Source organism: Kitasatospora sp. NPDC043949, assembly GCF_056435365.1.
The window spans coordinates 37,904-92,962 of record NZ_JBWKEQ010000007.1 but is presented as its reverse complement, the minus strand read 5'-3'; the positions used below and the strand labels follow the sequence as shown (position 1 = coordinate 92,962).

Below are 55,059 nucleotides of genomic sequence, written 5' to 3'. Positions count from 1 at the left end.
ACGCGAACAACCCCCCCCCCCCCCCCCCCCCCCCCCCCCCCCCCCCGACCGCCCCCCCCCCCCCCCCCCCCCCCCCCCCCCCCCCCCCCCCCCCCCCCCCCGCTGCGCATCGACGTCAGGGCGGCCGGCTCGTCCGGGTGCAGGTGTCAGAGGGTGCAGGTGTCAGGGGGTGCAGGTGTCAGGGGGTGCCGGACCGGGTGGGCGTCAGGTCCGCGACCAGGAGCGCCAGCAGGTCCGTCGGCGCCTCGATGAAGCGGTAGTGGCCTCCCTCCAGGAGTTCGAAGGTCGCTTCGCCGCACGCTGACCAGCCGGTCATCAGCGACGGCTCGATGCCCGTGTCCTCCGTCCAGCCGATGGCGGTGATCGGGCACGGCAGCCGGACCGGCTCGGCCACGTGGTACCGCTTGTTCATGTCGACGTCGTTCCGCAGGACGCCGAGGTAGAGCGCGAGCAGGCTCGGTTCCAGGGTGCCGCCCAGTTCCGCGACGAGCTGGCGCAGTTCGCCGGCCAGCTCGTCGTCGTCCATGCCGAGGAAGCGGCCGTAGGGGCCGTCCTGCGGCGCGACCTCGGCGGAGACGAACACCCGGGTCGGGGCGGGGCAGCCCCTTTCGACCAGCCGTACGGCGGTCTCGTACGCCGCCAGCGCGGAGCCGCAGTGCCCGAACAGCGCGTAGGGACGGTCCAGGTAGGGGCGCAGCGCCTCGCAGAGGTCGTCGGCCAGCGCCTCGTAGGTGGTGTGGGCGGGCTCGCGCATCCGGTTCTCCCGGCCGGGCAGCTGCACGGGGCAGACCTCGACGCCGTTGACCGAGGACGGCCACTGGCGGTACATGCTCGCTCCGCAGCCGGAGTAGGGCAGGCAGAACAGCCGTGCCGGTGCCACCGGCGACGGCTCGCGCAGGAACCACTTGTTGCGGGTACGGGCCGTCGGAGCGTTCACTGATGACCTTCCGGGTGGGGTTTCTTCTCGGGTGCGGCTGCGGTGGTGCACGCCCTAGCGGGTCCGCGCGGTGATCGGCAGGTGGGTGAAGCCCGCGATGATGTTCGAGCGCATGCGCCGCGGCGTCCCGGCGAGTTCGAAGCCGGTGAACCGGCCGAGCAGTTCGGCGAACAGGATCCGCAGGGCCACCCGTGCGACGGTGTGTCCGATGCAGTAGTGCGCGCCGACGCCGAACGCGATGTGCTTGTTGGGCCGCCGTCGGATGTCGAAGGTGTCCGGGTCGGCGAACACGGTCTCGTCGCGGTTGGCCGACCCCAGCCACACGACGACCGCGTCCCCCGCGGGGATCGGCACGCCCCGGACCTCGACGTCGCGGGTGGCGTGGCGCATGAAGTGCTGGGTGGGCGAGGCCCATCGCAGGGCTTCCTCCACGCCGCTGCCGAGCAGCTCCGGGTGTGCCGCCCAGTCGTCCAGGACCGCCGTCCCGGCCAGTTCGACCATCGCCGCGATCGGCGGCTGGGCGGTGGTGACGGTCGCACCGAGCAGCAGGCTGTAGCAGTTGGACACGATCTCGCCCGGCGACAGCCGGCGTCCGTCCAGTTCCATCGTGAGCAGCACGCTGATCAGGTCGTCACCCGGTGCGCGCCGACGCACGGTGACGATGTCCTGGAAGTAGGCGAACAGTTCGCGGTGGGCGGTCACGAGGGTGGCCTGCGGTCCGGCGGCGAGCTGGAACTCGGGGTCGTCCGCGGCGATGCAGGCGTGGGCGAGCCGGACCAGCCGCGGCCAGTCCTGTTCCGGCAGCGCCATCATGGTGCCGATCACCGCCATCGGCAGGGTGGCCATGGCGGCGGCGAAGTCGAACGGGCCGCCGTCGGCCAACGGCCGGATCAGTTCGACGATGACCCGGCGGATGGCCTCCCGGTCGTTCTCCACCGTCTTGATCGACAGCGCCTGTTGCAGCGGGCCGCGCAGGTGCGCGTGCCGGGGCGGGTCGGTCACGGCCATCTGCCGGCCGCCGGCGGGGTCGCCCTGGCCGAGGAGGTTGAGCAGGGTGCCCTGTTCGGAGGTGAACGTGTCGTGGTCGCGGAGCACCCGGTTGGCCTCGGCGTAGCCGACGACCGACCAGTAGCCGATGTCGCCGACCGGCTGCCAGCTCACCGGGGCGTGGCGGCGCAGCCGTCGCCACACCTCGTGCGCCCCGCCCGAGTGGTACAGGTCGGGGTCGATCAGGTCGACCAGTTGCGGGGCGAGGACCGGGCATCGCGGGGTGGGGGGAACCGCCGTCATCGGGGCTGCTCCTGCCGTGCTCCGTCGGCCTGGCCCGCCGTCGGACTGTCCGGGCGCGCCGCCGGGCCGTCCTGGCCCGCCGTCCGCATCCGGGCGGTGAGGGCCGTCGCCAGCTCGGCGACGGTCGGCGACAGGTACAGGATCTGCGCGGGGAGGTCCACGTCGAACTCGCGCTGGGTGGCGACCAGGAGGTCGGTGGCCAGCAGGGAGTGCCCGCCGAGGTCGAAGAAGTCGTCGTCGACGCCGACCGGTTCGATGCCGAGGATGTCGCCCCACAACTCGGTCAGCCGCGTCTGCACCTCGGTGACGGGCGGGACGTACTCGTTGGCCACGTTGCGCGGTACCCGGGTGGCGGTGGGCAGGGCCCGGCGGTCGATCTTGCCGTTGCGGTTCACCGGCAGCTCGGGACGGACGAGGATCGCCCAGGGGATCAGGTAGCCCGGCAGCCTGTCCCGCAGCTCGTGGCGCAGCCGCCGACCGAGGTCGGCGTTACCCGCCGGGTCGGACTGCGCGGGCACGACGTAGGCCAGGAGCCGGGTGCCGCCCGCCGGATCGGCCTGCGGCAGCACGACCGCGTGCCGCACCTCGGCGAGCCGTTCCAGCTCGACCTCGACGGCGCGCGGTTCGGCGCGGTAGCCCTGGACCTTGACCTGGTCGTCCGCGCGTCCGACGAACTCCAGCGTGCCGTCGGGCAGCCATCGCACGAGGTCGCCGGTCCGGTACATCCGGGCCCCGGGCTCGGTCCCGAACGGGTCGGGCAGGAACCGTTCGGCCGTTGCGGCCGGGCGCCCCAGGTAGCCGCGGGCCAGGCCCGCCCCGGCCACGTACAGTTCGCCGCACTCGCCGACGGGCACCGGCCTGAGGTCGCCGTCGAGCACGGCGACCCTGGTGCCGCTGATCGGGCGGCCGATCGGCACGCTGCGCAGCTCCGGGAGGGTGCTGCTGGTCCAGCAGGTCGTGTACGTGGTGTTCTCGGTCGGCCCGTAGCCGTTGGTGAAGAGCAGCTCCGGGTAGCGGGCCAGCAGGTGCTGGACGTGGCCCGGCGAGGCCACGTCACCCCCGGTGAGGACGTGCCGCACGTCGGCGAACGCCTCCAGGTGGGAGCTCACCATCTGGTGGAAGAGCCCGGTGGTCAGCAGCAGGACCGTCACGCGCTCGGCGCGGACGACGCGCGCCACGTGCTCCAGCGTGATGGCGACCGGGGGGAAGAGGACCAGTCGGCAGCCGTTGACGAGGGGGGCCCAGATCTCGAACGTGGACGCGTCGAACGCGACCGGCGCGAGGTGGAAGAAGACGTCCTCGGCGCGGACGTCCACCCAGTCCGCACCCCGGACGAGCCGGTCGATCGCCCGGTGGGGCACGCCGACGCCCTTGGGCTCGCCGGTGGAGCCCGAGGTGTAGCTGACGTAGGCGAGCCGGTCCGGGTCGCCGGGGCGGGCCGCAGCCGCCGGCCCGGCGGCCGGCTCCTGCGCCGGTCCGCCTTCCGTCACCGTGACGACGGTGCCGGGCAGCTGCTCCCCCAGGGCCTCTCCGACGATCACCATGCCCGCGCCGGCGTCCTCGAGCAGCATCGCGTGGCGGCCGGCCGGGTCGTCCGGTTCGAGTCCGAGGTACGCCCCGCCCGCGATGAGGACGGCGAGCAGGGCCACGATCAGCTCCGGCGACCGCGGCACCAGCACGCCCACGACGTCCTCCTGCGCCAGTCCGGCCGCTCGCAGCCGCCCGGCGAGCCGGTTGGCGCGGTCGTTGAGCTGCCGGTAGGTCAGGGTCCGTCCGTCGCAGGTGACGGCGGGCGCGTGCGGGGCCCGCTCCGCCTGTTCGGCGACCAGCTCGTGGATGGCCCGCGCGTCGAACGGTGGCCGTCCGCTGCCGACGAACGCCGGGATGTCGGAGGTGAGGACCGTCTTGGTCAACTGCTTCCCGCTTTCCTGTGCTGAAGTGTCCCCGTCGGGGTTGAACGCGCGACCGCGTGGGCCGTCGCCGTGGCCGTCGCCGTCGCGGTGGCCGTCGCGGTGGCCGCTGCGCAGCACGTGGTGCGCGGTGTCACCGGGTGCGTCCACCGCCTCAGACCGCCGGCACGTGGAAGAAGGTGTCCCGCGCGGCGATGCGGCCCTGCGGCGTCATCCGGAAGAAGTCCGCGAACCGCAGCTCGACCTCACCGCCGTCGTGCAGCACGCCACGGAACAGGCCGTGCACCGCCACCTCGTCGTCGGTCGTGACCACGGTGGCCAGGGTGTGCACACCGGTGCGGATCACCCGCTGGTCGCGGTAGAAGCGTTCCAGTTCGGCGTGCCCGACCATGGGTCGGTAGCCGGGGCGGTGGTAGCGGGCGTCCGGGGTGAACAGGGCGACCAGCGCGGGCACGTCCCCGGCGTCGACGAGCTGGTAGTACCGGCGGACCTGGGACACCCCCAGCGCCGGGGCCGTCAGGGTTTCCGGGGCCATCGGGGTCTCCGGTGTTGCGGGTGTTGCCGGTGGTGCCGGCGTTTCGTCGGGATGGGAGAGGGTGTGGACCATGCCGAGGTGCTTCCTGTGATCGCTTGATCTGTCAGAGTCGTGTACGTGGTGAGAGAGCCGGTACGGCCGCGGCGTCCGGGGCGTCCTCGAGCGCTTCGACCAGGCGCGCCGGCGTGGGTGCCTGGAACAGGGCGCCGAGGGTGAGTTCACGGCCGAACCTCACCCGCACCCGGTTGACCAGCCGGGTCGCGAGCAGGGAGTTGCCGCCCAGCGCGAAGAAACCGTCGTCGACGCCCACCGCGGGCCGGCCGAGCACCTCGGCGAACAGCGCGCACATCGTCTGCTCCGCCGGGGTTCGCGGTCCGGGCCCGGACGGTGCCGGCGCGAGGTCCGGGACGGGCAGCGCGGCCCGGTCGATCTTGCCCCTGGGGGTCAGGGGGAAGGCGTCGAGCGTGACGATCGCCGAGGGCACCATGTAGTCCGGCAGCACCGCGCAGGCGTGCTCCCGCACCGCCGCCGGGTCGAGCCCCGAGTCCCCGGCCGGGACGACGTAGCCGATCAGACGCCTGCCGGGCGAGGCGCCCGGGCCGGCGACCACGGTCGCCTGGGCGACGGCCGGGTGCCCGGCCAGCACCGCCTCGATCTCGCCCAGCTCGATGCGGAAGCCGTGGAGCTTGACCTGCTCGTCCGCGCGGCCGAGGAACTCGAGTTCCCCCTCGGCGTTCCAGCGGACGACGTCGCCCGTGCGGTACATCCGCTCGCCCGGGTCGCCGAAGGGGCACGGCAGGAACTGGCCGGCCGTGCGGCGGGGGTCGTTCAGGTACCCGCGCGCCACGCCCGCACCGGCGACGTACAGCACGCCGGCCACCCCCGGCGGCACCGGCGACAGCGCCTCGTCCAGGACGTACACCCGCCTGTTGTCCACCGGTCGGCCGAGGGGGACGACGTCGGGCACGGGCCGGCCGGGGCGCAGCACCCTGCGCGTGGTGAACGTGGTGGCCTCGGTCGGGCCGTACCCGGCGACCACCACGGAGTCCGGACACCGTGCCAGGACGCGCCGGACGGCATCGGCCGGCACGATGTCACCGCCGGTCCACACCTGGCCGACCCCGGCCAGCGTGCCGGGTGACTCCTCGGCGAACACCCGGAACAGCCCGGCCGTCAGCCACAGCGCCCCGACCCGGTGGTCGACGATGAGCCGGTGGAGGTCCGCGAGCGCCAGCTCGCCGGGCGGGGCCACGACGACCCGGCCCCCGTTGAGCAGCGGCACCCACCACTCGTAGGTCGAGGCGTCGAAGGCGTGCGGGGAGTGTGCGAGGACCCGCGGGCCGTCCTCTTCGCGCCAACAGCGTTGCGCGGTCAGGCTGATGACGTTGCGGTGGGTCAGGGCCACCCCCTTCGGCGTGCCCGTGGACCCGGAGGTGTACAGGACGCACGCCAGGTGGTCCGGGCGCAGCGGCACGACGGGGTCGGTGGCCGGCTCGTCGGCGAGTCCGGGGTCGGTGTCGACGACGACGACCGGGGTGCCGTGGGACAGTGCGTCGTCCAGGGTGGCCCGGTGGGTGAGCAGCACCGCCGCCCCGGTGTCGTCCAGGACGCGGCGCAGGCGGGCCGTCGGGGCCCGGGTGTCCAGCGGTACGTAGGCGCCGCCGGCCTTGCTGATCGCCAGGACCGACACCACCACGTCGGCGGAGCGTTCCATGAGCACGGCCACCGTGCTGTCGCAGCGGACGCCCAGGGCGATGAGCCGGTGGGCCAGCCGGTTGGCCCGGTCGTTCAACTCCGCGTAGGACAGGGTGGTTTCGCCGCACACGACGGCGGGCGCATCGGGCGTGCGCGCGGCCTCGGCCGCGAAGGCCAGCGGCACCGTCGGGTGCGGCAGCGGCTGCGTGGTGCGGTTGACGGCCACGACGGTCCGCTGCCGTTCCTCGGGGGTGAGGAGGTCGGGCCGGCCGATCGGCCGGTCCGGGTCGGCGGCCACCGCGTCCAGGAACCGGAGGAACCGCTGCTGGTGGGCGGTGAGTTCGGCCTCGGAGTAGAGCGCGGGGTTCGCGTCGACGTCGAGCCGGGGCGCGGTGCCGTCGGAGCGGTCGTAGACGGAGAACGAGAGGTCCTCGACCGGCCCGTTGGACAGGTTGTGCACGGTGGCCCGGACGCCCGCGAAGTCCAGGTGGTAGTAGAAGGACATGATGTTGACGAGGGGTCCGAACAGGACCCGCTCCGACCGGGCCGGATCCAGTTCCCTGCGCAGGTCCTCGCTGCGGTGGCGCTGGTGCCCGCGCAGGGCGGCGACCTCCTCGGCCGCCTGTCGCGCGAGTGCGGACAGACCCTGTTCCGGGTGCACGCGCAGCCGCAGCGGCACCACGTTCGCCACCATGCCGGGGACGGCCTGCACGGAGGAGCCGGTGCGCCCGGTCACCGGCATGCTGAGCACGATGTCCCGTTCGCCGCTGAGGCGGTGGAGGTACGCGGCGACCGTTGCGGTGAAGGCGGTGGGCCAGCTCGCCCCGGCGGGCCGCGCGGCCCGCCGCAGCGCCGCGACGGTGGGCGCGTCGAGGGTGCTGGTACGGCGCAGGAAGCCGTCCGAGGCGGCCGCCGAGCGGCTGGCGAGGCTGACGGGATCCGGCCGGCCGGCCAGCCGGGCCGCCCAGAACGCCCGGTCCTGTCCGGGCTGTTCCGACGCGTGGTAGGCGGCGTCGTGCGCCAGCAGGAGGCTCAGCGGCCCGAAGGCCGGTCCTGCCCCTCCCCTGCCCTCGACCAGTCCGGTGTAGGTCTTGGCGACGCGGCGCGCGATGAGCGACATGCTGAAGCCGTCGACCACGATGTGGTGGACGCGCTGGTACCAGAGGAAGCGGTCCGGCGCGACGGCGAACAGGGCCTGGCGGAACAGCGGGTCCCGGGTGAGCCCGACCGGTGTGGACAGGTCGGCGCGCATCCAGCGCTCGGCCGCCCGCAGCGGATCCGGTGTCGAGGTGAGGTCGACGTGGTCCATCGACCAGTCGGGCGACGGGGTGACGACCTGCCGGGGGCCCTCGGCACCGTCGGTGAGGCGAACGCGCAGGGACTCGGTCTCGTCCACCACGCGCCGCACGGCCGTCTCGAACAGCTCCGGGTCGATCGGCCCGGGGATGTCCACGTACTCACCGGTGTTGTAGACGGGGCTGCCGGGGCGCAGGTGGTGGGCGAACCAGATGCCGGACTGCGCCGACGACAACGGCAGCTCGTGTCCGTCGCTCATCCGAGCTCCTCCAGGACGGCCGACAGGGCGTCGGCGAAGGGTGCGGCGTGGGGCGGCGACAGCATGTCGTGGTGGTTGCCGGGCACCTCGACCACGCTCAACGCCCCCTGCGTGCGGTCGCGCCACCGGGCGGGGACCACGACCGGGGCGGCGAGCACGGGGTGCGCCTCGGCGCTCGTGAACAGGTGGATCGGTGTCCGCAGCCGCGCGGTCGACCGGTAGCGTCGGGCGGCGTCGCCGTTGGTGGTGAAGACCCTTACCATGCGCCGCAGTTGTTCGGTGCGCACCCGCAGGGGAAGGCGCTCGCCGGCGTGCGCGTCGTGGAGCAGCAGGGAGAGGGCGTCCTGCTCGTCGAGCTCGTGGAGCTCTCCGACGGCTCCGGTGGGCAGCCCGGAGGCGAGCGCGAACCGGGCCGTCCCGTGCGCGTCGTGGCCGCCGGGCCCGTCGGTGGGCCCGTGGTCGGACTCGGTGGATCCGCCGGTGGAGCCGTCGGTGGATCCGTCGGTGGATCCGTCGGTGGACGCGGGCGCTCCGACGTCGATGATCCCGAGGAATCCCGGGGGGTTCCCCTCCTCCTCCAGCAGGCGGGCCATCTCGAAGGCGACCAGCCCGCCGAAGGACCAGCCGGCCAGCAGGTACGGGCCGTCGGGCAGGACGGACCGCAGCTCCCGCAGGTAGCGCTGCGCCTGCTCCTCGACGGTGGCCAGTGGCGGCTCCTCGGTGTTGTAGCCGACGGCCTCCAGGCCGTAGACGGGCCGGCCGCCGGCGAGCGGTTCGACGGGGTGCTCGGCGGGGTGCTCGGCCAGGTGTTCGGTGAGGTGCTCGGCCAGGTGGAGGAAGGAGCACACGTCGCCGCTCTGCGGGTGCACCAGGATCAGCGGCGCCCTGCGGTGATCTCCTTCGGCCAGCGGAACCACGAGCCGGCGCAGGGCCTGCGAGGCGTTGGGCAGTTCCGCGCACAGACCCTCGACGGTGGGATGGCGGAACACCGTGTTCAGCGGCACGGTGACCCCCCACTCCCGCCGGATCGCCTCCACGAGTTCGACCGCCCTGAGCGAATGCCCGCCCAGCGCGAAGAAGTCGTCCCGGACGCCGACCCGCGGGGTGCCCAGCACACGCTCCCAGATCCTGGTCATCAGGAGTTCCAGCAGGTCCCGCGGCGGTAGCGCACCCGCCTCGTGGCCGTGGCGGGCGGGCTCGGGCAGGGCCCCGCGGTCCACCTTGCCGTTCGTGGTCAACGGGATCCGGTCGAGTGCGGTCAGCGTCGTGGGCACCATGAACTCGGGCAGGGTCTCGCGCAGGGAGCGCCGCAGGACCGCCAGGTCACCGGGCCGGTCCTGCCACACCAGGTAGCCGGCCAGTTCGGCGTCCGTCCCGGTGCCCCGCACCGTCACCGTGGCCCTGGCGACACCGGGCTGCGCGCACAGCGCGGCCTCGATCTCGCCCAGCTCGATGCGGTAGCCCCGGATCTTCACCTGCTCGTCGGTGCGGCCCAGGAAGACCAGGCTGCCGTCCGGCAGGTACCGCGCCAGGTCGCCGGTCCGGTACAGCCGGCCGCCGTCGACACCGAACGGATCGGGCACGAAGCGCTCGGCGGTCAGCCCCGGCCGGTTGGCGTACCCGCGGGTGACGCCGACCCCGCCGATGTGGATCTCGCCCGGTACGCCGACGGGCACCGGGGCGCCGGCCGGGTCCAGCAGGTAGATCCGGAGGTTGCCGAGCGGCCGGCCGATCGGCACGGACCCTCCCGGCCGGGCCAGGTCCCGGTCGGCGTCCACGCGCCGGGTGACGCAGCCGACGGACGCCTCGGTGGGACCGTAGCCGTTCCACAGCGTGGAGACCCGGTCGAGGAGCCGCCGGGCCAGGGCGGGCTGGAGCGGTTCGCCCACGCAGATCGCCTGGAACCGGCCGCCCTGCCATCCGCCGTCCAGCAGCAGGAGCCAGGTGGCCGGTGTGGCCATGAGCGTGGTGACGCCGAACTCGCGCATCATCTCCGTCAGGCGCGGGCCGTCGACCGCGACCTCCGACGGGGCGATCACCACGCTCGCGCCCCAGGCCAGGGGCATGAGCACCTGGGGGACGATGACGTCGAAGGAGATCGAGGCCACCGAGGCGACGACATCGTCCCCGCCGAGGTCCAGCTGTCGGCCGCGGACCACCAGGTAGTTGACCACGCCCTCGTGCGGGACCAGCACGGCCTTGGGGCGGCCGGTCGAACCGGAGGTGTAGATCGAGTACGCCAGGTTGGCGGGCGTCGCGAGCGGCGGCAGCCGGTCCCCGGGCAGGGCCGCGATGAGCCCGGCCTCGTCGTCCGTCCACACCGTCGCGGCGCCGTGCCGCGGCAGCCGGTCGGCCAGGGAGCGCTGGGTGAGCAGCAGCGGCACTTCGGCGTCGGCGAGCATGAACGACATGCGCTGCGCCGGGAGGTCCGGGTCCAGCGGCAGGTAGGCGGCGCCCGACTTGAGGACGGCCAGCAGGGCCACGACCAGGTCCGCCGAGCGCGGCAGGCACACGCCGACCAGGTGTTCCGGCCGCGCTCCCCGGGCTCGCAGGTGCCGGGCCAACTGGTTGGCCCGGTGGTCGAGTTCCCGGTAGGTCAGCCGCTGGGCGCCGCAGCGGACCGCCACCGCGTCGGGGGTCAGCCGGGCCTGCTCCTCGACCAGCTCGTGGACGCAGAGGTCCGCGGGGAAGGGTTGGTCGGTGGCGTTGGCGGCCACCAGCAGCGCTTCGCGCTCGGCCTCGGTGAGCAGGTCCAGGCGCGAGACGGGACGGTCGGGATCGCCGGCCGCGGCGTCCAGCAGCCGCAGGTAGTGGCCGACCAGCCGTTCCACGCTCGCGCGGTCGAACAGATCGGTGTCGAAGGCCACGGTCCCGGTGGTGCCGGCTGCCCCGGTCGCGCCCGTCGGCCGGTCGGCTATCACCAGGCTGAGGTCGACCTTGGCCGTGCCGTTGTCGACCTCGATCTGTTCGACCTCCGTCCCCACCAGCCGGAGGGCGGCGGCCGGGTCGGACAGGCCGGCGAACATCACCTGGAACAGCGGGTTGCGGTCGAGACCGCGGGCCGGCCGCAATTCCTGCACCAGCCGTTCGAACGGCAGGTCCTGGTGCGCGTAGGCGTCCACGGCGGTGCTGCGGACCCGGTCGAGCAGTTCGGCGAAGCTCGGGTCGTCCGCGAGGTCGGTGCGGATGACCACGGTGTTGATGAACGAGCCCACCAGCGGATCGAGTTCCGGACGGGTCCGGCCCGCGACCGGTGTGCCGACCGCCACGTCGGACTGCCCGCTGTAGCGGGCGAGCAGGGCCTGGAACGCGGCGAGCAGCGTCATGAACATCGTCGCGCCGTGCCGCCGACCCAGCAGCCGCAACCGGTCGGCCAGTTCCTCGGGCACCGTGAAGGTGATCCGCTCGCCCCGGCCCGCGCGGACCGGTCCGCGCGGGCGGTCGGTGGGCAGGTCCAGCGGCGACAGCCCGGACAGCTGTGCGCTCCAGTAGTCCAGTTGGCGCCGCAGGCGGTCGCCGGACAGCCGGGCCCGCTGCCAGTGGGCGAAGTCCGCGTACTGGATCCGCAAGGGGGGCAGCTCGTGCTCGCGGCCTTCCAGCCGGCTCCGGTACATCGCCGACAGGTCGTCCCACAGCAGCGGCATCGACCAGCCGTCGACGGCGATGTGGTGGACGACCACCACCAGGACGTGTTCGTCCTCGCCGACCCGCAGCAGTGATGCGCGCAGCAGCGGGGCGGCGGCCAGGTCGAACGGGCGCAGGATCTCGGACTGAACGAGATCGAGGGCCAGCCGCGTCCGGCGTTCCGCGGGCTCGGTCCGGAGGTCCGTGACGGGCAGGTCGAGCGGCCGGGCCGGCTCGACCGAGGGGCTGGGGAGCCCGTCCCGCTCGGGGAAGGCGGTGCGCAGGACTTCGTGGCGCCGCACCAGCTCGGTGAGGCTGTGGCCGAGGGCGGCCACGTCCAGCGGGCCGTGCAGCCGGAAGACCTCGTGGACGTTGTACATCGCGGGGCCGTCGGACAGCCGCTCGACCAGCCACATGCGTTCCTGGGTGAACGACGTCACCTGCGCACCCGCCGGACGGGGCGGGATCGCGGCCTCCGGCTCGCCCTCGGCGGCCCTGCTCCGGGCCGCGCGGACGCGTTGGTCGAGCAGGGCCCGGGTGGCGGCCGGCGTGGAACCGGCCGACGGGGCGGCTCCGGGCGCGGAACCGGTCGGCCGGCCGGGCTCGGGGCGACTGTGCTGTGCCTTCACGGGTGACGGGCCTTTCCGGCGGGAAGCGGTTCCGCTTCGGCGGCGGCACCGAGGTCCGCCAGCAACGCCGCGTCGATGCCGTCGGCGAGTTCGGCGACGGTCGGGTGGTAGAAGAGCAGGGCGACGGGCAGTTCGAGGTCGAGTGCCCGGCCCAGTCGGGACATGACCTTCGACGCGAGGAGCGAATGGCCGCCCAGCTCGAAGAAGTCGCTGTCCACGCCGTCCGGGGTGACACCGAGCACCTCGGCCCAGGTCTCCAGCACGAGGAGCTCGGTCTCGGTGGCGGGCCCGGTCTCGGTGGCGGACTCGGGTTCGGTCTCGGTGGCGGGCTCGGGTTCGGTCTCGGTGGCGGGCTCGGGTTCGGTCTCGGTGGCGGGCTCGCTGGCCGTCTCGCTCCTGGTGGCGGGAGCGGGGCGGCTCACGCGGAAGCCGGGAGGGGTCTCCCACGCCGAGATCGGCCGTTCGGGGCTGTCGACGAGCTGGTCGAGCAACACCCGGAAACCCTCGGAGAGTTGCCGCACCGTGTCGCGGTCGAAGAGGTCGGCGGCGTAGCGGATGACGCCGGTGAAGCGATCGCCGCCGTCCGTCATGGAGACCTCGATGTCGAACTTCGCCACGTCGTTCGGCATCTGGTGGTCACTCACCTCGACCCCCGGAAGGCCGGACGGGAGCGCGGGCGGCTCCTCCAGCTGGAACATGACCGTGAACAGCGGGTGTTGGCCGAGGTCGCGTTCGGGCCGCAGCTCCTGCACCAGCCGCTCGAAGGGGACGTCCTGGTGGGCGTAGGCCTCCACCGCGCACCGCCGCACCCGGGCGAGCACGTCGGTGAAGCCGGGGTCGCCCGACAGGTCGGTGCGCAGGACGAGCGTGTTGACGAAGAAGCCGACCAGCGGCTCCACCTCGATCCGGGTCCGCCCGGAGATCGGCGTCCCCACCGTCACGTCGGCCTGTCCCGTGCAACGCGCGAGCAGGACCTGGAAGGCGGCCAGCAGCGTCATGAACGGCGTCACCTCGTGGGCGCGCCCCAGTGTGCGTATTCGCTCGGCGAGTTCCGCCGGGATCTCGATCTCGACCTGGTCGCCCCGGCCTGACCACACCGCGGGGCGGGTTCGGTCCGTCGGGATCACCGACGGGCTCAGGTCGGCCAAGTGCTCGCGCCAGTAGGCGAGTTGGTCCAGCATCGCCGTTCCGGCCTGATGGCTCCGTTGCCAGTCGGCGAAGTCGGCGTACTGGACGGGCAGGTCCGCCAGGGCGATCGGCCGGCCGTCGACGGCGGCGGCGTATCCGGCGGAGAACTCCTGCCACAGCACCGACAGCGACCAGCCGTCGCAGGCGATGTGGTGGATCACCAGGAGCAGCAGATGGTCGTCGGGGGCGATGCGGATCAGTCGGGCCCGCAGCATCGGAGCGGTCCCGAGGTCGAACGGGGTCGCCAGATCGGCGGCCACCAGCTCCCGGGCCCGCTGCCAGGCCTGCTCCGCGGGGGTGTGCGTCAGATCGGTGATCGTCGGCACGAAGGTCTCGACCGGCTCCGCGGCGTGGCGCGGGCCGTCCTCGGTGTCGACGATCCTGCCGCGCAACACCTCGTGGCGCCGCACGACTTCGGTCAGCGCCCGGGTGAGCGCCCCCTGGTCCAGTCGTCCGCGCAGGCGTACCGCGGTCGGGACGTTGTGGTCCGGCCGGCCCGGCCGCAGCCGGTCGAGGAACCACAGCCGTTGCTGGGCGAAGGACAACAGGGTCGGAGCGTGCGCGCGCCGATCGGGACCAGGCATGACGGATCCACCTTTCACGGCGATCGGGAACGCTTCAACGCCCCGGAAATCCCCTCGCCGATTCGCTACTTGGCGAACAGTACGGCGGATACTAGGTGGCTCCCGTCTCACTCCGCAAGATCGAGAACGGGGTTGCAGGCATCAAGACAATATTTACGCCAGTCCACCGGAATCCTTATGTAGATCGAACACGCTCGACGGCTAGCATCGGCGCGGCCGGCCGTGACACCCTCTCTGACGTGCCGTCATGGCTCGGATCGTGCACCCCACTTCCGTGGACGGGCACCACGTGATAATTCTTCTGTCTCCAGGGGACGGCCGGGTGGGCCCCTTTCATGCCGGGCCTTCATTGTTCCGAATAAGATCGGTGAACCCGCTGCATGAACTCATCCGTTGTATATGAACCCACCCCGTTGCATGAACTCGGAGAAGTCGTGATGCAGCAGCAGAGTCTGGTGGGTTCATTCGTCTCGCACGCCACCGGCCACCCCGGTGATCCGGCGCTGATATGGCGCGGAGAAGAGACGACCTACCGTGAACTCCACCAGCTGGCGGAGCGGGAGCGCGTCCGGATCGCCCGGCTCGCCCCGGGCGGGGACGAGCCGGTCGGCATCCCGGCCGCCAAGTCGCCCTCGACGATCGCCCTGATGCTCGCCTGCCTGCTGGAAGGGCGGCGCTTCCTGCTGCTGCCGGCGCCCACGCCGGAGGGGAGGACGCCCCACACGTTGGTCGAGCAGGCCGGAATCCGGCACGTCCTGTCACCGGAGAGCCCCCGGGCGCCCGGACCCGGGCCGGGCGCCCCGGACCGGCCGGCGGAACCGGAGGCGCCGCGCCGTACGGAGCCCGCCGACGTCTCCTTCATGTTCACCACCTCCGGTTCCACCGGGCGGCCGAAGATCGTGCCACTGAGCACGGGGGCGGTGGACCGCTTCACCACCTGGGCCGGCGAGCGGTTCGGCGTCCGCCGGGGAACGACGGTCCTCAACTACGCCCCGCTCACCTTCGACCTGTGCCTGCTGGACATCTGGACCACGCTCAAGTACGGCGGCCGCGTCGTCCTGGTCGATCCGGCCCGGGCCACCCAGCCGGGCTACCTGCTGGACCTCGTGTCCCGCCACGCGGTCCAACTCGTCCAGGCGGTACCGATGTTCTACCGGCTGCTGGTCGACGCGGCCGCCGGGAGCGGCCGGCGGCTCGACACCGTCGAGCACGTCGTCTTCACCGGCGACAGCATGCCCGCCCGCTGCCTGGCCGAACTCCCGCAGCTGTTCACCGGCGCGCGGTTCTACAACATCTACGGCTGTACCGAGACCAACGACAGCTTCCTGCACGAGGTCGACGGCACCGAGCCGGCGGACGGCCCGGTGCCGATCGGACGCCCGCTGCCCGGAGTCCACGCGGTGGTCGTCGGTGCCGACGGCGGGATCGTGACCGGGCCGGGGACCGGCGAGCTCCACGTCGCGACGCCGTTCCAGACCGACGGCTACCTGGACCGGGAGCAGGACGCGGACAGGTTCGCGACCCACCACCACGACGGGGAGGCGCGGCGCTACTTCCGCAGCGGCGACCTCGTGCGGCGTGACCGGGACGGCCGCATCACCCTGGAAGGCCGCAACGACCACCAGGTCAAGGTCCGCGGCGTGCGGGTCAACACCCACGAGGTCGAGCAGGTGCTGCTCGACCATCCCGACGTCGTCGAGGCGGCCGTGGTGACCGTGCCCGACCCGGTGGCCGGCCGCCTGCTGCGCAGCGTGGTCCGCCGCGCCCCGGACAGCCGGCTGAACTCGCTGGCGCTGCGCCGGCACTGCGCACAACGGCTTCCGCTCACCGCCGTCCCCTCGACCCTGCTGATCGTGGACGACCCGCTGCCCAGGACGTCCACCGGAAAGATCGACCGCACGCCCCTCCAGCCCGCCTGCTCCCCGTCCCAGCCAAACGAAGGAACGGCCACGTGAAACACGCCGCGGTAGTCACGCAGTTCATCATCGAGGAGTTCCTGCCGGACGTCGGCGCGAACGAACTGGACTCCGACTACGACCTCGTGGACGGCGGGGTCATCGACAGCCTCGGCCTGCTCAAGACGATAGCCTGGCTCGAGGACTGCTTCGACCTGCGCGTCGAGGAGATCGACCTCGACCTCGACCCGGACAGCTTCCGCTCGGTCGGCTCGATCAGCAGGTTCATCGAGCAGGCCCAGCAGCACCGGACGGACGCCCACTAGCCATGCACGAGGTGCTGCGAGCGCTGATCGACCGGGACCGCGCCGTCGTCGACCAGGAGATGTGGGGGTCCTTCTGGGACCAGCTGCGTGACGGCGCCCTCCGCTCCGGCGAGACGGTGGCGCTGCTGTCCTCGCTGTCCACCCGGATGCCCGATCGGGACACGCTGGTCGCCATGCTCCGCTCGCTGGACGAGCGCCGGCCGGCCGTCACCGCGCGGCTGGACCGCACGGCCAACATCGTCGGCACCGGAGGCGGGCCGGCCACGTTCAACATCTCCACCGCGGCGGCGTTCGTCGCCGCCGCCCTGGGCGTGCGCATCGTCAAGACGGGATCCCGCGCCTACACGAGCACCTGCGGCTCCCACGACCTGCTCGACCGCCTCGGTATCGGAACGACCACCTCCTACGAGCAGACCGACGCCCTGCTGGAACGCTTCGGCATCGCCTTCCCGGGGAACTTCGTCTACCCGCGGGAGGTGGCACTGCTGGCCCGGAGCATCGTGCCGATGGACCTGCGGATGATCGGCGGATTCATCAACTCCGTCGGCCCCTTCCTGGCTGCGGTGCCGGTCTCCGCCCAGCTCGTCGGTGTCTCGGACCATTCGCTGCTGCCGACTCTGGGCCAGGTCGCCGCCACCGTTGCCGACCGGAGGATCTGGCTGTGCTCCAACGAGCTGGGAGTCGACGAGCTCGTCAGCTCCGTCGACAACGTCGTCCTCACCAATGACGGCACCGACGCGATCCGACTGCGGGCCGAGGCTCCCGGGACTCCCGCAAGCGGCACCGACCCGATCGCCGGACTACGGCCGACCAGCGAGGGCGAGGACGTGGTCGACCACTTCCTCGGCGTGCTCTCCGGAGCCGGGACGGCTCTCGCAACGCGGACCGTCTGCCTGAACGCCGCCGCCCTGGCCGTCGCGAGCGGGCTGATCGACGGCTGGCCGGAGGCGATCAGGGCGGCCGACGACGCCCTCCGCAGCGACGCCGCCCGCGACCTCGTCGACCGCTTGCGCGCGCACCCGGCGCGCCGCGTGATCACCACGGCGCGTGCGCGGTGAGCGGGTTCTTCGCACGCCGGCCACCGGACCAGCCCGGCCTGGCGATGTTCCTCAACGCCGGAGATCCCCCGCTGCCCGTCCTGGCCGACGTCATGCGGATGCTCGACGACTGCCGCGTGGACTGCCTGGAGCTGGCGGTGCCCTTCCCCCACTCGGTCACCGACGGGCCGGTCATCCGCCGATCGGCGCAGCGGGCCCTGGCCGACGGCGTCGGACTCGACGAGGTGCTCGGACTCCTCAGCGGGATCCTGCCCCGGCTGCGCCACCTGCGGGTGGCGCTGCTGGCCGACTGGAGCCACACGGTCAGAGGCCTGACCGTGCCCGGCTTCGTCCGGCGGGTCGCCGACTCGGGCGTCGACGGCCTGCTGGTCCACGGCCTGCCGCCGCGGCTACGGGCCGGCTACCTCGAAGCGGTGCAGGAGGCGGGGCTGCCCGTGGTCGCCACCTGCTACGCCGCGTCGACGGCCGAGGTGAAGGCCGCAGCCGCCGAGTCCGCCACCGCGTACCTGTACCTGGTGGCCCACTACGGCCGCAGCGGCGGCGAGCTCACGGCCGACCGCCAGGAGCTGGCCGACGCGCTGGCCGCACTGCGCAGGACGACCGCCGTACCGATCGCCGTCGGATTCGGCGTCCGCTCCCGGGCGGACATCGACCTGCTGCACGGCCTCGGCGCCGACGCCGCGGTCGTGGGCAGCGCCGGGGTCGCCCGGATCGAGCACGCCCTCGCCGCAGGGGCCGACGTGGTCGAGGAGTTCCACACCTTCGTACAGACCGTTTCGCCGTACTCAGCAAACCGCTGATTCGGCAAGCCGCTCACTCAACAAACTGCTCATTCAGCAAACCGCTCACTCAACAAGCCGCTCATTCGGCAAACCGCTGATTCGGCAAACCGCTAGGAGGCACACCCGATGATCGTCCGACGCCTTGACGAGGTGACCACCGTGGACTGGGGCAACGGGCTCAGCCGCAGGTTCCTTCTCGAATCCGACGGCCTGGGCTACACGATGACGGACACCACCGTCCGCGCCGGCACCAAGTCGAGGCTGGAGTACCGCCGTCATCTGGAGGCCTGCTACTGCATCGAGGGAACGGGGCAGGTCGTGAACGCCGACGGCACGTCCCACCCGATCGAGCCGGGCACGCTGTACGCGCTCGACCTGCACGACGCCCACTTCCTGATCGCGGACCAGGACGCGGACCTCCGCCTGGTGTGCGTGTTCTCGCCCGCGTTGCGCGGCGACGAACGCCACAACCTGGACTCGACCGATTTCTCCGAGTACTAACAGGACTGACAGATGATCAGCTGGAACGCCGACCAGATCGCTCTGGGCGAGGGCATCGCCCAGTGGTGCGAGGAACTCAGCTCGGGCCATCTCGAAGGGGACGCGGAAGGCGCCTTCCCGTGGGACAAGTGGAAGCTGATCCAGCGGTCCGGAATCCTCGGCCTGCCGTTCGACGAGCAGTGGGGCGGGCTGGGCCAGGACCTACTCACCACCATGCACGTGCTCGAACAACTCGGCACCGGGTGCCGTGACGGCGGACTGAACTTCTCGGTCGCCACCCACCTGGTCAGCGTCGGAGTCCCGCTGCAACGGTTCGGCTCGCCGGAGCTCAAGGCGCGCCACCTGCCGGGGATCTGCTCGGGAGAGACGATCGGGGCGCACGCGATCAGCGAGACCGAGAGCGGCTCCGACGCGCTGGCGATGAGGACCACGGCCACCCGCGAGGGCGACGGCTTCGTGCTGCGGGGCGGCAAGGCCTTCATCACCAACGGCCCGGTGGCCGACGTGTTCGTGGTCTACGCGCGCACCCACCCGAAGGCCGGCCCGCTCAGCATCACCGCCTTCGTCGTGGAGCGGGACACCCCGGGGCTCGTCGTCGGGCCGCCCGTCGCCACCATGGGGCTGCGGACGGCGCCGCTGGGCGAACTGCACTTCGACGACTGCCGGATCCCCGCATCCGCCGTGATCGGCCGGGTCGGATCAGGGTTCCTGGTCCTGGACCACGTGATGAAGTGGGAGATCCTCTGCTCCTTCGTCATCAACACCGGGCAGATGCGCTACCGGCTCGACCGCTGCGTCGAGTACGCCAAGGAGCGCGTCCAGTTCGGCAGTCCGATCGGCTCGTACCAGTCGATCTCCCACAAGCTCGTGGACATGAGCATCGGCTTGGACACCGCGCGGAAGTGGCTCTACGACACGGCCGTCCGGCTGACGGAGGGCGAGAACGTCACGAGGGACATCGCCGTCAGCAAGGTCCTCGCCAGCGAGAGCAACCTCTCCTCCGCACTGGCCGCCGTGCAGATCTTCGGTGGCAGCGGGTACCTGGCCGAGTACGGACTGGAGAAGGACGTGCGCGACGCGGTCGCCGGCCCGATCTACTCGGGCACGTCGGAGATCCAACGCAACCGCATCGCCGCCATGTTGGGGTTGTGACACCTGATGCTGGTCAAGATCTGCGGAGCCGCCTCGGCCGAGGACGTGGCATCGCTCGACAGCGCCGGAGCCGACTTCGTCGGCCTGTGGCACGGCGTCCCAGGCGGCCGTGCCGACCTGACGCTCAGTCAACTCGCCTCCCTCGCCGACGCCGTACACCGAACGGCGCGCATGCATCCGGTCCTCGTGACCTTCCTCAACGACGCCGAGACGCTGCGCGCGGCGACGGCCGCGGCCCGGGTCCGGTGGGTCCAACTGCACGGCTACCAGCCGCCGGGCCTGGTCCGCGCCCTGAAGGGCACCACGGACCTCACCGTGGTCAAGGTGCTGCACCTCGGCACGGACACCCGCGCGGAGCGGTCCCTGATCGCGGCGTACGAGCGGGCCGGAACGGACCTCTTCCTGCTGGACGCGGTCGCCGGAGACGGCCGGATCGGCAGCACCGGGCAACCGGCGGACTGCGGGGCCGTCATCGAGATCGCGGACCGCCTCTCGCGGCCCTTCCTGCTGGCCGGCGGCATCTCGGCCGACAACCGGGAGGACTACCGGGCGGTGCTGGACCACCCCCTGTTCCTGGGCATCGACGTGGACACGGCGGCCAGGGACGGCGACGGACGACTGAGCGCCGACCGGGTCACGGCCGTACGGCGCGGCTGGCGTGATCCGAAAGCGAGGGCCTAGATGACGGCCGCGTTCATCGAGGCGCTGCTGGACGCCCGCCGACCGGTGATCATGGAGCTCAAACGGCAGGACGCCGCCGGGCACGACCTGTTCGGTGACAGGTCGGCCGCCCGGCTGGTCGCCGACTACCAGGACGTCGGCGCACCGTGCCTGTCCGTGGTGACCGGCCGGTGGTTCGGCGGCACCCCGGACCTGCTGCACGAGGTCGTGGCGGCAACGGACCTGCCCGTGCTGCAGAAGGACTTCATCACCCGCCGGAGCCAACTGCACCAGGCCCGCGAGAGCGGCGCGTCCGCGGTCCTGCTCACCGCCGCGCTGCTGCCGCGCGCCACCCTGGGCCATCTGGTCGAGCTCGGCCTGAGCCTGGGCCTGACGCCGTTCGTCGAGGTCACCACCGAGGAGGAGATCAGCCGCGTGCCGCGCGCCGAGGAGTGCGTGGTCGCGGTGAACAACAAGGACATCGCCACCCGCGAACGCGGCGCGGGCGACCTCGGGCGAAGCTCGTCGCTCCTGCCCGCGGTGCTGGGCAGCGGCACCCGGTGCCCGGTGAGTGCCGGGGCCATCCGCTGCCCCGATGACGCCGCCCGCCTGCTCGGTGAGGGCTTCGCAGGTGTACTCATCGGAACGGGCCTCCTGCGCGCCGCCAGCCTTCCGCAATGGCTGGACGGCCTCGACACCCACCTCGACTCCCGTCTTGGCACCCACCTCGACTCCCGTCTTGGCACCCACCTCGACTCCCGTCTTGGCACCCACCTCGACTCCCGTCTTGGCACCCGTCTCGACGCCGGCCGCGAACCGGCTCCACCCGTCCGCCGCCCGGCGGACCCCCCGACCACCGACATCTGGAGGTAACGGCATGACCAGCGAAGCATCCGAGCAGTGGAAGGTCGTCGTCAACGACGAGGAGCAGTACTCGATCTGGTCCGCCGACCGCGAGTCGCCGGCGGGCTGGCGCGAGGTCGGCGTCCGGGGCGCGAAGGACGAATGCCTCGCGCACATCGAACACGTGTGGACCGACATGCGCCCCCGCAGCCTGCGCCTGCGGTCCGTCCCGGAGGGCGGTGCGCAGTGAACCGGACGCTCGCACCGCACGGCGCACGCCCGGTGGCCGAGCCCCTGCTCTCCACCACCCTGAACCTCCCGGGGTGCCAGGCCCGGGGCTGGGTCGTCGTCGACTCCATGGTCGACGGCCTGGCCCTGGGCGGCACCAGGATGACCCGGACGGTGACCGAACAGGAGCTGACCGGGCTCGCCAGGGCGATGACCCACAAGCTGGCACTGGTCGGCCTGCCCATCGGTGGCGCCAAGGCCGGCATCGCACCCGATCCGGGCGCCACCGTCGAACGGCGGGCGGTGATGCGGGGGTTCGGCCGCGCCGCGGCCCCGCTGCTGCACGGCGGGGTGTACCTGGGGTGCGACCAGGGCACCACCTACGCCGACCGGCAGGTCGCCTTCGAGGCCGCCGGGTACGACGTCACCCGCCGCCCCGGCACCACCCGTCTCACCGTCGACTGGGCCGAACTGTGGGACCACATGGCCGACATCACCGGGTTCGGCGTGGCCGTCGCGGTGCTCGGGGCCCTACGGGCCTCCGGTGCGCGGACCCCGCAGCGCATCGCGATCCAGGGCTTCGGCACCGTCGGGCGCGCGGTGGCCGGCCACCTGGCCGCCCACGGCCACTCGGTGGTGGCCGTGGCCGACGTCCGGGGCACCATCGAGGACCAGCGCGGACTGCCCGTCGCCGAACTCGCCGCGCTCACCAGCAGCGACGGCACGATCGACCGGAGCCGCCTGCCCACCCGGGTCACCGTCCACGGGCCCGGCCAGACGTGGCTGCACGTCGACGCCGACGTGCTGGTGCTGGCGGCATCCGCCTCCGCGGTCGACGAGGAGGCGGTGCCGGCGGTCCGGGCCGGCCTGGTGGTCGAGGGCGGAAACCTGAGCTGCACCCCGCCCGCCCGCCGGTTGCTGCGCGAGGCCGGCCACACCGTCCTGCCGGACGTGGTCGTCAACGTCGGCGGAGCGGCGGCAACCGGGTGCGTGCTCGCCGGGCTGGCCCCGTCCGACCTGCCGCTCCCGCAGCTGTCCGAGTGGCTGCGCGAATGGGTCTCCAGCAGGATCGCCAGGAACTGCGAGCTGGTGCAGGAGCTGAGCGCCTCGGGCAGCGCCGATCCGGTCGCGCAGCTCCTCGGTTCGCGCGGAGCCCCGGCGGGCGCCTCCGAACCGGAGGTGCCGGCCGAGCGGTGACCCGGCGGGAGGTGTCGGCCGAACGGTGACCGGCGGGAGGACGCGCCCTCGCGGCCTCACTCGAACGTGGCTTCACTCGAAGCGAACCGCCCCCTTCGTGGTTGCTAGCCTCCCCGGATGACCGCGACATTCGACGAAGCCGTCCGCGCCCGGCTGCGGGCACCCAACATCTGGTACGTCGGCACCGTGTTCGCCGACGGAGCACCGCAGGTCAGCCCGATGTGGGTGGATCTGGAGGGCGAGGGGGAGCTGACGTTCAACACCTCGGTGGGGCGGGTGAAGGAGGAGAACCTCCGTCGCGACCCGCGCGTCTACCTCTCGCACGCGGACGCCACCGACCCCTTCGACCGCGTGCAGATCAGTGGCGTGGTGGCCCGCTTCGTCGAGGGCGAGGAGGCGCGTGACCGGATGGACCGGCTGGCCCGCAAGTACCTGGGCGTCGAACGCTTCGAGTGGACCATGCCCGGTGAGCAGCGGGTCGCGGTGATCGTGCGCCCGCTCAAGGTGCGGCACATCGTCGGGGTGGAGCGCTTCCGTCCCGGCGGGCCCGTCCCTGCCCCTGAGTAGTGCTCCTGCCGGGCGTCGTCATCGAGACCCGGCGACGGGTCGCCGTTCCGGAGGCCGGTGCGGAGGCCGGTGCAGCGACTCGTCAGCGACCGAAGCGACCGAAGCGACTCAAGGTCGGCGGTCAGTGCGCGCATGCGCGACCGGCCGCGCGTGAACCCGGCTCCCCTCATCAGGCCCCTCGGGATCGATCATCTAGGCTGGCGCGGTGACTGATGAGCAGGAGCGGGTGCAGCCGTCGGGAGTGTGGGCCACGGCGGTGGGGGTGGCCAGGGTGCGGGCGCTGGAGACCGCGCGGGTGGACGCGTTGTTCCGCGACCCACTGGCACAGGCCTTCGCCACCGCCGGCGGCCTGTGGCCCTCCTCGCCGCCACCCGCTGACGAGTCCGCGCGCCGCCGCCGACTGGCCGTGTCGTTCTCCATCGTCATCAGGACGAAGTTCCTCGACGACCTGTTGCGGCAGGCCTCCGCGTCCGGGGTCCGGCAGGTCGTGCTGCTCGGCGCCGGCATGGACAGCCGCGCCTTCCGGATGGACTGGCCCGAGGGCACCCGGCTGTTCGAGGTCGACACCGCCGCGCCACTGGACTTCAAGGCCTCGGTACTGCGCCAGGAGCGGGCCGTCGCACGCTGCGAGCGGATCACCGTCGCGGCGGATCTGCGGGAGGACTGGCCGGCCGCGCTGGCCGCCGCAGGGCACGACCCGGCCGCGCCGACCGTGTGGATCGCCGAAGGACTGCTGATCTATCTGCCCGAGGACGCGGTGGAGCTGCTGCTGGCCCGGATCAGCGCGCAGTCGGCGGCAGGCAGTCGGATGGGGCTGACGTTGGGCTCGCGCGGCGTGATCGAGCGCTTCGGCGCGGACGCGGTGCCGGGCTCGGCGGCGTCCATGTGGGTCTCGGAGATGCCCGACGACCCGGTGCGCTGGCTGGCCGGGCACGGCTGGGAGGCCGACAGCCACACCCTGCGCGAGCGCGCCGCCGCCTACGGCCGCCCGGTCAGCACCCCGGCGCAGCGCGAGGAGCAGCCCGGCGGACTGGTCTCGGCGGTCCGCCGGTAGGGCGCCTCCCGGTTCCCCGGTTCCCCGGTTCTCCGGTTCTGCGGTTCTGCGGTTCCCCGGATCATCGGTTCCAGGGGAGCCTGATCCGCCCAACAGCCGCCCGGACGCTGCCACTTCACGTGAACGAATCCAGGCCGCCGGCGGGGACGTCCCGCTGGAGGTCGCGGATGTGCGGGACCGTGGCCGCCACGTCCAGCGCGTTCCGGCAAAGGGTTCGTCAACGGTCATTCCCGAACTCCCGGATCCCGCAGGTGGCATGCCCACCGGGTCCGGCCGGACCGGCATTCGCCGTGGTCGGGAGGTGGAGGGGAGTTGGCGAAATCGTGTCCATGACCGGTCCGGCCCCGTTGACCGCCGGTACGGCCGGGCGGTTGGCTCGGCCCGAGCCGGCCGGCGGGGGCGGGAGGCGGTACGGCCCGAGGCAAGGGGAGGACGGTTCAGGTGGAACGGACGAACGCGAGGACCCGCGGCCGGTGGGCGGTACGGGCCGGCAGCGTGCTGGCAGCCGCACTCCTGGCCGCCACCACGGCCCAGGTCCAGGCCCAGGCCCAGGCCGCGCCGCTCCCGGAGGGCACCGTCACGGTGAACGTCGCCCCCGACGGCACCCCGGCCGACGACTGGTCGGAGCCGCTCGGCCTGAGCGCCGACGGCCGCTACGCCCTCTTCACCTCGCTGGCCGCCAACCTGGTGCCCGGCGACACCAACCGCCTGTACGACGTGTTCGTCCGCGACCTGTGGACCGGGCACACCGAGCGGGTGAGCGTGGCCGACGACGGCGGCCAGCTCGACGGCTCCACCAACCAGGCGGCGATCAGCGCCGACGGCCGGTACGTGGCCTTCAGCACGAACGCCGCCGACGTCGTCCCGGGGCAGCACGGCGGCGGCCGGTTCGACGTCTACGTCCGCGACCGCTGGACCGGCCGCACCGAACCGCTCAGCGCGGGCACCGGCGCCGGCAACTCGCTCGACCCGGCGATCAGCGCCGACGGCCGGTACGTCGCGTACACCTCGGACCGCTCCGACCTCGCCCCCGGCACCCAGCCCGGCGTCCAGCCCGGCGTCCAGAACATCCACCTGACGGACCGCCGGACCGGCACCACCCGTCTGGTCAGCACCGGCCGCGACGGCGCCCCCGCCGACGGCGGCTCGGTCGAGCCCTCACTCAGCGCCGACGGCCAGACCGTCGCCTTCCGCTCCAAGGCGACCAACCTGCTGCCGACCGCGCCCACGACGGCCACAACGGCCACGGCCGCCACCAAGCCCCCGCCCGCACGGCAGCTCTTCCCGCTCTACACCTACGACGCGCGCACCGGCCGGATCCAGGGCGCCAGCATCGACGCCGCCGGCACCCTGCGCGACGCCGCCAAGGCCGGACGCCTCAGCCCCGACGGCCGCTACGCCCTCTTCCGCGTCTTCGAGCGCGAGCAGGACGTCGTCCAGGTCCGCCTCTACGCCCGCGACCTGCGCACGGGCACGGTGACCACGGTCTCCGCCGTCGACTCCCAGCCCGCCGTCATGACCGCCGACGACCGCTGGGTCTACTTCGCCTCCGACTCCGCCGCCCTCGTCCCCGGCGACACCAACGGCGTCGCGGACGTCTTCCGCCGCGACCTGTGGACCGGCCGGACCGAACGCGTCAGCACGGCGGCCGACGGCAGCCAGCGCCCCGGCGCCTCCACCGCCCCCAGCGTGGACGCCCTCGGCACGACGGTCCTGTTCAGCACCCTGAACGGAACCGGCGCGGAGCTCCTGGCCCGCCGCCTGCCGCCACTCTGACTCCGGTCGAACTCCCCTCTCCGGCACTCCCGATGACGGCGACGGTGCAACGCGCCGGAGAGGGTCCAATTCGGTTGAGCGGCCGACACGGCCCTGATAACAATGTGACATGATACAAGGACTCAAGATCGCCCTCCGCGCACGCCACGAGAGCGACGTAGCCGTTCTGCAGACCGAACTGTACGACGACGTCGCCGTCCGATCCCGGGCCGACTCCCGCCCCTGGCGGCCCATCTCGCCGGGCGCGGCAGAGTCCCCCTACGCGCTGACCCCGCCCTCGGAGGAAGCGGCCTGCTTCTCCGTACTGGAGCTGGCCTCGGGGGAGTTGGCCGGGGAGGCCGTGCTCTGGGGAATCGACACCCACAACCGCACCGCCCACCTCGGGATCGCCCTGCGCCCGGGCCTGCGCGGCCGGGGCCTGGGCACGGATGTGGTCAGGGTGCTCTGCCAGTACGGCTTCGCGGTACGCGGCTTGCACCGGCTGCAACTGGAGACCCTCGCCGACAACACTCCGATGATCGCGGCCGCCCGCAGGGCCGGCTTCACCCTGGAGGGAACGCTCCGCCGCTCCGCCTGGGTGTGCGGCGAGTTCGCGGACGAGGCCGTCCTCGGGCTCCTCGCCGAAGAGTGGAGGCCGTGACCATACCTACCAACACGGAGATCATCGGCCTGGCCCTGGACCGGATCACGGCCGGGTACGTCTTCCCCCAGCGAGTCGTGGGTGTCGTGCCGGACCTCGCCACCACCTCGGGGCAGGCGCTTGCGGCGGCGCACAAGGACGCACTGCACCGCGCGGCATAGCCGCCTCAGCGCCTTCGGTGACGCCCGGAGCCTTGCAGGGACCGGGACGTCGGGGCCGCTTGCGGGGTGGCCGATCCGGTCGGCGACGGGTGGGGCGCCGTCGGCCGGGGCGAGGCTCCGGGTGACGACGTTGACGTCGACCGCGGTGATGATCACACGGAACGGGATGCCGCCGCCGTCGCTGATCAGGTGGTCCTTGTGGATCCGACGTTCGTCATCCTGAAGGCCGCGAAAGGGTGAACTGCTCCATCTCGGTCCCGTAGTAGCGGTCAGTCAGTCCGCGCCCGGCCATCCCCAACCGGCGGCAGACCGCCATCGAAGGATCGTTGCCCGGCCGAACGACCGCGTGGACCTCCGCCAGCCCGCTCGCGAACCCGGCCGCCACCAGAGCCCGGGCCGCCTCAGTGGCGAAACCGCTCCCCCAGCTGTCGGGATGGAAGTGCCACCCCACCTCCACCGCGCCGTCCCCGTCCGGAATCGGCGCCAGCAGCACCGTGCCTACCAGCACTGCCGTGTCCCGCCGCTCCACGGCCCAGCACCCGAACGGCGGGTTCACCGACCGTTCCCGGAAGCGCCCGATCAGCGCCTCCGCGGCCCCCTCGTCCGCCAGCACCTTCGGCTCCGCGCCCAGCCACCGGGCGACCTCCCAGCGGGAGTAGATGTCCAGCGCACGGTCGCGGTCGGCGGGCCGCCACTGGCGCAGGGTCAGGCGTTCGGTCTCGTACACGGGATCTCCGGGGTGAGGGTGGGCATGCCTGCGGGCGATCCTCCTCCTCGTGGACCACAGCAGCCACGGGATTTCCGTCGCGTGGAGTGCCGACCCCCTTGCTCGGCGAACGTCACCGCCACCCGCCGTCGACGACGCCGTCACCACCGGCTCCAGCAGCTCCTGGTGAGCCCGGATCCGTTTCACAGGGGCCTTGCCAGACACTACGGTCACCGTACTATGGTGGGGAACGTGAAGAACAAACGCTCCATGCAGGAGCCGACCTTCCTGCTCCTCACCGCGCTGGCCGACCGGCCTCGGCACGGCTACGCGCTCGGCGACGAGGTCGCCGCGATCTCCGAAGGCCGGGTACGGCTCGGCGCCGGCAGCCTGTACGGCACCCTCGACCGACTCCTGGCCGAGGGGCTGATCCGCGTCGAGCGCGAGGAGACGGTGGACGGGCGCCCCCGGCGCGTGTTCGCCCTCACCCCGGACGGTGAACAGTCGCTCAGGAACGAGGCCGAACGCCTCCGCTCCGCACTGCGCGAGGCCGACCGGCGCCTGACGCAGACCTGGACCCGTCCCGCAGGAGGCACGGCATGACCTCGAAGCACCCCTTGAACACGCGCCTGCTGCAACGGGCCCTCCGGCTGTACCCGGCTTCCTACGGCGCCGGTGCACTCGCGGAGGTCGCCGACCTCGCCCAGCACCGGATCGCCCGCTCCAGCTCCGCGGCGGGGCTGCGCGAGGTGGCCGACGTCGCCGGGCACGGGGCCCGGCTCCGGCTGGGGATGGTCTCCCACCGGCCGCCGGGCCGGGCGTTCGCCACCGCGGCGCCGCTCGCCGCGATGCTGGCCGGAACGTACGCGGCGACCTACCTGTGGCGGAACCTGCGGCTCGCCATCAGCCCCGAGTCCCCCGGCTTCCCCGCCGGAGTCCCGGTGGGAGGCGCGCTCCTGGCGGCGATGTCGCTGCTCGTCCCCGCTGTGCTGACGGCCTGCGCGGTCGTGGCCGGCCGCTGGTCGGCCGCACGGGCCCTGGCCCTGGTGTCGCTGGTACTGGCGCCGCTGTTCTACGCCATGTGCCGCTTCGGGCTGCTCGACCTCGACTTCCGCACCGCGGCCGAACTCGGCCTCGGCCCCCGGGGGTTCGGGCTGATCGTGCTCAACACCCTCGTCCTGCTGGTCGCCCCGCCGGACCGGACCCGCAGGACCGGTGCCGGGCTCTGGCTGGTCGCCGCCACGGTCACGGCCCTGGGCATCGGCGCCACGATCACCGGCGAATCCGCCGAGCGGATCCTCACCTCCGGCTTCGGCACCTGGGCCCCGCTCGCCACCGGTGCCGCCCTGGCCTTCACCGCCCGGACGGCCGGGAACGCGGCCCTGGCCGCGACCGTCCTGGCGGCGCCGCCCGTACTCACCCCCGTACTCCTCGGCGGCCACGCGTCGGTCGCGGCGATGCTGCCTCAGCTCCTCATCCCGTCCGCCTTCGGCTACCTGACGGCCCGAAGCGCGATCCTCCTCATCGACCGTCTCCCCCGACGGGGCCGTGTCTCCCGCCCCTGACCGGCTCCGCGCCAGGACGCCCTGGCCCTCTCCCCCGGTGAGTCCGGCCGGTCGGAGCTCGGCGAAGGCCGACGCGCCGAGGTGCTGCAACAAGGTCGGTAGGTCCGGACATCGGTCTGTCGGAACAGCCGTTGTGCTCACGGCTTCGACAGCACCGATGTCGAGGCGCCCTTGCTGGAACTGACGGCCTACCGAGAAACCACCACCCGACTCCATCCGCGACCGGGGCGACCGGACGTGGCGGCGAGTTCCGTGGGCGGTCCGCTGCTGTGGCCGTCGCGGGAGAAGGGACCCGTGCTGAGAACCACGAGCGAGCTCGTCATGTTCGACGCCGCCTACTTCGGCACCGAGGTCGGGACGCTCGCGGACAGCACCGTTCTCGATCTCGGCACCGGCCGCCACCGGGTGGACTCGGCGAGCATCGAGCCCGACCACCTCACGTGCTTTCGCGTCCACCGATTCGTCGAGCTGACCTGACCGGTCGTTGGCGCGGAGAGGGTCTGCGAGGTACGGCTCGGCGGGTCGGATGGACACGGTCGCGGCAACCGGGCCCGGCCGGGTGTCAGGGGTGGTAGTCGGTGAGGGTGTGGGTGGGGGTCCAGCCCTGGGCGCGGGCGCGGGTGAGGTCAAGGACGACGCTGCGGGTGAGGAGGTCGACGGTGTAGGGGGTGAGTCCGGGGATGCGGGTGGTGCGGGCGGCGAGGCGGGCGAGGGGTGCGGGGAGGTGGGCGATGCGGGCGGGGACGCGGTGGGCGGTGAGGACGTGGCGCAGGGCGTCGTCGCGGCGGTAGGGGGTGGCGTCGGCGATGTTGTAGGCGCCGGGCGGCCAGGGCGGGGTGCCGGTGAGGCCGAGGGCGGACAGGCAGGCGTCGGTGAGGTTGGCGACGGCGGTGAGGCTGAGCGGGATGTCGCGGCCGGGCAGCGGGAGCAGGCCGTGCCGGGCGCGGGCGAGCAGTTGGGGGACGAGGTGGGGGTCGCCGGGGCCGTAGACGGCGCGGGGGCGCAGGACGACGGCGCCGACCGCGAGGGCGAGGCGTTCGGCGGCGGCCTTGGTGCGGCCGTAGGCGTTGAGGTGGCCGGCGGCGGTGGGGTGGTCCTCGGTGACGGCGGGGGCGGCGGTGGCGGCGGGGGCGGTGCGGGCGGTGGTGCGCGGGTCGTAGACGCTGGCGCTGCTCACGTGGACGAGGGGGCGGTCGCCGGCCGCGCGCAGGACGCGTTCGGTGCCGGTGACGTTGACGGCGTGCTGGTGGGCTTCGGCGGGATCGCCCGGGGGCAGGTCGGCGACGGCGGCGGCGCAGTGGACGACGAGGTCGGCGCCGGTGAAGTCGGGCTCGCCCTCGTCTGCGTCCCAGGGGCGGTGGCGGCCGACCGGGCCGGGGCGGCGGCCGTGGCAGGAGACTTCGAGGCCCAGGGCGGCGGCGGTGCGGGCGAGGTGGGCGCCGCAGAAGCCGGTGGCGCCGGTGATGGCGAGGTGCATCAGGATCTTCCCCGTCGGACGGTGAGTTCGGCGTAGCCGGGCAGGGCGCTGCGGCGGTCGACCCGGGCGCGGGTGACGACCGGGTGGTGGGGGGCGAGCGCCAGGAGGAGGTCGGCGAGCAGGGTGCGGACCAGTCCGGCTCCGGGGCAGGCGTGCGGGCCGGCGCCGAAGACCGCCTGGGTGGCGGCGGGATCGTCGGCCGGGCCGCGGCGGTGGGCCCGGGCGGCGTGCCGGACGACCAGGACCAGTCGGTCGCCGGCCCGTACGGGGTGCCCGGCGAGGGTGGTGTCGGCGGCGGCGACCCGGGGCAGCAGCGGGGACGGGGCGGTCAGGCGCAGGAGTTCGGCGGCGAGGCGGGGTGCGGTCGTCTCGCTCACGGTCGGCCAGAGCCCGGCGTCGGCGCACCAGGCGACGGCCCGGGGCAGTGCGGCGACGGTGGTGTTCACGGCGGCGACGGCCACCATGGCGTCACGCGCGTCGGGCGCGTCGGGCAGCAGGGCGGCGAGCCGGGCCGCGGCGGCGACCGTGGCGGCGACCGCGTCCGGGCCGCGGCGGCGGGGGCCGGGGAGGTGGTCGCGGGCCGCGTGGGCGGCGGCTTCGGCCGCGGCGTGGGCGAGGCGGTGCGGGCAGGACTGCGCGCCGGTCAGGGCGGCGGCCGTGACACCGGCCAACTCGCGCGCCAGTGAGACGAGTTCGAGCTCGCCGGCGGCAAGGTCCGGGATCCGCGTCGCGAGCACGGCCTGCCAGTGCGGGCGGATCCGTTGCTGTGCGGCGGTGTCGAGGCCGCCGGCCAGGGCGCGGCGGGCGCTTCGGTGTTCGGCGCCGTCCTGGTCGAACAGCAGTCCGCCGACGGTGAGTTCGGCCGCTGCGCCGCCGGTGGTGCCGGGTGCGGTGCGGTCCAGCGGGACCCGGGTGAGCGCTTCGCGGTAGGCCTCGGTGCCGTGCACCAGCACGGTGCGGCCGAGCCGGACCACCGGGCGGCGGCGGGTGGCGGCGAGCAGGGCGAAGAGCAGGGGGTGGCTGCGCAGGTAGACGCGGCGGTCCCGGCGGCGGGCCCGGCGGGCGGCGGCGGGTGGGGGCGGCGGCGGGGGCACCGATGCGGGCGTCGGTGCGGGCACGGGGTCGGTCACCGGTCCAGCTCCCGTGCGCAGTGCGCGGCGGCCGCCGCCCGGTCGGGCTTGCGGGAGCGGCCCGCGAGCGGGACCTCGCCGAACAGGACGGCGTCCGGCCGGGCCGCTGCCATCCGGTCGAGCGGTCGGCGCAGGGCCTCGCGCAGGCGCCGCGGGTCGGTGCCCGGCGCCGGCTGGACGAGGGCGACCAGCCGCTCGTCGCCGTCCCCGGCCGGAACGCCGACCAGGACGGCGAGTTCGACGCCCGGCAGGTGCAGCGCCGGTTCGTACAGGCCGGGGTAGATGTTCTCGGCGCGGCGCAGCACCATGTCCTTGAGGCGGCCGGCGAGGACGATCCGTCCGTCGGGGGTGAGCGCGGCGCGGTCGCCGGTGCGCACCCAGGGGTCGGGGTCCTCGCCGAGGTAGCGGTGGCGGGCGCCCGGGCCGGTGAGCAGCAGTTCACCGCCGGTGGCGATCCGGGCGCGGACGCCGGGCAGGGGGGCTCCGACCAGGTCGCCGTCCCCGTCGTGGGCGCTCTTGTCCGCCTCCTCGACGGCGGCGGCCGGGAACAGTTCGGTGAGCGCGTAGACGCTCCAGGCCTGGTGGGCGCCGGACTGCTTGACCCGGCGCAACAGGGCGGCGTCGGCCGGGGCCGAGCCCGTCCAGACCCGGCCGGTGAAGCGGGCCCCGGCGGCGAGGGCGGCGCGCAGTTGCGGTGGGGTGAGGTAGGTGTGGGCGGGGTCGAGGCGGGCGAGTTGACGGCCGAGCGCGGCGGGGCGGCGGGCGGGCAGCACCACGGCGGCGCCCGCGGCGAGGGCCGGGACGAGGACGAAGAACGTCCCGCCGAGGACGACCGTCCCGGGGCGCGGGTCGACCAGGTCGGCGACGGTGCGCAGCCCGGCGGCCAGCCCGTCCCGGGTGTGGACGACGGCGCGCGGGCGCGCGGTGGTGCCGGAGGTGAAGACGATCACCGCGTCCGTTTCCGGGCCGCCGTCAGGTCGGGCGGGCGGGGTCGCGCCGGCAGGGCGCAGGTGCGGCGCGCAGCCGGGCAGGCGGCGGCCCAGGGTGGCGACCGGCCCGAGTGCGGTGAGACGGGGCAGGGCGAGGTCGGCGCGGCGGGCGAGCGGCCCGGCCCAGCCGGCCACGGCCTGGGCGGCGGCGTCGGCGAGGACGAGATCGGGGCTGGCCAGGGTGAGCCGGGCGGCGAGCACGTCGGGCCCGGCGGTCGGGTCGAGGACGGCGATGCGCAGGCCCAGCCGGTGCGCGGCGAGCATGACGGCCAGTGCGCGCGGCCCGGGCCGGACGGCGACGCCGACGGTGTCGCCGGGGCCGAGGCCGTGGGCGTGCAGCGCGGCGGCGTAGCCGTCGGCCAGGTCGGCGAGTTCGCCGCGGCGGATCACCGGGCGGACGGTGCCCAGGCGGGTGTGGCGCAGGACGGCGGGCCGGTCGGGGTGGTCGGTGCGCAGGGCGTGGGTGAGCCGGTCGAGCATGGCGGGGTCCTTCGGCGGGCTGCGGAGTGGCGGGCTGCGGGCTGCGGGCTGCGGAGCGGAGCGGGTCCGGTCGGGAAAGGGCCGGTGAGGAGCGAGGCGCGCGGGCTGTCAGCGCACGTCGACGGCGCGCGGCCCCGCGCCGCGCTCCAGGTACCAGCGCGCGGTGCCCACCACGCCGTACGCGCGGATGCGCCGGGTGGAGTTCTGCACCACCATGTCGCGGCGGCGCACCACCGCCGTGGTGTGCCGGCGGACCCTGTTGAGGAACGCCCGGTCGGTGGGTGAGGGCCGCCGGGGCATGCCGCCGACGGCGAGGTAGAGCTCGGCGGTGATCGCCATGTTGTTGCCCGCGTGCATCCGGTACGGGGTCAGGTAGCCGTGTCGGCGGCGGTGCGCGGGCCGGATCCGGCCGAAGAAGGCGCCGAGCGCGACCAGTGCCAGGAACACCGCGCGCCCGGCCGGGCCGTGCTCGTCGTGGCGGGCGGCGACCCGGCCGCAGACCAGCCCGCCGGAGGCGACCAGCCCTGCGCGGGCCGCGGCCGTCCAGCCCGGTTCGGGCAGGCAGTCGGCGTCGGTGCGGGCGAGCAGGGTGGCGCCGTGGGCGATGGCGTACCGGAAGGCGGTGTCCACCGCGGAGCCGACGCCCTTCTCCCGCTCGACCACCACCTCGACCGGGAACGGCGCGTGGGCGGCGAAGGCCCGTACCAGGGCGACGGTGCCGTCGGTGGAGCCGTTGTCGGCGACGAGCAGGGTGAAGTTACGGTCGCGCTGGCCGGTGAGGGCGCGCAGCACGCCCTCGATCCGGGCCTCCTCCTGGTAGGCGGGGACCACCACCCACAGGTCGGTCCTCACGAAGCCTCCCAGACCATGGTCATGAGGCTGACGCCACCGCCGAGACCGATCAGCAGCACCTTCTCGCCAGGCGCCAACGTGCCGCGTATTCGGTCGAGTTGCACGCCCAGCGTGGCACTGGCCACGTTGCCGAGTTCCGGCACGGTCAGGACCAGCTTCCCGGCCGGCACCCCGGTCAGCTCGACGAAGCGTTCCAGGTAGGGGACCGTCACCTGGTGCACCAGCACCCGGGCGTAGTCGTCCCAGCCGAGGCCGGTGCGGGCGGCGAGCCGGGCCAGGGCGGCGGGGCCGATCTCCTCGAAGATGCCGCGCAGTTCCTTGCCGCCGCCCCGGAAGTAGCTGTACTCGTCGCCGCGCGGGTGGCGGGAGCCGCCGCCGGGGATGCCGCCGGCCGGCCAGTGCTCGGAGGCCGTCTCCGTCCCGACGTCGAGGATGCCGCCCCGCTCCACGGCCTCGACGACGACGGCCGCCCCGGCGTCGCCGAAGGTGTAGCCGGCGAAGCCGTCCCGGAACTCCGCCGGGGAGGACGGCGTGCGGAGCATGGCCCGGCTGGGTGTCTCGCCGGTGACGACCAGGGCACGCCGGGCCCGGCCGGCCAGGATCATCGCGCGGGCCAGGTCGATTCCGTTGAGGAAGCTGTTGCAGGCGTTGCTGACGTCCAACGCGTGTGCACGGGTGCCGAGTTCGGCCTGCACGATGTGGGCGGTGGCGGGCTCGCACACGTCCCGGGTGGCGGAGGCGAACAGCAGCAGGTCCACGTCCTGCGGGCGCAGTGCACGGGCGGCGAGGGCGCGTCGGGCGGCGCCGACCGCCAGGGTGGAGGCGTACTCGCCGTCGGCGGCGAAGTGCCGGGTGCGGATGCCGGTCGCCTTCTCGAACATCCGCTCCGGCAGGGCGAGTCGGCCGCCGGCGGTGACCTCGTCCTGGAGCTGCTGGGAGGTGAGCCGGCGGGCCGGCAGGTGGGAGCCGACGGCGGTGATGCCGATCCTCGGTGTTGCTGCTGTGTGCATGCCCCCATGCTCCGGCGGCACGGCCGGGCCGACCTGAGTACGGGTACTCAGGCCGGCCCGCCGGGCTACCCGATCACGTCTGCGCAGATGGACGGTGGACGGTTGCCGGGACTCCGGCGCGTGCAGCACCCGTGGTGCCGTCACCGGTCCGGGTGGCTACTCGCCGCAGCGGCCGACCAACTTCGCGTTACAGCCCCGCCGAGACCCCGAGCCCTGTCATGATCGGCATGTTGCGTCTCGTAGATCCTCGATCCTCGGAAAACAGGAGTGGCTGTGGCAGAGCGGCAGAACGGCACGGTGAAGTGGTTCAACGACGAGAAGGGCTACGGCTTCATCACCCCGGAGTCCGGAGCGGACCTGTTCGTTCACTTCCGGGCGATCCAGGGAAGCGGCTTCAAGTCCCTGGTTGAGGGCCAGAAGGTGACCTTCGTGGCGGTCCAGGGCCAGAAGGGGCTCCAGGCCGACGAGGTCCAGGTGGTGGGGTAGTAGCAGTTCCTCCCCTTCCTCCCCCGGGCCCCGGTCCGAACGGGAGATGCGGGAGATGCGGGAGATCACGCCCTGGGCGGCCTCCGTTCGATCGGGGCCGCCCAAGCCGTTCTGAACGGCTGGCCGGCTCGCCGGGCGGTCAGCCGCCCGACGTCTCGACGGTCCTCAGCCGCGCCGGGTGCCGGCCGGCCGGTTGCGGTGGCGGCCGACGGTGCCGACGCGTTTGAGGGTCCGGACGATCGGGGCGGTCTCGACCGTGTCGATGCCCGGGAGGGCGCCGAGACGGTCGGTCAGGTAGTCGTACAGGTACTCGTCGTCGGGGCAGAGGACGGCGGCGAGGAGGTTGGTCCGCCCCGTGGTGGCGGCGGCGTAGGCGACTTCGGGGTGTTCCGCCAGGGCTGCGCCGACGGCGGCGAGGTGCGAGGGCCGCACCGACATCCAGATGGCGGTGGTGGTCGGGCTGCCCAGTAGCCGCTCGTCGACGTCCACGACGAAGAAGAGCGCTCCGGCCGCGCGCAGGTGGGCGATCCGGCGGCGCACCGTCGACTCGTGGCAGCGGGCCTCGGCGGCCAGCGCCGCGTACGTCGTACGGCCGTCGCGGGCCAGCGCGGCGAGCAGCGTGTGGTCGAGGTCGTTGAGCTCGGTGAGCCCGGTGGGCTCCAGCGACGGCGCCCAGGACGGCGACGACGGCCGGGCGTCGGAAGGCGGGAGCCTCGGGGGTGGGAAGGCAGGCGGCGGGAACGCGGGGGCGAGCGCGTCCCGCTGGTCCTGGTCCAGCGCGCAGGTCAGGGCGCCCCAGGTGGTCGGGCCGCCCTTGAACAGCCGCAGCACGCGCTGCGCGGTGATCGAGGTGACCCCCGGGAGCCGGTCGAGCAGTTGCACCGGCGCGTCCTGGGCGCGGTCGCGGTGCGCCACGAGATGGCAGATGATCTCGGTGGCGCCGGAGGCGAGCTGGACCCACCGCGTGTCCTCCCGCGCGGCCAGGGCCCGGGCCAGGCCGAGCGACGCGCCGGGGGCGGACTGCAGTCGCAGCGCCCACACGGTCTGCCCGACGGGCCGGGGGTTGAGCCGGCCGATGACGCGCAGCCCGGCGCTCTCGCGCAGCGCGGCGTAGCGGCGGGCGACGACCTGCTCGGAGACGCCCAGCACCGAGGCGATCCGGCGCAGGGGGGCGCGCCCGTCGATCTGCAGGGCGTGGATCAGCCGGAGATTGAGGGATTCCACGGATCCAGACCCTACCCGGGGCGGTATCCGGCACCTACGTCCGGACTCGTTGCGTCCGCTCGCGGCCGATCCGGATCATCGGTGCGCAGGCCGACGCGGCGCCTGTCCGCGCGGAACTGCGATCCCCGTGACGGCCGCGCCGAGGCTCGGCCGCCACCCGCGAGGAAGAGGAGGAGGGGAGATCCGGGCACACCACCCGGCTCCCCGACGACAGATGAGCACATTCCGTGATCTTCGGCATTACATCGACCACCTGACCGAGGCCCTCGGGAAGGACGAAGTCCTCCAGATCGACGGCGCCGACCGGGACCTGGACATCGGAGGCATCACCGAACTGCTGGCGGAGCGGGAAGGCCCCGCCCTGATGTTCGACAACATTCCGGGATTCCCCACGGGGTACCGGGTGTTCACCAACTTCATGGGGACGCCCGCCCGCACCGCGGTGGCGCTCGGGCTGCCGCACGACACCCCCAAGCTCGACATCGTGCGGGCCTGGAAGGACCTCAGCAAGCGGATCGAGCCCGTTCCCCCGGTGGAGGTCGCCACCGGCCCGGTCCTGGAGAACGTCCTGGTCGGCGAGGACGTGGACCTCGGGATCTTCCCCACCCCGCGCTGGCACGACAGGGACGGCGGCCGCTACATCGGCACCGCCTGCATGGTGATCACCCGCGACCCCGACAGCGGCTGGGTCAACGTCGGCACCTACCGGGCCTGCGTCCAGGGCCGCGACCGGCTGTCGCTGTGGATGCTCGGCAACCGGCACGCCAAGGCGATCGCCGAGAAGTACTGGGCGCGCGGCCAGACCTGCCCGATCGCCGTGGTGGTGGGCCAGGACCCGATCCTGTCGACCGCCGCCGCGATCGCCGCACCGTCCGGGATGTCGGAGTACGACCTGGCGGGCGGGCTGCGCGGGGAGGGCGTCGAGGTCCTGTACGCGCCGGGCAGCGAGCTTCCGATCCCGGCGCACGCCGAGATCGTGATCGAGGGCGAACTGCCGCCGGTCGAGGAGGAGTCCGTCCTGGAGGGCCCCTTCGGGGAGTGGACCGGCTACTACACGCACTCGGGCCAGGAGACCGTCGTCCGGGTCACCCGGATCCTGCACCGCGACGACCCGATCATCCTGGGCGCCCCGCCCATGCTGCCGACCATCCCGGCCGGCGACCAGGCCGTTCCGCTCTACTCGGCGTCGCTGACCTGGGACCACCTGGAAGCGTCCGGCGTGCAGAACGTCAAGGGCGTGTGGGCCTACGCCCGGCAGCTCCTGATGGTCGTCTCCATCGAGCAGACCGGCGCGGGGGACGCCATGCACGCGCTGCTGGCGGCGGCCGGGCGCAAGCGCACCGGCGGCATGGAACGGTACTTCGTCGTGGTCGACGAGGACATCGACATCACCGACATCAACCACGTCCTGTGGGCGATGTTCACCCGCGTCCACCCGACCGAGTCCATCCAGGTCCTGCGTGCGCCCACCACCGCCATCGACCCCCGGCTCGCACCCGACAGACTCGCCACCGGCGACCTGTCGATGGGCATCGTGCTCATCGACGCGTGCAAGCCGTTCGCGTGGAAGGACCGGTACCCGGCGGCCAACCGCGTCGACCAGGCCACCCGCGAGCGACTGCGCGAACGCTGGGCGGGCGTCCTGGCGCTGTAGCCCGCCGGGGGCGGTGAGGGAGCAGCGGCGCGCCCCCTCCCTCACCCTCCCCTCCGGCCCTTCCCCCCTACGCCAGGAGCACATTGTGTCCGCCACACCCCCCACCACACCCCCCGCCACCCGCCTCGTCATCGGAGTCACCGGCGCCACCGGCGCCCCGATCGCCGTCCGCCTGCTACAGGTCCTGCGCGAGGTACCGCAGGTGGAGACCCACCTCGTCCTGAGCACCTGGGCCCGCTCCACCATCGAGGTGGAGACGCCCTACAGCGCCCGGCGCTTCGCCGAACTCGCCGACGTTACACACAAGTTCGGCGACCTCGGCGCCACCATCTCCTCCGGCTCCTACCCGGTCGCGGGCATGGCCATCGTCCCGTGCAGCATGAAGACGCTCGCGGCCGTCCGGCACGGCATGGCCGACAACCTCATCGCCCGCGCAGCCGACGTCACGCTCAAGGAACGGCGCCCACTGGTCCTCGTGCCCCGGGAGACACCCCTCAACGAGATCCACCTGGAGAACATGCTCGCGCTCTCCCGGATGGGCGTACGCATCGTCCCCCCGATGCCGGCCTTCTACGACATCCCGAACGGCATCGGCGACCTCGTCGACCACATCGTCATGCGCATCCTCGACCAGTTCGACCTCCCCGCAGGCACCGCCGACATCGCGGAACGCTGGCAGGGCCTGGCCGACACCCGCCGCCACCACCCCTAGCATCGCGCGGCACACCCCCCCGCTACGAAACACCACAGCGCTGGTCGCAGCCACCCACGTGTGGCCGCGACCAGCGCTCTTCGGAATCAGTCGAGGATGGCGTCGATCTCCACTTCAACGAGCCATTCGGGATCGATGAAACGTGAAACCTCAACGACGGTGCAGACCGGACGGACCGACGCGAACCGCTCCCCGTGCGCTCGCGCGGCCTCCTTCCAGCGCGTCACATCGGTGAGCATGAGACGGGTCCGCACAACGTCCCCCAACGACGCCCCCGCCTCCTTCAGCGCGGCCTCCGCAATGTCCAGACACCTGACAGTCTGGGCGTACACATCGCCCTTCCCCACCGTCGTCCCACCGTCCCCGATGGGAGCAGTCCCCGCGACTGCAACGTGTGACCCCTTGCGGACTGCCCGGGAAAAGCCGATCTGAGGTTCGAGAGGCGAGCCGGAACTGACTATCTGCCGATGATCCATCGCACCATGCTCCCAGAGCACCGCACATCTGAAAACAGGCCCTCCACCGGGCACTTCGCCCCTGAAGCAGCCCGTCCCCACGCGTGCGGGGCCGATCTCAGCGGCCTGGTGTCCACGGTCGTCGGGCTGGAGCAATCCCCGCGCGTGCGGGGCCGATACTGAGCCGTCGTCGTCGATGTCCTCGGTCCACGGAGCAATCCCCGCGCGTGCGGGACCGATAGCTGGGCCTGTGCCTCGTCTGCGGGACCCGCGGAGCAATCCCCGCGCGTGCGGGGCCGATGCTTCGTGACCTGCGGGTTTATCGGCGGGAGCGGGCTGAGAGGATCAGTCCGTCGAAGTCGACGGGCTTCCAGCGGTCCTTGCCGGCGGTGCGGACGGTCCAGCCCTGTTCGTTGGTGGCGGGTTCGACGAGGACGGCTTGGCCGTCGCCGATGCGGGTGGCGAGGAGGTCCCAGAGGCGGTCGCGGATGCGGCGGCTGGGGGTGCCGACGAAGACGCCGGCGTTGACTTCGACCATCCAGCGGGTGAGGTGGCCGCGCAGGCCTTCGGGGGCGGCGATGAGGATGATGACGGTCATGGGCTGTCCGTGTCCTGGGTGAACTCCGGGCCGATGATGGCCAGGTGTTCGTCTCCCATGCCCGGGTCGGAGACTGGGGGCGTCGGTGTGCCTTCCGTCCCGGACCAGTTGACGCCGCCCTGGACCGTGCCGACGCGTTCGTCCCAGAGTTCGTTGACCTCGACGTCCGGCATGTCGGTGCCGTCCGGGCTGAGGAGGGCCTTGACGTCGTGGACGATGCGGCCGAGCAGCTTGTCATGGGCGATGCGGTCGCGCAGGCCGAGCCGGGCGTCGCGTTCCTCGGTGTGGCCCTGCTCGGCGAGGTCGAAGGCGAGGGGGATGGTGTATTCGGCCTTGTAGAGGTCCGCGATGTCGAGGACGAACGAGGTCGCCAGGCCGGTGTGGACGAAGCCGAGGCCGGGGCTGGCGCCCAGGCCGGTGATGACCGCGTGGCAGATCCCGTAGAGGGCCGCGTTGCCGGCCGACAGGAGGCGGTTGAGGTCGTCGCCGGCGGCGTAGGCGTCGCCGGCCTTGTAGACCCGGCCGTTCCAGGGGACGCCGGTGCGCCGGGACTCGGCCTGGTAGAGCTTGCGGATACGAGCGCCCTCGCGGCCGCGCAGTTGCTGCATGGTGGCGGCGCTGACGTCCTCGCCGGGAAAGCGCATGCGGTACATGGTCCGGGCGACGGCGAGGCGTTCCTTGGTGCGACTGACCAGCCAGGCCTGCCGGTTGAGGAGGGCCGCGCCACGGCTGGGGCCGAGTCCTGCGGCGTACATCCGCACGCCCTGCTCGCCGACCCAGCACACGGTGGTGCCGGAGTCGGCGAGCAGGTTGACGGCGCCGTGGGTGATGCGGGTGCCCGGGCCGAGGAGCATCACGGCGACCATGGCGGCCGGGACCCGGACGGTCTCGCGCTTGTTGATGACGACGACGGCGTTCTCGTCGCGGTCGATGTGGCTGCGCTCGACGTAGACGCTGGAGACGCGGTCGGCGAGGCGGTGCAGGTCGTGGGGGTGGGCTTTCCACCAGATGTCGGCCATCGGTCAGTGGTGTCCGGTCGACAGCGGGGCGAGGGTGAGCAGACCGCAGCCGTAGGCCTTGGAGGGGCCGATGCCGCCGAGGAGGGCGGTCTGGAGGAGGCCTGGGTCGGTGATGCGCAGCCGGCCTTCGAAGGTGGCGGTGGTGAGGGTGACCGGGGTGCGGGTGCCGGGCTTGGTGAAGGTGCTGCGGCTGCGGTCGGTGATCCGGGCCTCCCGCGCGGGCTGCTGCGCCTCTGCGGGGGTGTCCGGGGCCGACGGTTCGAGGCCCGGTGCCGCGCTGTCGGTGCGGGCTTCGGGGATGGTGAAGCCCCAGCGCTGGGTGCGTTCGAGGAACCAGGTGAGCTGCTGGGCGGCGGTGCGGTGGGCCATGCGGTAGGAGCGGTGGTGGAGTTCGGCGGCGGTCTTGGTGCGGTGGGGGCTCGTCTTGGCGGGCTTGGAGGTGTTCTGGACGGGGCTGGCCTTGAGGCGGAAGGCGAACTCGCGGCCGACGGCGAGCTGGGCGAGCAGCGGGCTGTAGTCGTGGACCGCGTAGTGCTCGCCTTCGGTGTCGGGCCAGCCCGCCTGTTCGACGATGTGGGTCCAGTCGGGTTTGGAGGGGGTGAGGACCAGCAGCGTGGGGCGGCGCGGGTGGTCGGTGTCGAGGCGCCACAGGATCCGGTCGCCGGGGGCGATGTCGGGGACACCGGCTGTGACGGCGCCGTGCAGGGCGCGGGGGTTGGCGAGCAGGGTGCGGCTGGCGGCGCGCAGGGGGTTGATGCGGACGCGGGAGAGGTAGGTCATCTGGTCACCAGCCCAGCAGGGCGAACGGGTCGTGGCCGCCGGCCGCAGTGGCCGGTTGGGCGGTCGTGGTGGGCGGGGTGGACGCGGCAGACAGGGCGGACGGGGCGAGGCCGGTGGGGACGTTGAGCCAGGCGTGGCGGATCCGCCGGGTGGTGAAGCCGCGTTCGCGGGGCGCGAAGGAGCGCGGGACGTCCTGCGAGGTGTCGTCGCCGGCCGGGTCGTCGAAGGTCGCGGCCAGGTCGATCCGGTGCGGCGAGAACGGATCCGGACCGCGTTCGGCCCGGCGGCGGTAGGCGGCCTTGACGGCGGTGCCCGCCTGCCAGGGCTCGTCCGCCAGCACTTCCTCCAGGGCTCCGGTGCGCACGGTGCCGAGGGCGATCGGCTGGGTGGGGACGCAGGAGCGGCGGCCGAGGGCGAGCGGGAAGGCGGGGCGGCGGATCGCCTCGGCGAGCGTCGCGACGAGGCCGGCCGGGCCCTGGACGGCGGCGACGAACACCGCGTCCTGGAGGTAGTAGCGGTGGGTGACGTGGGTGTCCTTGGCCGGGGAGGTCGGCTTCTGGATGCCCTTGGCGTTGACGCCGCTCTGCGGCAGCGGGCGGCCCCGGTAGTCGCTGACGGTGTGGTAGTCGCGCAGCAGCGTGCCGGGCTGGTCGATGCGCACGCCCAGGCGCAGGCCGACCAGGCCGGTGATGTCCGCTTCGCGGGGGAGTCCGGCGGCGGCGGCGAGCAGGCCGACGACGCCGGACTTGGTCGGCTGGGGCGGGGTGTCGCGGCGGTTGAAGGCGCTGCGGTCACCCCAGGACTGGAGCGGCCCGGCCAGGCGCAGGACGAGGACCGCCTGGTCCTCCGCCTGCTCCGGGGCCGGTGCGGGGGTGGTGGTGGGGGTCGGGTCGGCGGGCATCAGTTGTCGTTCACCCGCTCGGTGAGGGCGGTGCGCAGGCCGTCGCGCAGCTCGGTGAAGGTGCGGTTCGCGCCGAAGGCCTCCGCCAGCTGCTGCGCGGGGTCGTCGACGCCGGTGTCCGCGCCGAGGGTGTGGCAGATGCCGACGTACAGCGGGCTGTCTCCCCACTGCTCGGTGGCGGTGGCGAACTCCACGGCGAGGCGGCGCGCGGACTCGGCGACGATGCCCCGGCTCGCCGGGACGGGGTTCTCGTAGGCGGACACGAGGTTCACGGGCTGGTCGGCGCGCACGACGACGGCCACCAGGCTGGGGCGGGTGCGGTGCGCGAAGGAGTTTCCGTAGCCGGTGGGCATGGACCGGGCGAAGGAGTCGACGAACAGGTCGACGGCGTCGACGGCGGCCTTGTCGTCACCGAGGTTGCCGCGCAGCTGGTGCAGGCCCACGGTCGCGTAGCGGTAGAGGGTGGCGGAGTTGAAGCCGATGGTGCCGATCATGCCGGCGCCGGTCTCGTCGGCGGTGTTCTCGTCGTCGACGGCCGTGTAGTAGTCGAATTCGAGTTCGGTGGCATGGGTGGAGATCGCGTGCGCCACCTGGGTGGCGGCGTCGACGTTCAGGCCGGGGATGTCGGCGACCATCCGGCCGAAGAGCGCGACGTCGGCCGGGTGGCCGCTCTGCAGCTGCTCTTTGACCGGCAGGGCCTTGACGGCCTCGTCGAGGGCCTTGGCGTCGAGGGCGGCGAGGTCGGCGGCGGTGTCGGCGACCAGGTCGACGATGCCGTCCAGCTGGCGGCGCCCGTAGAAGAGCAGGTAGGCGGTGTCGCCCTCCTTCTTGCCGGCGGAGATCCCGGTCGACTTGATCAGGGCGTCGGCGATCCGCTGCGCGTCCTCGGCCTCGATGCCGGTGCGCTCGGTGATGCCCTTGGCGAGCTGGGCGGCGATCCGCTTGGTGCGGGTGGCGAGGTCCTGCCGGTCGCGGCTCTCGGCGAAGTGGATGCGGGTGGCACGCTTCCAGGCCTGGGAGGAGACGCGCGAGCGGCGCTTGCCGCCGAAGTACGCCTCCTTGGGGTTGCCGTTGTCGTCCCGGTTGAGGTTGGCCGGCGGGACGGTCTGCAGGATGTGGACGTCGATGTAGAGGCGGGCGGTCATGCGCTTCTCCTCGGGGGTGGTGGTGCCGGCGACGGGTGCGGCGGGGGGTGATCAGCTGTCGGCGGGCGTCTTGTCCTTCCACGCCTGGTAGCCGATCGCCCACTTGAGGCGGACCTGCGGGCGCCGGTCGGTGCTGTGCCAGGCCTGGATGTCGGCCATCAGGTGGCTGTAGTCCAACGGCTGTGTGATGGAACGCAGTTGGGTGATCAGGCCACGTAGGTGGACCAGCAGCGCGGACACGCTGGTGGCGCCCGCGAGTTGCGCGACCCGGGTGTCGAGCGCCTCCTCGCTGACCTTGCCGCTCCGGCGCAGCACTCGCAGCGCCTCCCCGAGCTTGACGCCACGGCGGTGCATCGGCTTGGACTGGCTCTGCTGGTGCAGGCCGTAGAGGGCCAGCGCGGCGTGCTCGGCCTTCTGCTCGTCGGAGACCTCGTCGCGCAGCGCGAGGACGTCGTTGACCTCGCAGCTGTAGAGCGGCCACATCTTGGGGCTGTCCATGACGGGACGTCCGAGGCCGGAGCGCAGGGCCGCCAGGTCCTCGCCGGGCGGCCGGCGTGGTTGCTTGGTGCGGGGGTCGTACCGCCAGTTGTGGTCGGGGCCGGTGAACTCGTCCCAGTACCGGCGCCGTCGGGCGGCGGCGGCGTTCCCAGTCGCAGCGGTGTGCTCAGCGGCGGCGGTGTGCTCAGCGGCAGCCGCGGCGGTGTGCTCAGTCGTCAAAGTCCGCTCCGGGGTCGTGGTCGAGGGCGGGGCCGGTCTCGGCCGCCCGCGCGGCGGCCGCTTCCCGTAGGGCATCGGCGTACCGGGGAAGGATCTCGTCGAGCCGGCGCCGGAAGTTGGCGCCCGCGGTGCCGAGCCTGTAGGTCTGCGTCTTGCCCGCCTTGCCGCCCTGGCTGATCGTGCGGCCGCCGAAGGTGGTGGCGGGTGCGGCCAGCAGGAGCGTGTTCGCCGCGTCCCACGCCTGGCGGTGGGCGAGTTGTTCCCATGCGAGCCGGCCCCGCTCCAGAGCCTCGTCGTCTGCGCCGGCGGTGCAGACGCCGGCGAGCAGGCGGCGCACCAGGGGGTCGAGGGTGTGCAGGAGGAGTTCGCCCGGTCGCTGGCCCTTGTCCCAGGGGATGGGGTCCGTTCCGGCGGCCCGGCGCAGGTCGGCGGAGAGGTTGCTGACGGCCTGGGCGAGTCGTTCCGCCTGCTCGGCGACGTCCAGGAGGAGCAGTTGGGCCTCGCTGTCCTGCTGGAGGGCGAGCAGCGGCAGGGGGATGGCGTCGTGGATGACGTCCTCGACGATCGCGGACTGGGTGCCGTAGACCATGCCGAAGGTCTCGACCTGCAGCGGGTAGTCGGCGGGGAGTTGGTCGTCCTCTTGCAGGGCGCTGATCTGGTCGAGCAGGATGCTGGTCTCGAAGCCGCCGTCGAGGCCCTGGCGAGTGGGCGTGAGAAGGGCCTCCAGGCCGCGCCAGGCGGCCTTGCCCTGGGTGTGGCGGCGCGGCCTGCGCTCGGGCAGGGCGGAGGCGGACTTCTTGGCGGGGGCGGTGAAGGTCCAGGCGGTGTGGGGCTCCTGCTCGGGCATGGGCGTCAGCCGGTCCCCCGCGCTGATGACGACCCGGGCCACCTTCAGCTGCCCGGCCTCGTCCTGGTGCGGGATGAGGCGGATCCGCCGGGCCTGCCAGGTCCACAGGTCGAGGAGGCCTTCGGCCGCGCGGGGCTGCCAGGCGGGGCCGTGCGGGGCGCGTTTCCACTGCGGGAGGCCGAGGTTGTCGGGCGGGGTGAGCGGAAGGTTCAGCAGGAGGGTCTCGTACAGGGTGCGCCCGGTGGGGATGATGACGCCGAGCTGGCCGAGCGGGCCGGTGGGGTTCCCGGTCGTCTTGCCCGCCTTGACCTGGTCATCACCGACGACGCCGGTCTTGATCGCCGCGGTGTCCCAGCAGTGGGCGTGCACGAGCCAGTGGGCGGCCTGCGCCGGCGTCAGGTCGAGCGGATCCGCGTCGGTACGGGTGCCGAACAGCGGGACGTTGTTGCCGCTCGCCGCGGTCGCCACCAGGGCGGCGGAGCCCTTCGTCTCGTCCTTGGCGGTGCGCAGCCCGGCGACCTGCCCGAACGGGGCGGCGGGGTCGAAGAGGTCGAACTTCGCGTGGTGATCGGAGAGGTAGGTCTCCAGGCTGCCCAGCTCGTCCTTCGTGAATCCGCCCCGGGTGAGCCGCTCACCCTTCTCCCCGGGGCTCTGGGGCGCGCCGGTGGCATCGGCGACGACGGGCAGCAGGACCTGACGCAGGACGGCCGGCAGCTGGGTGGAGAACTCCACGACGAGGCCCTCGAACTCGTAGGCCCGGGCCAGGGCCTCAGCGATCCCCACCTGCACGGGGGGCCCGCCACCGACGGGTCGTACCGTCAGCCACGGTTCCTCGACAAGGTTGTACCCAGGCACGCGTAGATCTCCCAACTGGCCTTGCTAGTTCAGTGCCATCCTGGCATCGGGCGCGGCCGGGTGTGGAGTAATGCTTCAATTACCACTCAGCCCCACAGGTTTGGCGCGCGGGGATGGCCAGCCCCTGACAGCCATGGCACGGCACGCACGTCGGCCGTACATCAGGCTCACGGCAATGGGGACAGATCGTCAGCAGTTTCGACTTCAGCAAACGGATGCCCACTGTCGAGCATGCTGGTCACAACGATGTGGCTCAACTACAGGATGATCAATACGTATTGACCTTCTGTCAGGCGAGACAAGCTGCGTCAGATGTGCGCTACTGTGGTCTCACCGGAACGACGAAGGGGCGCCCCCTGCCCTAGGAAGCTGAATGGGGCGCCCGTTCGCAAATCAGACCAGGAGGACCAGTGTCGCTCCCAATCCGTGATGCCCGCGTCCGCGTCAGCATCCTCAACATCTTTGCACGTCATCAACGTCAGAACAAGGGCGTGGCCGCCCTGACTGCGGCCGTCGCAGCCTGCGTAGTCAAGGGCGCAGCTGCTGGCGCGTTCGGTCAAAGCTCCAACCTGGTGATCACTGCCATCGTCCTGATCATCATTGGCTTCACCCCCCGTGCCGTCGGCGGCCGCACTGAAATGAGCCGGTCAGGCGGGCCGTCCGGTCTCCCGCGGCGCAGGCGACCCCATAAGTTCACTTCTCGGCATCACCAATAGGTGTTAATCGCGACCAACACACTCTCCGGGGTCCGAGCTTGCAGCTAATGGCAGGCCCGCTCCTCGCCCGGCCCCGCGTTCGCGGGGATCGCCCCGATGTAGCTCAGCTCCACGAAGGCATCCACTTGTTGGTCCCGCGCTCGCGGGGTTGGGGAATGCGTGGGCGGAGACGGCATCATGCCTGCTCCGCCCACGCGCTCTACCGATACGGACGTCCTCCGCTCACCACGAGGCCGAGCAGGTCGTCGTAGCGCAGTTGGAAGTCACCGAGGGCTGCTTCGCCTTGCTCGTCGAGTTCGAGGGCCAGGCTGTATCGCAGCCATGGATGGTCGCGCCAGCCCGGCAGCGGACCGAGCGCCTGCTCGGCAGTCTTTGTCAGTTTGGTGGGCAGGCGCACCGTCCCGGAGAGCACGTCGTCCACCATCTCGGCCGCGACCGTCCCGTTGGGGCCGATCTTACGGCCCGTCATCGCGTGGAAGTCTTCCCCGGTGCGGCGCACCAGCACGGCCTCCACGCTCCGGTCCCCGTCCCGGACGAGTGCCTCGAACTGTCCCTCTGTCAGCGTGCCGTGGGCTCCGTAGTGCAGACCGGCCAGAGTCTGCGAACCGTGCTCCCCGGCGCGGGTCAGGACGTACTGGGCGGCTTCCTCGCGGCGTTTGGCCTGCCGCTTCTCCCAGTCCTGCCGGGCCTGTGCCTCGGCCTCGCCCCACTCCGCCGGGACGACGGGATCGGTGCCGTAGACCCGGGCGACCAGCTCCGGCACCTGGCCGGGGATGCTCCACGCGCCTGCGCCGGCCTTCGCCGTCCGCTCGACCTCTGCGGCCGTACGCAGCAGGAGGTAGCGGCCGTAGATCCCCTCCGAGTCGCGCAGGATCTGCGGGGCGCCGTCGTCGTCGAAGTGCACACCGGTGATGGCGACGGTGGGCCGGGACAGCCGGCGGGGGCGCTGCACGCCGTCGTGACGGTGGAGGCGTCCGATGCGCTGGAGGAGCAGGTCCATCGGAGCGAGGTCGGTGATCAACAGATCGGCGTCGACGTCGAAGGACTGCTCCGCGAGCTGGGTCGCGACGACGATCATCCTGCCGGGACGCCCGGATCCCGCGGCCGGCGGTCCGAGGAGCTTCAGCACCTCCTGCGTACGGTCCGCCCGGTGGCCGGCGTGCAGGCGCCCGTGCAGGAGCCGGACATCAGCGCCGAACTCCTTGTGAAGGGCCTCGAACGCGGACTGGGCGCGGGCCACGGTGTTCCGGATGACCAGGACGCACCCACCGTCGACCAGCCGCTCCCTCAGATAGTCGACCACGGCGGCATCCTGCGCGACTTGGGCGTCGGTCCGCGTCGGCTGCTCGTCGAGCACCTCGACCCGCACCTGAAGGTCCTCACGCCAGGACGCGGTGCCCTCCACCAGCACTTCCGGCTGCCCATCCGGCCCCGCCCAGGCCGCCGTGACGCTCGGATAGCCCTCCGGCTCGGGAAGCTCCAGGGCCGCCGAGACCTCCGCCGACTGCGTACCGGCCAGGTAGGCGGCGACCAGGCGACGCCTCTGCTCCGGCGGCAGCGTCGCCGACAACAGCACCACCGGCACGCCGGCCTGCCCGAGCCACCACAGGCCCTCCAGCAGGAACTGCGACATGTAGACGTCGGCGGCGTGGACCTCGTCGAGGATCACGACCTTGCCCACCAGCCCGGCCATCCGCAGCATCACGTGCTTGGTCCGGGTCGCGGCGTAGAGGAGCTGGTCGATGGTGCCGACCGCGAACGGGCTCAGCAGACCACGGCGACGCCCGAGGAACCACTCGGCGGGGGCTCTACGTTCCCCGTCCACACAACCGTCGAAGCAGTCGGTCTGCATGCCGAACTCGTCTTCTCCCACCGACGAGAAGAGGTCGTCGGCGTCCTGCCCCCACTCCCCCGCGCCCTCCAGCAGGCCGCGCCACTCCTTGTTGAACATCCGCTTGCCGTGCAGCAGCGCGACCTGGCCCTCCAGCCCATCGCCGACCTCGCGCAGCCACGACCGGACCTGGGTGAACATCGGGTCCGCCGTCGCCTGGGTCGGCATGCCCAGGAACACCCCGTCCGCACCGTGACGCGCTGCCATCAGCTCGGCCGCCGCCAGAGCCGCCTTCGTCTTCCCCTCCCCCATCGGCGCCTCGACGATCGCCAGACCGGGCCCGCCCATCCGACGCACCACGTCGAGGACCAACTCCTGCGAGGGCCTGGTCCCGTGGCCGAACCGGTCCCGAAACGTCTCCGGGCCGGGCGCCGCCAACGCTCCCCATCCACCGCGCAGTTCGAGCCTCGACCACGCCGCCGCGGCCCGCTGCCGCGCTTGAGGCATCGCCACCTTCGCCAGGTCGGACACACCCGTGAAGTGCCGCTCGTCGCTGGCGATCCAGTCCGCCATCACCACGAAGCCGGACAGCTGAAGCTGCGCCGCGCGGCTCGGCACCAGCGCCGGCTCCACCGCAGCCAGCGGCGACTTCCCCTCATAGCCGAGCTCCCGCGAGAACACCTCCACCAGCGCCGACTGCGCGAGCTTCCAGGGCTGGCTGCTGCCTTGCAGCTTTTCGTTCTTCTTCGGTGGCCTCAGCTGCCCCAGCGTCGGGATCAAACCGTGGTGGCCGGCGACCAACGGCCAGACCCAACCGACCTGTTCCTCATGCCACTTCGCGTCAGTAAGCAGCGCCCTCAGCACCCGGGCACCGGCTTTGTCATGCCGCCAAGACGCCCCCTTCACTGCGTACTTGTCCCAGGTGAGCCCCGCTTGACGGACCGCTGCCTCACCGGCGGCGTCGAGATGCTGAAACACCGGGGTGGCCTTGCCACAGTCATGAATCCCGCACAACCAGGCGAACAGACGCCGCCCCTTACCCGTGCCCCCCGCGAGAGCGTCCAGACGCCACCGCGTCACCGGCGGCAGGTAGCGGTCCCAGAGGATCTCTGCCACCGCCGCAGTGTCCAGCATGTGCGACAGCAGGAGATTGGCCGTTCCCCCGGCCCGCCCGGCCGACTTACCCCACAGCGCACCCAGCCAGCCCCTGACCTCGGGCGGGTACCACTGCCAACGGTCCTCAACCATCGCCTCAACCTCCACACGCAGGTACGCTTCGAGAGCCTAGGACACCCCACTGACAACTCACCTCGGAGCAAAGAAATATGACGGTCATACATCAGCTCCCCTCCGGGCCGTCATCCGGTCGAACTGAATCAATCAGGCCCCTCGGCCGCTAATCACCGCAGGTCAGAAAGTGTCGGCCCCGCGCTCGCGGGGGTTGCTCCCGCTCGGCGAACCGGAGCTGACCGCGGTGCTGGTCGGCCCCGCGCTCGCGGGGGTTGCTCCCATAATGGCCTTCTACGATGAGAGTGCGGCATGTCGGCCCCGCGCTCGCGGGGGTTGCTCCGCGGTGGTCATCGGGATGCCGAGGTAGGCCTTGTCGGCCCCGCGCTCGCGGGGGTTGCTCCGCCGTCCTCGCCTGGAAGCTCCAGCACCCGGGGTCGGCCCCGCGCTCGCGGGGGTTTCTCCCAGCCGAAGGAGCCCGTGCTGCTGGTCGATGAGTCGGCCCCGCGCTCGCGGGGGTTGCTCCTGCGCCCCGCAATCGGGGGCGGAGGCCACTCCGTCGGCCCCGCGCTCGCGGGGGTTGCTCCACGGCGCGGCCCCATTCTGGGTCCGCTACCACGTCGGCCCGGCGCTCGCGGGGGTTGCTCCAGGGAGACCGAGTTGAACCCCACCACCTACCAGTCGGCCCCGCGCTCGCGGGGGTTGCTCCGGTGCGTCCGCGTGCCCGCAGTGCGGCCGGATGTCGGCCCCGCGCTCGCGGGGGTTGCTCCCGCGAGGGCCGATGCGGCGAGCAGCAGGCGGGGTCGGCCCCGCGCTCGCGGGGGTTGCTCCGGCAGGTCCAGGAGCAGGTGGGCCGACTGGAGGTCGGCCCCGCGCTCGCGGGGGTTGCTCGAGTCCACCGTTGTTCATGATCACGATCTCCAGGTCGGCCCCGCGCTCGCGGGGGTTGCTCCCGGCTCCACCGTCGTGACCCAGATCGTACGGAGTCGGCCCCGCGCTCGCGGGGGTTGCTCGCGTTGGGATCGGTGGACGCCGTACCCGTGGCAGTCGGCCCCGCGCTCGAGGGGGTTGCTCCGTGCGGTCGTACTCCACCAGCGCCAGCAGTTGGTCGGCCCCGCGCTCGCGGGGGTTGCTCCCGGTGCTGCCCGCGATCGGCGACCCGTGGAGCGTCGGCCCCGCGCTCGCGGGGGTTGCTCCGGGTGGGTCAGCAGCTTGAGCAGCCGGGAGTAGGGCGGCCCCGCGCTCGCGGGGGTTGCTCCCTGAGCCGCGCAGGCCTCGCCCCGTGGACCATGTCGGCCCCGCGCTCGCGGGGGTTGCTCCAGCTCGGTGTCGCTGCCCCAGCATTCAGCGCCGTCGGCCCCGAGCTCGCGGGGGTTGCTCCCCGCCGCCGTCGGAGTAGGCAGCGAGCCAGCCGTCGGCCCCGCGCTCGCGGGGATTGCTCCCGGCAACTCGCGGAGACCCGGGCTCAGCTGGCGTCGACCCCGCGCTCACGGGGGCTCCCCCGTGTGTGCCCATAGAGACGCAGCAGGCCGGACTGGACAGGCGGACCGTCGGCCGGTTCGAGAACGGGCCCGTGCCGCCCACGCTCGACAAGTTCAGCGCGATCGCCCGTGCGATCGGGGTGCCGCTCCGGCGACTGCTCCGTGATGGATGACGCTGACCGGCCGCACCGTGGTACGGCCGGTCAGGGCTTGCGATGCTTCCCCGCCGGCTTCTTCGGAGGTCGAGCCGAAGACATCGGAATCACCCCGTCGCCGTCGATGCCGTGCAGGAGGCGCTGTGCGGCAGCGTAGTTCGGCGCGATCGTCTCCGGTACCCACTGGTAGCCGTCCCAGCAGGAGATGAGTCGAGGTGCGTCCTGGTACAGGTGGGCCGGTGCGGTCTCGTGGCCGATGGTCGCGGCCTTGAGTTCGCCGACCGGCCGACGCCGCGCGTCCCGCCGCGCTGCCCACTGCCCCAGGGGTTCGTCCTCGTCCATCTGGTCCTCCTCCGCGACGGGGCAGCCCAGAGTACCGGCAGTCAGCCGGGGAGGAGCCAGCTCGGGCCGCTCGGATCCCCGATCCAGACCCGCTGGTCCTCGCCGCTCACCATGAGGCCGAACGCGGCCTGTCCCGGGCTACCGACCTTCTCCCAGCGTTCGACAGTTCGGGGACGAGGAACACATCCCGGCTCGACTGCTCGCCGCGCACCTGTCCACGCATATCGACCACATCACTGCGGTCCTGCCGAACGCAGTCACCCACCGGGGCGCGCTCACCATCGCCGCTGGAGAGACCGCGGCTCTGGCCGGATGGACCTATTGGGACCTCGGCGACTACTCGCGCGCCGGTCACTACTACCGGACGGCTCGACTCGCGGCCGACCGCGCCGGACACGGCCCGCTGCATGCCCTCGCCCTGGGCTACGCCTCGTACGGGGTGGATGCAGCAACGGCTCGGCAGATGCTCGCCGCTGCACAGGAGAATGTCCGGGGCCGAGGCCTGGAAGCGGCCCGGGCCTGGCTCGCCGCACGGGAAGCCGAGGAGGCCGCAGCGGACGGCGACAGGGAGTCGGCACTGCGTGCACTGGACCGCGCCCGGACTGCCTTCGACTACGCGGAGCCCGACACCGCTCCGGCCTGGTTTTCCTTCTTCGGCGAAGCACGCCTCAGCTCAATGACGGTGGCGACCTACGCCAAGCTGCGACACCGAGACCTCGGCGCGGCCGCAGACCAGACCCTGGCCGACCCGGGCGAAGACGACCGGAAGATCAGGGTCGCAGTGCTCGGAGACGTCGCGGCCGGCTACCTCACGGCGGGCGCCGTCGACCAGGCCGTCGAGATCGGCCGCCGCGCCCTCGCCGCCACGCTCGAAGCCCAGACGACCATGGGTCGAGTACGGCTGTCCGCACTGGCCGACCAACTCCCGGCATCGCCGGCGGCCCAGGCCTTTCGAGACGAGATCCGGGCCTCCTTGGAGCAACTGCCGATCAGCTTCGCGTCTCTGCGGCCACCCAGTCCAGGTAGGCGGCGGATCCAGTGATCACCGGCACCCCGACGACCTCCGGCGTGTCGTAGGAGTGCAGCTCAACGATGCGCGCGGACAGCCGATCAGCCAGGTTCGCCCGGGACTTGAAGTCGATCCGCCACTCGGCGGAGTCCTGCACCCTGCCGTCCCACCAGTAGACGGACTGGACGCGGTAGACCTGCGCACACGCGGCCAGGCGGTCACGGATCACCGCCGAGGCGAGCTCACGGGCCTTCGTCTCGTCGTCATGGGTCGTCGTCACCACAACGAAGTCACCGGTCGTCATACCGTGACGGTACCCGGCATCAACCGCCGCCCCCACTCTGCCCGGCAGACCTACCCCACAACGCGCCCAGCCAGCCCCTGACCTCGGGCGGATACCACTGCCAACGGTCCTCAAGCATCGTCTCAACCTCCACGTACGAGTACGCTTCGAGAGCGTAGGCCACGACACCGACAACCAGCCCTGGGACAAGGAGAGATGGCAACAACGCATCGGCTGTTCGACGAGCCCTCTACCAATCGAACTGAATCAATCAGGCCCCTCGCCCGCTAATCACCGCAGGTCAGGAAGTATCGGCCCCGCGCTCGCGGGGATTGCTCCTATCGCCGTCCCCGCGCCGGGCCGGACCCGCGATCGGCCCCGCGCTCGCGGGGATTGCTCCCACTTCTCTCGGATGACCTCGCGGAGGGTGGCATCGGCCCCGCGCTCGCGGGGATTGCTCCGAGGAATCTCGGACTTCACGGTTCGCCGCGCGATCGGCCCCGCGCTCGCGGGGATTGCTCCCCGAGGGCGAAGAAGAAGCCGGAGGAACGGACATCGGCCCCGCGCTCGCGGGGATTGCTCCGGCGCCGGGTACGACGGCGCCACCGTCACGGCATCGGCCCCGCGCTCGCGGGGATTGCTCCTTGCCGTACAGCGAGGCTGACCTCAGCCGCATATCGGCCCCGCGCTCGCGGGGATTGCTCCACCGGTCGCGGTCGCGGCCGAGGCCCGGATCGATCGACCCCGCGCTCGCGGGGATTGCTCCTCCAGCTCCTCCGGGCTGAGGGTCTCCAGCTCATCGGCCCCGCGCTCGCGGGGATTGCTCCGCCACCCGCCGGGCTCCGGTTACGGGCCGGCTATCGGCCCCACGCTCGCGGGGATTGCTCCGAGACCGCGGGCATGCTCGCCTCCCGGGCCCGATCGGCCCCGCGCTCGCGGGGATTGCTCCGCGCAGTCATGGAAACCGCGTTCGGGACGGGCATCGGCCCCGCGCTCGCGGGGATTGCTCTTGGTGTGCCACTCTGGCGCCTGTTCCACGGGTAAGCCCTGGCCGGTCGCACCGCCGTACGGCCGGCCAGGGAGTCACTTCTCGGGGTTCGGCGGCGGGTCGTTCGGCGGGGGCGGGGTCTTCGGGGCGGCCGGCGGTGACTTCGGCCCACCGATCCCGCCCGAGCCACCGCTGGGGTCCTTCTGCGGGTTCATCTCGTACTCCTCAACCTCCGGTACCGCCGGGATATCGTCCGGCGGCATGGTGGGGCGTTTGTGTACCCGGGTCGGGCCTCGGGAGCCGCGGCCCTTCTCTTGCCACCGGCCCTGTGCGTTTGGGGGTACTGTGCCGCCCATCGCGTCCTCCTCCTGCTGGGGGTCACCATCGTGACGTGGCCAGTGGCCTAGCTGCCGAACGTCCCGCCAATCCCGGTGGGACGGGCGCACGACATGCAGAGGACCCGGGAGTGCAGTACGACCCAGACCCGCATGAGGTCCTCCACCCCGCCGTACGGGGGCGGGGGGGGGGGGGGGGGGGGGGGGGGGGGGGGGGGGGGGGGGGGGGGGGGGGGGGGGGGGGGGGGGTGGGGGAGGGGAGGGGGGGGGGGGGGGGGACGGCCGGGACACTGCTGACCGGAC

At 72.8% G+C, this 55,059-nt stretch carries 48 protein-coding genes and 2 CRISPR repeat arrays; of the genes, 23 read left to right on the top strand and 25 right to left on the bottom strand.

Annotated features, from left to right (window positions below; translation table 11 throughout):
- Window positions 1-178 precede the first annotated feature (178 nt).
- From AC07AL_RS08535 to AC07AL_RS08505, 7 genes are all read right to left on the bottom strand, one after another.
- Window positions 179-937 (bottom strand): thioesterase II family protein, encoded by a 759-nt coding sequence (locus AC07AL_RS08535; protein ID WP_363583424.1) that lies wholly within the window; start codon window positions 935-937, stop codon window positions 179-181.
- A 54-nt stretch (window positions 938-991) separates the two neighbouring features.
- The gene (locus AC07AL_RS08530) at window positions 992-2,227 is read right to left on the bottom strand and encodes a cytochrome P450 (protein ID WP_478317220.1); all 1,236 of its coding nucleotides are present in this window, start codon (window positions 2,225-2,227) and stop codon (window positions 992-994) included.
- Window positions 2,224-4,287 carry an amino acid adenylation domain-containing protein gene (locus AC07AL_RS08525; RefSeq protein WP_400987308.1) on the bottom strand — a complete coding sequence of 688 codons (2,064 nt, stop codon included), beginning with the start codon at window positions 4,285-4,287 and terminating at the stop codon, window positions 2,224-2,226. Before AC07AL_RS08525 ends, AC07AL_RS08530 begins: the two co-directional genes overlap by 4 nt.
- Before the next feature lie 4 nt (window positions 4,288-4,291).
- Window positions 4,292-4,672: a nuclear transport factor 2 family protein gene (locus AC07AL_RS08520; protein WP_363583418.1), complete on the bottom strand. Its 381-nt coding sequence runs from the start codon at window positions 4,670-4,672 to the stop codon at window positions 4,292-4,294.
- A gap of 103 nt (window positions 4,673-4,775) precedes the next feature.
- Complete coding sequence (locus tag AC07AL_RS08515; RefSeq protein WP_478317219.1) at window positions 4,776-7,922, bottom strand: amino acid adenylation domain-containing protein; 3,147 nt, start codon at window positions 7,920-7,922, stop codon at window positions 4,776-4,778.
- Complete coding sequence (locus tag AC07AL_RS08510) at window positions 7,919-12,175, bottom strand: non-ribosomal peptide synthetase (protein WP_478317218.1); 4,257 nt, start codon at window positions 12,173-12,175, stop codon at window positions 7,919-7,921. Before AC07AL_RS08510 ends, AC07AL_RS08515 begins: the two co-directional genes overlap by 4 nt.
- Window positions 12,172-13,947 (bottom strand): condensation domain-containing protein, encoded by a 1,776-nt coding sequence (locus tag AC07AL_RS08505; RefSeq protein WP_478317217.1) that lies wholly within the window; start codon window positions 13,945-13,947, stop codon window positions 12,172-12,174. Before AC07AL_RS08505 ends, AC07AL_RS08510 begins: the two co-directional genes overlap by 4 nt.
- Window positions 13,948-14,384: 437 nt before the next feature.
- Here AC07AL_RS08505 and AC07AL_RS08500 point away from each other — a divergent pair, with 437 nt between their 5' ends.
- The 15 genes from AC07AL_RS08500 to AC07AL_RS08430 all read left to right on the top strand — a co-directional run bounded on the left by AC07AL_RS08500 (window position 14,385) and on the right by AC07AL_RS08430 (window position 26,787).
- On the top strand, window positions 14,385-15,902 hold the full coding sequence (locus AC07AL_RS08500) for an AMP-binding protein (protein ID WP_363583411.1): 1,518 nt from the start codon (window positions 14,385-14,387) through the stop codon (window positions 15,900-15,902).
- Window positions 15,899-16,168 (top strand): acyl carrier protein, encoded by a 270-nt coding sequence (locus AC07AL_RS08495; RefSeq protein ID WP_363583409.1) that lies wholly within the window; start codon window positions 15,899-15,901, stop codon window positions 16,166-16,168. Before AC07AL_RS08500 ends, AC07AL_RS08495 begins: the two co-directional genes overlap by 4 nt.
- A gap of 2 nt (window positions 16,169-16,170) precedes the next feature.
- On the top strand, window positions 16,171-17,226 hold the full coding sequence (locus AC07AL_RS08490) for an anthranilate phosphoribosyltransferase (RefSeq protein WP_363583407.1): 1,056 nt from the start codon (window positions 16,171-16,173) through the stop codon (window positions 17,224-17,226).
- A complete protein-coding gene (gene trpA / locus AC07AL_RS08485) occupies window positions 17,223-18,026 on the top strand; it encodes a tryptophan synthase subunit alpha (RefSeq protein WP_363583405.1) in 804 nt (267 codons plus the stop codon). The genes AC07AL_RS08490 and trpA overlap by 4 nt, the downstream gene beginning before the upstream one ends.
- Before the next feature lie 108 nt (window positions 18,027-18,134).
- Window positions 18,135-18,509 (top strand): ectoine synthase, encoded by a 375-nt coding sequence (locus AC07AL_RS08480; protein ID WP_331744348.1) that lies wholly within the window; start codon window positions 18,135-18,137, stop codon window positions 18,507-18,509.
- A 12-nt stretch (window positions 18,510-18,521) separates the two neighbouring features.
- Window positions 18,522-19,661 (top strand): acyl-CoA dehydrogenase family protein, encoded by a 1,140-nt coding sequence (locus tag AC07AL_RS08475; RefSeq protein WP_363583403.1) that lies wholly within the window; start codon window positions 18,522-18,524, stop codon window positions 19,659-19,661.
- Window positions 19,662-19,667: 6 nt separating this feature from the next.
- Complete coding sequence (locus tag AC07AL_RS08470; RefSeq protein ID WP_363583401.1) at window positions 19,668-20,342, top strand: phosphoribosylanthranilate isomerase; 675 nt, start codon at window positions 19,668-19,670, stop codon at window positions 20,340-20,342.
- Entirely contained in the window at window positions 20,343-21,194 is an 852-nt protein-coding gene (locus AC07AL_RS08465) for a beta/alpha barrel domain-containing protein (protein WP_478317216.1), read from the top strand. It begins immediately after the preceding gene.
- 4 nt (window positions 21,195-21,198) lie between these two features.
- Entirely contained in the window at window positions 21,199-21,414 is a 216-nt protein-coding gene (locus AC07AL_RS08460; protein WP_363629998.1) for an MbtH family protein, read from the top strand.
- Window positions 21,411-22,589, top strand: a complete 1,179-nt coding sequence (locus AC07AL_RS08455) for a Glu/Leu/Phe/Val dehydrogenase dimerization domain-containing protein (RefSeq protein ID WP_400987290.1) — start codon at window positions 21,411-21,413, stop codon at window positions 22,587-22,589. Before AC07AL_RS08460 ends, AC07AL_RS08455 begins: the two co-directional genes overlap by 4 nt.
- A gap of 117 nt (window positions 22,590-22,706) precedes the next feature.
- Entirely contained in the window at window positions 22,707-23,156 is a 450-nt protein-coding gene (locus AC07AL_RS08450) for a TIGR03618 family F420-dependent PPOX class oxidoreductase (RefSeq protein WP_363629994.1), read from the top strand.
- A gap of 205 nt (window positions 23,157-23,361) precedes the next feature.
- The gene (locus tag AC07AL_RS08445; RefSeq protein ID WP_363629992.1) at window positions 23,362-24,210 is read left to right on the top strand and encodes a class I SAM-dependent methyltransferase; all 849 of its coding nucleotides are present in this window, start codon (window positions 23,362-23,364) and stop codon (window positions 24,208-24,210) included.
- Window positions 24,211-24,651: 441 nt separating this feature from the next.
- On the top strand, window positions 24,652-25,986 hold the full coding sequence (locus AC07AL_RS08440) for a TolB-like translocation protein (protein ID WP_400808383.1): 1,335 nt from the start codon (window positions 24,652-24,654) through the stop codon (window positions 25,984-25,986).
- Between the two features lie 109 nt (window positions 25,987-26,095).
- A complete protein-coding gene (locus AC07AL_RS08435; protein ID WP_400808386.1) occupies window positions 26,096-26,626 on the top strand; it encodes a GNAT family N-acetyltransferase in 531 nt (176 codons plus the stop codon).
- Window positions 26,623-26,787, top strand: coding sequence for a hypothetical protein (locus AC07AL_RS08430; RefSeq protein ID WP_400335213.1), 165 nt, complete (start codon window positions 26,623-26,625; stop codon window positions 26,785-26,787). Before AC07AL_RS08435 ends, AC07AL_RS08430 begins: the two co-directional genes overlap by 4 nt.
- A gap of 214 nt (window positions 26,788-27,001) precedes the next feature.
- Here the strand turns inward: AC07AL_RS08430 and AC07AL_RS08425 are convergent, their stop codons facing one another.
- The gene (locus AC07AL_RS08425; RefSeq protein WP_363583381.1) at window positions 27,002-27,514 is read right to left on the bottom strand and encodes a GNAT family N-acetyltransferase; all 513 of its coding nucleotides are present in this window, start codon (window positions 27,512-27,514) and stop codon (window positions 27,002-27,004) included.
- A gap of 249 nt (window positions 27,515-27,763) precedes the next feature.
- Between AC07AL_RS08425 and AC07AL_RS08420 the strand changes: the two genes are divergently transcribed.
- The 3 genes from AC07AL_RS08420 to AC07AL_RS08410 all read left to right on the top strand — a co-directional run bounded on the left by AC07AL_RS08420 (window position 27,764) and on the right by AC07AL_RS08410 (window position 29,535).
- The gene (locus AC07AL_RS08420; protein ID WP_079136622.1) at window positions 27,764-28,096 is read left to right on the top strand and encodes a PadR family transcriptional regulator; all 333 of its coding nucleotides are present in this window, start codon (window positions 27,764-27,766) and stop codon (window positions 28,094-28,096) included.
- Entirely contained in the window at window positions 28,093-29,058 is a 966-nt protein-coding gene (locus AC07AL_RS08415) for a hypothetical protein (RefSeq protein ID WP_478317215.1), read from the top strand. The genes AC07AL_RS08420 and AC07AL_RS08415 overlap by 4 nt, the downstream gene beginning before the upstream one ends.
- A gap of 294 nt (window positions 29,059-29,352) precedes the next feature.
- Complete coding sequence (locus AC07AL_RS08410) at window positions 29,353-29,535, top strand: hypothetical protein (protein WP_363629982.1); 183 nt, start codon at window positions 29,353-29,355, stop codon at window positions 29,533-29,535.
- An 85-nt stretch (window positions 29,536-29,620) separates the two neighbouring features.
- Here AC07AL_RS08410 and AC07AL_RS08405 read toward each other — a convergent pair whose 3' ends face one another.
- From AC07AL_RS08405 to AC07AL_RS08385, 5 genes are all read right to left on the bottom strand, one after another.
- Window positions 29,621-30,535 carry an NAD-dependent epimerase/dehydratase family protein gene (locus tag AC07AL_RS08405; protein ID WP_478317214.1) on the bottom strand — a complete coding sequence of 305 codons (915 nt, stop codon included), beginning with the start codon at window positions 30,533-30,535 and terminating at the stop codon, window positions 29,621-29,623.
- Window positions 30,535-31,665, bottom strand: coding sequence for a cytochrome P450 family protein (locus AC07AL_RS08400; protein ID WP_478317213.1), 1,131 nt, complete (start codon window positions 31,663-31,665; stop codon window positions 30,535-30,537). The genes AC07AL_RS08405 and AC07AL_RS08400 overlap by 1 nt, the downstream gene beginning before the upstream one ends.
- Complete coding sequence (locus AC07AL_RS08395; protein WP_363629978.1) at window positions 31,662-33,134, bottom strand: class I adenylate-forming enzyme family protein; 1,473 nt, start codon at window positions 33,132-33,134, stop codon at window positions 31,662-31,664. The genes AC07AL_RS08400 and AC07AL_RS08395 overlap by 4 nt, the downstream gene beginning before the upstream one ends.
- A 108-nt stretch (window positions 33,135-33,242) precedes the next feature.
- Window positions 33,243-33,986 carry a glycosyltransferase family 2 protein gene (locus AC07AL_RS08390; RefSeq protein WP_363583373.1) on the bottom strand — a complete coding sequence of 248 codons (744 nt, stop codon included), beginning with the start codon at window positions 33,984-33,986 and terminating at the stop codon, window positions 33,243-33,245.
- A complete protein-coding gene (locus AC07AL_RS08385) occupies window positions 33,983-34,996 on the bottom strand; it encodes a 3-oxoacyl-ACP synthase III family protein (RefSeq protein ID WP_400987278.1) in 1,014 nt (337 codons plus the stop codon). The genes AC07AL_RS08390 and AC07AL_RS08385 overlap by 4 nt, the downstream gene beginning before the upstream one ends.
- A gap of 273 nt (window positions 34,997-35,269) precedes the next feature.
- Here AC07AL_RS08385 and AC07AL_RS08380 point away from each other — a divergent pair, with 273 nt between their 5' ends.
- Window positions 35,270-35,482 carry a cold-shock protein gene (locus AC07AL_RS08380; RefSeq protein WP_363583369.1) on the top strand — a complete coding sequence of 71 codons (213 nt, stop codon included), beginning with the start codon at window positions 35,270-35,272 and terminating at the stop codon, window positions 35,480-35,482.
- Between the two features lie 165 nt (window positions 35,483-35,647).
- Here AC07AL_RS08380 and AC07AL_RS08375 read toward each other — a convergent pair whose 3' ends face one another.
- Entirely contained in the window at window positions 35,648-36,706 is a 1,059-nt protein-coding gene (locus AC07AL_RS08375) for an Lrp/AsnC family transcriptional regulator (protein ID WP_400808406.1), read from the bottom strand.
- 214 nt (window positions 36,707-36,920) lie between these two features.
- Here AC07AL_RS08375 and AC07AL_RS08370 point away from each other — a divergent pair, with 214 nt between their 5' ends.
- Complete coding sequence (locus AC07AL_RS08370; RefSeq protein WP_363583365.1) at window positions 36,921-38,360, top strand: UbiD family decarboxylase; 1,440 nt, start codon at window positions 36,921-36,923, stop codon at window positions 38,358-38,360.
- Between the two features lie 85 nt (window positions 38,361-38,445).
- Window positions 38,446-39,072, top strand: coding sequence for a UbiX family flavin prenyltransferase (locus AC07AL_RS08365; protein ID WP_400808409.1), 627 nt, complete (start codon window positions 38,446-38,448; stop codon window positions 39,070-39,072).
- Window positions 39,073-39,158: 86 nt separating this feature from the next.
- On the opposite strand, the gene AC07AL_RS08360 is transcribed toward AC07AL_RS08365, so the two are convergent.
- From AC07AL_RS08360 to cas3, 9 genes are all read right to left on the bottom strand, one after another.
- Complete coding sequence (locus tag AC07AL_RS08360) at window positions 39,159-39,548, bottom strand: RidA family protein (protein WP_363378571.1); 390 nt, start codon at window positions 39,546-39,548, stop codon at window positions 39,159-39,161.
- A gap of 298 nt (window positions 39,549-39,846) precedes the next feature.
- A complete protein-coding gene (gene cas2e / locus AC07AL_RS08355) occupies window positions 39,847-40,125 on the bottom strand; it encodes a type I-E CRISPR-associated endoribonuclease Cas2e (RefSeq protein ID WP_331744407.1) in 279 nt (92 codons plus the stop codon).
- Window positions 40,122-41,144 (bottom strand): type I-E CRISPR-associated endonuclease Cas1e, encoded by a 1,023-nt coding sequence (gene cas1e, locus AC07AL_RS08350; RefSeq protein ID WP_478317212.1) that lies wholly within the window; start codon window positions 41,142-41,144, stop codon window positions 40,122-40,124. Before cas1e ends, cas2e begins: the two co-directional genes overlap by 4 nt.
- A 3-nt stretch (window positions 41,145-41,147) precedes the next feature.
- Entirely contained in the window at window positions 41,148-41,924 is a 777-nt protein-coding gene (gene cas6e / locus AC07AL_RS08345; RefSeq protein ID WP_478317211.1) for a type I-E CRISPR-associated protein Cas6/Cse3/CasE, read from the bottom strand.
- A 4-nt stretch (window positions 41,925-41,928) separates the two neighbouring features.
- Complete coding sequence (cas5e, locus tag AC07AL_RS08340) at window positions 41,929-42,825, bottom strand: type I-E CRISPR-associated protein Cas5/CasD (protein WP_363629964.1); 897 nt, start codon at window positions 42,823-42,825, stop codon at window positions 41,929-41,931.
- Entirely contained in the window at window positions 42,825-43,970 is a 1,146-nt protein-coding gene (cas7e, locus tag AC07AL_RS08335; RefSeq protein ID WP_478317210.1) for a type I-E CRISPR-associated protein Cas7/Cse4/CasC, read from the bottom strand. The genes cas5e and cas7e overlap by 1 nt, the downstream gene beginning before the upstream one ends.
- Window positions 43,971-44,021: 51 nt before the next feature.
- On the bottom strand, window positions 44,022-44,687 hold the full coding sequence (gene casB / locus AC07AL_RS08330) for a type I-E CRISPR-associated protein Cse2/CasB (RefSeq protein WP_363629960.1): 666 nt from the start codon (window positions 44,685-44,687) through the stop codon (window positions 44,022-44,024).
- Window positions 44,677-46,389, bottom strand: a complete 1,713-nt coding sequence (gene casA, locus AC07AL_RS08325) for a type I-E CRISPR-associated protein Cse1/CasA (RefSeq protein ID WP_478317209.1) — start codon at window positions 46,387-46,389, stop codon at window positions 44,677-44,679. The genes casB and casA overlap by 11 nt, the downstream gene beginning before the upstream one ends.
- A 915-nt stretch (window positions 46,390-47,304) precedes the next feature.
- Window positions 47,305-50,184 (bottom strand): CRISPR-associated helicase Cas3', encoded by a 2,880-nt coding sequence (gene cas3 / locus AC07AL_RS08320; protein WP_478317208.1) that lies wholly within the window; start codon window positions 50,182-50,184, stop codon window positions 47,305-47,307.
- A 171-nt stretch (window positions 50,185-50,355) separates the two neighbouring features.
- Window positions 50,356-51,666: a CRISPR direct-repeat array (repeat unit 29 nt; unit sequence GTCGGCCCCGCGCTCGCGGGGGTTGCTCC).
- A gap of 4 nt (window positions 51,667-51,670) precedes the next feature.
- On the opposite strand from cas3, the gene AC07AL_RS08315 reads away from it, so the two are divergent.
- Complete coding sequence (locus tag AC07AL_RS08315) at window positions 51,671-51,817, top strand: helix-turn-helix domain-containing protein (RefSeq protein WP_363629954.1); 147 nt, start codon at window positions 51,671-51,673, stop codon at window positions 51,815-51,817.
- 30 nt (window positions 51,818-51,847) lie between these two features.
- On the opposite strand, the gene AC07AL_RS08310 is transcribed toward AC07AL_RS08315, so the two are convergent.
- Complete coding sequence (locus AC07AL_RS08310) at window positions 51,848-52,141, bottom strand: DUF6087 family protein (protein ID WP_363583347.1); 294 nt, start codon at window positions 52,139-52,141, stop codon at window positions 51,848-51,850.
- A gap of 463 nt (window positions 52,142-52,604) precedes the next feature.
- Between AC07AL_RS08310 and AC07AL_RS08305 the strand changes: the two genes are divergently transcribed.
- Window positions 52,605-53,183: an NsdA family TPR-like regulatory protein gene (locus AC07AL_RS08305; RefSeq protein WP_363629950.1), complete on the top strand. Its 579-nt coding sequence runs from the start codon at window positions 52,605-52,607 to the stop codon at window positions 53,181-53,183.
- Here the strand turns inward: AC07AL_RS08305 and cutA are convergent.
- On the bottom strand, window positions 53,131-53,454 hold the full coding sequence (gene cutA / locus AC07AL_RS08300; protein WP_363629948.1) for a divalent-cation tolerance protein CutA: 324 nt from the start codon (window positions 53,452-53,454) through the stop codon (window positions 53,131-53,133). The two genes, AC07AL_RS08305 and cutA, sit on opposite strands and share 53 nt — an antisense overlap.
- A gap of 289 nt (window positions 53,455-53,743) precedes the next feature.
- Window positions 53,744-54,443: a CRISPR direct-repeat array (repeat unit 29 nt; unit sequence ATCGGCCCCGCGCTCGCGGGGATTGCTCC).
- Window positions 54,444-55,059: the final 616 nt, after the last annotated feature.

Coding starts and splice junctions, on each gene's coding strand:
- AC07AL_RS08530 (WP_478317220.1), bottom strand. CDS start 2,227: ATGACGGCGGTTCCCCCCACCCCGCGATGCCCGGTCCTCGCCCCGCAA.
- AC07AL_RS08520 (WP_363583418.1), bottom strand. CDS start 4,672: ATGGCCCCGGAAACCCTGACGGCCCCGGCGCTGGGGGTGTCCCAGGTC.
- AC07AL_RS08515 (WP_478317219.1), bottom strand. CDS start 7,922: ATGAGCGACGGACACGAGCTGCCGTTGTCGTCGGCGCAGTCCGGCATC.
- AC07AL_RS08505 (WP_478317217.1), bottom strand. CDS start 13,947: ATGCCTGGTCCCGATCGGCGCGCGCACGCTCCGACCCTGTTGTCCTTC.
- AC07AL_RS08500 (WP_363583411.1), top strand. CDS start 14,385: ATGCAGCAGCAGAGTCTGGTGGGTTCATTCGTCTCGCACGCCACCGGC.
- AC07AL_RS08490 (WP_363583407.1), top strand. CDS start 16,171: ATGCACGAGGTGCTGCGAGCGCTGATCGACCGGGACCGCGCCGTCGTC.
- AC07AL_RS08480 (WP_331744348.1), top strand. CDS start 18,135: ATGATCGTCCGACGCCTTGACGAGGTGACCACCGTGGACTGGGGCAAC.
- AC07AL_RS08475 (WP_363583403.1), top strand. CDS start 18,522: ATGATCAGCTGGAACGCCGACCAGATCGCTCTGGGCGAGGGCATCGCC.
- AC07AL_RS08470 (WP_363583401.1), top strand. CDS start 19,668: ATGCTGGTCAAGATCTGCGGAGCCGCCTCGGCCGAGGACGTGGCATCG.
- AC07AL_RS08465 (WP_478317216.1), top strand. CDS start 20,343: ATGACGGCCGCGTTCATCGAGGCGCTGCTGGACGCCCGCCGACCGGTG.
- AC07AL_RS08460 (WP_363629998.1), top strand. CDS start 21,199: ATGACCAGCGAAGCATCCGAGCAGTGGAAGGTCGTCGTCAACGACGAG.
- AC07AL_RS08450 (WP_363629994.1), top strand. CDS start 22,707: ATGACCGCGACATTCGACGAAGCCGTCCGCGCCCGGCTGCGGGCACCC.
- AC07AL_RS08435 (WP_400808386.1), top strand. CDS start 26,096: ATGATACAAGGACTCAAGATCGCCCTCCGCGCACGCCACGAGAGCGAC.
- AC07AL_RS08420 (WP_079136622.1), top strand. CDS start 27,764: ATGCAGGAGCCGACCTTCCTGCTCCTCACCGCGCTGGCCGACCGGCCT.
- AC07AL_RS08415 (WP_478317215.1), top strand. CDS start 28,093: ATGACCTCGAAGCACCCCTTGAACACGCGCCTGCTGCAACGGGCCCTC.
- AC07AL_RS08405 (WP_478317214.1), bottom strand. CDS start 30,535: ATGCACCTCGCCATCACCGGCGCCACCGGCTTCTGCGGCGCCCACCTC.
- AC07AL_RS08395 (WP_363629978.1), bottom strand. CDS start 33,134: ATGCTCGACCGGCTCACCCACGCCCTGCGCACCGACCACCCCGACCGG.
- AC07AL_RS08385 (WP_400987278.1), bottom strand. CDS start 34,996: ATGCACACAGCAGCAACACCGAGGATCGGCATCACCGCCGTCGGCTCC.
- AC07AL_RS08370 (WP_363583365.1), top strand. CDS start 36,921: ATGAGCACATTCCGTGATCTTCGGCATTACATCGACCACCTGACCGAG.
- AC07AL_RS08360 (WP_363378571.1), bottom strand. CDS start 39,548: ATGGATCATCGGCAGATAGTCAGTTCCGGCTCGCCTCTCGAACCTCAG.
- cas2e (WP_331744407.1), bottom strand. CDS start 40,125: ATGACCGTCATCATCCTCATCGCCGCCCCCGAAGGCCTGCGCGGCCAC.
- cas1e (WP_478317212.1), bottom strand. CDS start 41,144: ATGGCCGACATCTGGTGGAAAGCCCACCCCCACGACCTGCACCGCCTC.
- cas6e (WP_478317211.1), bottom strand. CDS start 41,924: ATGACCTACCTCTCCCGCGTCCGCATCAACCCCCTGCGCGCCGCCAGC.
- cas5e (WP_363629964.1), bottom strand. CDS start 42,825: ATGCCCGCCGACCCGACCCCCACCACCACCCCCGCACCGGCCCCGGAG.
- cas7e (WP_478317210.1), bottom strand. CDS start 43,970: ATGACCGCCCGCCTCTACATCGACGTCCACATCCTGCAGACCGTCCCG.
- cas3 (WP_478317208.1), bottom strand. CDS start 50,184: ATGGTTGAGGACCGTTGGCAGTGGTACCCGCCCGAGGTCAGGGGCTGG.
- AC07AL_RS08310 (WP_363583347.1), bottom strand. CDS start 52,141: ATGGACGAGGACGAACCCCTGGGGCAGTGGGCAGCGCGGCGGGACGCG.
- AC07AL_RS08305 (WP_363629950.1), top strand. CDS start 52,605: ATGCTCGCCGCTGCACAGGAGAATGTCCGGGGCCGAGGCCTGGAAGCG.
- cutA (WP_363629948.1), bottom strand. CDS start 53,454: ATGACGACCGGTGACTTCGTTGTGGTGACGACGACCCATGACGACGAG.